This window comes from Streptomyces atratus (genome assembly GCF_900119365.1).
GTDB lineage: Bacteria > Actinomycetota > Actinomycetes > Streptomycetales > Streptomycetaceae > Streptomyces > Streptomyces atratus_B.
The window spans coordinates 341,232-398,902 of sequence record NZ_FPJO01000003.1; the positions used below are offsets into that span (position 1 = coordinate 341,232).

Below are 57,671 nucleotides of genomic sequence, written 5' to 3' on the forward strand. Positions count from 1 at the left end.
GCCCAGGCCGCGAAGAGGCTCGGGACCAGCGTCGCCGCGAGACCCGCCCCGTACGCCGTCCACGACGACGCCTCGGGGTCGCGGCGCCGGCGCAGGACACCGACCGCCAGGGCGGGCACCGTCACCGGCAGCGTGTACGCCTCCGGGGCCGACACCCCCGAGGCCGAGAGCCGCACCCAGCTCGCCAGGACGAAGAGCGCCACCGCCAGATACCCGGCCACCGGCCGCCGCTCGGCACGTACGGCCGTGCCCGCCGCCAGCACCCCGCCCAGCGCCAGCACCAGCGCCAGGAACGGCAGGTCCGGTACCGCCATGACCACCGCCACCGCAGCAGCCGCGGCTCCCGTCAGCTCGACCGGAAGAGCCACCGGGCGGCCCCGCAGCCGGGCCCCGAGGAGCACCGTCACCGCGGGGACGAGCAGCATGACCGGCGCCGCCCGGTCCCCGGCCAGCCCCAGCGACGCCCCGGCCGCGCGGGCGAGCACCGTCCCGCACACCACGGCCCCGCACGCCGGCACCGCCTGCGCGATCCGCAGCGCCCGTACCGCACGCACCGCCCCGGCGTCCGGCAGCGCCCGCGCGGCCCGCGCCGCGGCGCCGTCGAGCAGCACCGCGACCGCCCCGAGCACCACCAGCAGCACCGCGAACACCGCGTACGTCGCGGCCTCGGCCGCGAGCGAGAGGAACCCGGTGCTCACCGCGCCGGACAGCCCGCACACCAGCGCGGTCGTCCCCACCGCGCCCGACCCGCGCCGCAGCGCCTGCACCGCCACCGCCGACACCGCGACGACCAGCGCCGACTGCACCGACACGGCCGCCGCGTACGACAGCCCCAGCACCGCGGGCGACGCGGTGAGCCCCGCCCAGCAGAGGGCCACCGCAGCGGCGCCCGCCGCACTCCGCCCGGCCGCACCCAAAGAGAGCACCGGCCCCGCCGCCCGTACCAGTCGGTCCCACGACCGGTGGGCGAGACCCAGCAGAGCGGCCACCGTCAGCAGCACCACCGGGGCCGCGGCCAGGTGGGACCACCCGAGCCCCTCCGTACCCAGAGCGCCCCGGACCCCGTCGGGAGCACCGGACCACACGCGGGCCAACTGCGACACCGTACCCATCAGCGACATACCGACCGGCGGCGCCGCGGACAGCACCGCGGCCGCGGTCACCGCCGACGAGGCCCACACCACGCCCTGCCCGACCGGGCGCGGCAGCGGTGCGCGCAGCGCGGCCAACAGCACCGCACCGCACAGCAGATACACCGGCACCGACCAGCCCCAGTCCATCCCGGCACGCAGCACACCACCCACCGCGGCCACCGCGCACAATCCGGCCAGCACACCGCCCGCCACCGCCAGACCCGTGGGCGCACGCCACGCCCCGGCCAGCGCGAGCGCGGCACCCGCGAGCAGCAGCGCGGCCGGCGCCGACGCGTCCGGCACCGATCCGGCGGACACCGACTGCGACAGGGCCACCAGCAGTCCCAGCAGGCCCGTCGTCCAGCAGCCGACACAGGCCGTCACCCGTACCGCGAGGCCCGGACCCCACAACGCGATCGCGCAGTCCAGCGCCGCCGTCAGCAGCAGTGCCCAGCCGAACACCGAGGCGCCCGCCCCCGCAGACCAGGCCCACAGCAGCAGTGGCAGCTGAGCGCTCACCACCGCCAGGGGCAGCGGCAGCCGCAGCCGGCCGAGCAGCAGCCCGTACCCGCCCCACAGCACCGCCAGCACCGCCGAGGCGGCCGCGGCGAAACCGGCGCCACCGGCCTCCGGCACCGCCACCCGGTGCAGCGCGTAGGCGTCGAGGATCATCAGCACGGACGCCAGGGCGCCGAGCGACTCGGCGGTCGCACAGAGCCCACGGCGCAGCAGCACGGCGGGAGCGGCGAGCGCCGCGAGCGTCACCACGGCGAGCACCGCCGAGCGGCCGGAGATCCCCATGTGGCCCCAGCTGACCAGGGTGAACGCGATCGCCGCGACCGTCAGCAGCAGACCGCCCAGGGTGAGCAGCACATTCTGCGCACTGCGCGGACCGGCCTGCCCGGCGGGAGGACCGAAGGAAGCCGCGAACGGAGCCGGCGGCCCGAACGGGGCGGCCGGCTGCGGCACCGGCGGCGCGGCCGGAGGACCGGCGGGTGGCGTCAGCACACTCAGCAGCCAGGTACGGCGGACCAGCAACTGGGAGCGGCGGGCGTCCAGCCGGGCCAGTTCGCGATCGAGGAGCGCCAATTCCTCGGCGGGTGGCGGCACATGTTCCATGGACGCGAGTGTGGTGCGAGCCACAGTCTCGGACATGCGCTCGGATACTCAGTTCCCCGGCTGAGTACGCGCAGACTGGGGCCATGGACTGGAGCCACTACCGATTTGTGAGTATCTGGGACCTTCCTGCCCCGCCCGACGCCGTGTACGAGATTCTCGGACGCGCCGACGACTATCCGCGGTGGTGGCCACAGGTCCGCGAGGTCACCTCGGTCGACGGGACCAGCGGCACCACCCGCATCCGCTCCTTCCTCCCGTACGACCTCGTCATGACCGTCCGCGAACGCCGCCGCGACCCCCGGGCCGGGGTCATCGAGGCGACGCTCGGCGGCGACCTCGACGGCTGGGTCCGCTGGACGGTCACTCCGCACGGCGGCGGCAGCCGGGCCGTCTACGAGCAGGAGGTCGACGTGCGCAGGCGGCTGATGCGGCTCCTGGCGGTGCCCGGACGCCCGGTGTTCCGGGCCAATCACGCCCTGATGATGCGCGCCGGACGGCGGGGTCTCGTGGCCAGGCTGGAAGGAGTTTGAACCGGACCCGCCGAGCCCTGTATGGTTCAACCCGTTCCCGGGCGATTAGCTCAGTGGGAGAGCGCTTCGTTCACACCGAAGAGGTCACTGGTTCGAACCCAGTATCGCCCACCCGGAAGAGGCCGGTCCGTCAGCAGAATCGACGGGCCGGCCTCTGCGTGTCCGGTCACGCCGCGGCGGGAAGATCCGGGCGCAGCGGCCAGGCCGGATCCACCATCTCCGCCGTGCCGTTCTTCGCGAACCATGCCTGGAGTCCACGCGCCTGCGCCGCGTGCCACACGGCCTGCAGGGTGTGCAGCTCCGGCGGGGTCAGCCGTTCCAGGCGGGATGAGAACCGCCGCCCCACCGCCCGTACCAACTCCAGCGAGGCCGCCGCGTCGGCCGCCGCGTCATGGGCGCCGTCGAGCACCACGCCGTACAGCTCGCACAGGTCGGTGAGGGTCCGCCGCCCCTTGCGGTAGCGGTCCAGATGCTTGTCGAGCACGCGCGGATCCAGCACGCACAGCGGGGAGTTCTGCAGATACGCCCCGAGCGACGAGGTGCGATGGCGCTTCAGCTCGCGGTCCAGCAGCGTCAGGTCGAACGGCGCGTTCATCACCACCAGCGGGCGCCCGGCCGCGCACTGCTCGGCCAGCGCACGGGCTATCTCCTCCACCACCGGCGCGGGCCAGCGACCGTTGCGCTGGAGGTGATCGTCGGTCAGACCGTGGATCTCGGTCGCCCCGACGGGCACCGGCACCCCCGGATTCACCAGCCAGCGGGTGACGCGCATCCGTCCGCCCGCCGCGTCCTGGACGACCAGGGCGGCCGAGACGATCCGGTCCCCCTCGACGTCGACTCCTGTTGTCTCGGTGTCAAAAGCGGCCAGCGGCCCCTCGTACCAGTGCGTCATCCCCGAACTCCTCGTGCCCGAACGGCAGATGGTGTGATTCCCCTGCCCGGTTCGGTGATACCCGCGCCCTTTGCCTGGTACGCCGTTTGCGGGGCGTCCCGTGCGGTGACAACACAGCTGAGGGGGGAGGAAGTTGTCCGTCACCCCGCACCGGAGAACCGATCGGCACAGCCCGGAAGGCACACGCAGCGGATCCCGACCTCGCGCATCTTCGACGACCGGGCGCTCTGCGAGATCATGACCCGCGTAGGGGCGGGAGGGAGACCCTGATGCACCGGCCGATGGACGAGTACGCCGACGGAGCGATCCCGTCGGCCACCGGCCCGCACCCCGCCGAAGCCGCGGGACCGTGGCCCGACGCCCCCCGGCCGCCCGGGGACATCCCCGACCCCGCCCGCGTGGACCCCGCCGTCCTCGCCGCCCTGCTGGGCCGGCACGGCTGGCAGCGCCGCGGCGGGGCGGCCGGGCGCTACAGCCGCTGGTCCCCGACACCACCGTCTTCCCCGACAGCGAGGACCTCCTCGGCGAGGCACTGACCGCCCTCGCCCGCAGCGCCGCCCCCTCCGCCCGCGAGGTCCTGGTCTCCCTCGCCGTGCCCAGCGACGAGATCCGCTGGTGGCGCGAGGTCCCCGAACCGCTCGCGGGAGCAGCGGGCGCGGCCGGCTGGACGGGGGCCGAGCGGCTGCACACCGCCGCCCGGCAGATACTGCTCGCCGGCACCCTCGCCGTACGGGGAAGCACCGGCTACCACGGCGCCCGTCACCGCCGCAGAGCCCGGTCGGCACTCGAAGGCATCCTCGTCGGGCCCGCTCCCGGCGGCCGTGAGCTCGCCGTGTTCGTTCCGGTGGAACCGGGCCGCGCCGTCGCCGTACGCCTCTACCACGCCCTGCACGCCACCCGCGAGGCCGTGGACTACCAGCGGGCCACCGGCGGCTTCGAAGCCTTCGACACCGCCGTCGAGGCGGGTGTCAGCCGGGAACTGACCGAGGCGGTCGTCGCGCTGGTCCGGGGCTCGGAGGGGGCGGGGATCGCCCTGGAGTGGGCGCCCGCCGCCGGAACCCCCGAGGGCTGCCCGGCCCGTCCCGAGCCGGTGGAGTTCTCACCGGGCGACCTGCCCGCCCTGCGCCGGGCGGGCGCCCGCTACCTGCGGGACGAGCCTGCCGTGACCGTACGGATCACCGGCGCGGTCGTCCGCATGCGCCGCTCGGCACCCCGCGGCGCCGGGATCGTGCGGCTGCGGGTGCTGGCGGGCGCCGAGGTGCCGCACGTACGGCTGGAGCTGGACGAGGAGGCGTACCGGATCGCCGGCCACGCCCACCTGGTGGGGCTGCCGATCCGGGTGGAGGGCAGGCTGGTCGGCCGCGGCGGCTTCCGGCGGCTGACCCGGACCTCGCACGTCGTGCCCGTGCAGGTCGACGAGGCGGAGCGGGACCGGCTGATGAAGTCCCTCCAGGAGAACGTCGACCAGTTCGAGGAGGCGTGCACCGGCGAATAGGGCCGTGGGGGAGGGGACCGCGGCGGAGCGGGCGGGCTTCGTGCTCGACCGTTTCGCAGAGGGGGCCCGCGGCTCGGTACGATTCGTATCGCACGTGCACCACGAACGCGTGCGTACCCCCTGAGTCAGGAGAGACCGGTGTCAGACGTCCGTGTGATCATCCAACGCGATTCCGAGCGGGAAGAGCGCGTGGTGACGACGGGCACTACGGCAGCCGAGCTCTTCCCCGGCGAGCGCACCGTCGTCGCCGCCCGGGTCGCCGGTGAGCTGAAGGACCTCGCGTACGCCGTCGCCGACGGCGAGGTCGTCGAGCCCGTCGAGATCTCCTCCGAGGACGGCCTGAACATCCTGCGGCACTCCACCGCGCACGTGATGGCCCAGGCCGTGCAGCAGCTCTTCCCCGAGGCCAAGCTGGGCATCGGCCCGCCGGTCAAGGACGGCTTCTACTACGACTTCGACGTCGAGAAGCCGTTCACTCCCGAGGACCTCAAGGCCATCGAGAAGAAGATGCAGGAGATCCAGAAGCGGGGGCAGAAGTTCTCCCGCCGGGTCGTGACGGACGAGGCCGCCCGCGAGGAGCTGGCCGACGAGCCGTACAAGCTGGAGCTCATCGGCATCAAGGGCTCCGCGTCCTCGGACGACGGCGCGGACGTCGAGGTGGGCGGCGGCGAACTGACCATCTACGACAACCTCGACCCGAAGACCGGCGACCTGTGCTGGAAGGACCTCTGCCGGGGTCCGCACCTGCCGACCACCCGGTTCATCCCGGCGTTCAAGCTGATGCGCAACGCCGCGGCGTACTGGCGCGGCAGCGAGAAGAACCCGATGCTCCAGCGCATCTACGGCACCGCGTGGCCCACCAAGGACGAGCTGAAGGCCCACCTGGAGTTCCTGGAGGAGGCCGCCAAGCGCGATCACCGCAAGCTCGGCAACGAGCTGGACCTCTTCTCCTTCCCGGACGAGATCGGCCCCGGTCTCGCGGTCTTCCACCCCAAGGGCGGCATCATCCGCCGCGCCATGGAGGACTACTCGCGCCGACGCCACGAGGAGGAGGGCTACGAGTTCGTCTACTCCCCGCACGCCACCAAGGGCAAGCTCTTCGAGAAGTCCGGCCACCTGGACTGGTACGCCGACGGCATGTACCCGCCCATGCAGCTCGACGACGGGGTGGACTACTACCTCAAGCCGATGAACTGCCCGATGCACAACCTGATCTTTGACGCGCGCGGCCGCTCCTACCGTGAACTGCCGCTGCGCCTCTTCGAGTTCGGCACGGTGTACCGGTACGAGAAGTCCGGCGTGGTGCACGGCCTGACCCGCTCGCGCGGCTTCACGCAGGACGACGCGCACATCTACTGCACCAAGGAGCAGATGGCCCAGGAGCTCGACCGCACGCTCACCTTCGTCCTGAACCTGCTGCGCGACTACGGTCTGACCGACTTCTACCTGGAGCTCTCCACCAAGGACCCGGAGAAGTTCGTCGGCTCCGACGAGATCTGGGAGGAGGCCACCGAGACGCTGCGCCAGGTCGCCGAGAAGCAGGGCCTGCCGCTGGTCCCGGACCCGGGCGGCGCCGCTTTCTACGGCCCGAAGATCTCGGTGCAGTGCAAGGACGCCATCGGCCGCACCTGGCAGATGTCGACCGTGCAGCTCGACTTCAACCTCCCGGAGCGCTTCGACCTGGAGTACACCGGCCCGGACGGCACCAAGCAGCGCCCGGTCATGATTCACCGTGCCCTGTTCGGTTCCATCGAGCGCTTCTTCGCGGTGCTCCTGGAGCACTACGCGGGTGCGTTCCCGGTGTGGCTGGCCCCGGTCCAGGCGGTCGGCATCCCGATCGGCGACGCGCACATCCCGTACCTCCAGGAATTCGCGGCCAAGGCCCGGAAGAAGGGGCTGCGGGTCGACGTGGACGCCTCCTCCGACCGGATGCAGAAGAAGATCCGCAACCAGCAGAAGGCCAAGGTGCCCTTCATGATCATCGCGGGTGATGAGGACATGGCCAACGGCGCCGTCTCCTTCCGCTACCGCGACGGGTCGCAGGAGAACGGCATCCCGGTCGAGGACGCCATCGCCAAGATCCAGAAGGCCGTCGAGGACCGCGTCCAGGTCTGACCGGCACACGGCAGGAGGCCCCCGGAGAGCTACTCGCGCTCCGGGGGCCTCCTCTCGTCCTCCCGGGTGAAGACCTGCACCAGCCACGACGAGAACGACCCCGTCACCGCTCCCAGCAGCGCCAGCCCGCAGGCCATCAGGCCCGAGGCCACGATCCGGCCGCCCGGCGTGACCGGCACCGTGTCCCCGTACCCCACGGTCGTCAGCGTCTCGCACGCCCACCACACCGAGTCACCGAAGGTACGGATCGACGCCCCCGGCGCCTTGTGCTCCTGGTCGTAGACGGCGAGCGCGGCGGAGAAGCCGAGCAGCAGGGCGGTCGCCCCGGCGTAGGCGATCACGCGGGCGTACAGGCTCAGCCACGGCCGCTCCTGTCGCTGCTGGACCGCGGTGTAGACCCGGATCAGGCGCAGCGGCCGCAGCAGCGGAAGCAGCAGCACCACCGTGTCCAGCCAGTGCACCCGCACGAAGCGGAGACCGAGGCCGCTGAGCCGGATCCGTACGGCGTAGTCCGCCGCGAAGACCAGCCAGGTGACACCGACCAGCGCGAGGGCGATGTCCCGCCAGGGCCCGGTGTCCGCAGGGGCGAGCACGCGGACCGCGTAGCCGAGCAGGAAGAGCAGCGAGGCGCCGAAGAGCGGCACTTCCGTGCGTTGCTCCCAGCGCCGGAAGCGAAGAGGGGCGGAGTCGGCGGACTGGTCGCTCATCGCCTCAGCATCGCCGTACGCCGGCGGGTGCGGCCCCGGCGACACGCACCCCGGGAGCGAAGCAATATGCTGATCGCCATGACGAGTGAGCCGGAGCAGCAGATCGGAGTGGGAACGCCCGACGCGTTCCAGCGCCTGTGGACGCCCCACCGGATGGCGTACATCCAGGGCGAGAACAAGCCGACCGGTCCGGAGGCCGGCGACGGCTGTCCGTTCTGCGGGATCCCGTCGAATTCGGACGAGGACGGGCTCGTCGTCGCGCGTGGCAAGCATGTCTACGCCGTGCTGAATCTGTACCCGTACAACGGCGGGCATCTGATGGTGGTGCCGTACCGGCATGTCGCCGACTACACGGAGCTGGACGGCCCGGAGACCATGGAGCTGGCCGATTTCACCAAGCGGGCGATGGTGGCTCTGCGGACGGCCTCGGGAGCGCACGGATTCAACATCGGCATGAACCAGGGCGCGGTGGCGGGGGCCGGCATCGCGGCCCATCTGCACCAGCATCTGGTGCCGCGCTGGGGTGGCGACACCAACTTCATGCCGGTGGTCGGACACACCAAGGTGCTGCCGCAGCTGCTCGCCGACACCCGCAAGATGCTGGCCGACGCCTGGCCCGTCGACTGACCCCGGCTGCCGCTTTCCGACGGGGCCGCCCCGGCTTCCTGCCGGGGCGGCTTTCGCCTGTCCGGGCGGCCGGCTACGCGTCGTAGACGTCCGCCTTGCGCGGGGTCGGGTCCTGGACCGCGCCGCTCAGCACCATCGAGCGGTTGTCGAAGCGCTCGGTGTCGACGCCGTTCTCATCAAGAACGCGCAGGGCGGCGCTGTGGACGGCGCGCAGGACGGGTGTGGCGGCGCGCATCGCGTCGTCCGCCATGAAGCGGTGGCGCCACGGCTTCTCGGCCCAGGCATGACGCAGGCCGAACGGCTCGGGCAGGGCGATCTTGCCGCCCAGGTAGTCCAGCAGCGGCGGGTACCAGGTGAACGGGGCACGCAGGGCGAGGCGGACGACCTCACTGGACTCGACCAGCGGGAGCGTGATGTCGCGGGTCTCCCAGAACCGGACGGTCTTGTTGACGGTCTTGGTCTTGGCCGCGGGCTTGCTGGTGAAGAGCGAGTGGACCGGGCCGAGCGCGTGTCCGGTGACCTCGATGCGCAGGGTTTCGTGGAGCACCGTGACCGTGATCATCATCGTGATGATCAACTGGCCTTCCCAGAGAGTGAACTGGACGCCCAGATAGTGCCGGTCACCGCTGCCGAACTGCTGGTGGTTGCAGATCCGCTGTATCTCGTGCGGCTTGACCTGGAAGGTGGCGACGTCCTCGCCGTCGGGGCGGGAGACCGAGTCGGCGTTCTCCCCGACGGGGGACACGATCCAGTGGGTGACCGACGGGGTGGGGAACCCCCCGGTGTTCAGCGGACCGCGCTCCAGCACCTTGAGCTGGTCGTGGATGGCCCGTACCAGGTCCCAGCTGCGGAACTGGTGGAACTCCTTGCCGGGCTCCTTGGGGACCAGCTCCTCGGCGAGCTGCCAGCTGCCCCAGCGGGTGCCCATGCCGAGGATTCCCTTGGGGCCCGCGTAGAACACCGAGTTCGACTGCTGCTCGGCAGAGAGCTTCTCCAGACCCTGGCGGAGCGCCTCGCGTGAAGTCTCGTTGGGGTTCTTCGGCACTGCCTCGGGGATCTTGGCGATGACACCGCCGCCGGAGAGCAGCCCTTCCCACCGGGCGCGCATGTCCTTGGCGGAGGACTCGGCGATCCGTTTGGCGATGAACCAGCCGACGACGGGGGCGACGATCATCGCGCGGACGTAGAGCGCCAGGAACCCGTTGAGCGGCAGGCCGACCATGAAGACCAGCGCCACGATGCCGATGATCGGGAGCAGCGCGCCGCCCAGGGCGGAGAGCGCCTTGTCCTTGGTGTTGCCGAGGTAGTCGCGCAGGCGGAACGCGAGGACCCACAGGATCATGCCGGGCAGGAAGAAGAAGCCGAACAGGGCGGTGACGGCGGTGAGTTTGGTGTCGCGGCTCTTGCGGAGGCGGGTCGCGGACAGGCAGTGCTCGACGACGGTCTGCGGGTCGGTCCCGAAGGACTGGATGAGGGCCTTGCGGGCGCCGCCCAGCATGCGTTCCTGCACGGCGCGGGAGAACGCCTCGCCGAGATTGGGCTTGAAGTAGTCGGACCTGAAGAGCTTGGAACGGCCCACCTTGACTTCGGACTTGTGCCATTCGCTGTTGGCGTCAAGGATTTTCTCCACCGGGCTGTCGCGGTACGCGGCGGAGGCGAGGGCGTTCGTCGCCACCGCCTGTCCGCCCGAACCCTGGAGCGGGATCTGTGCTCCGGGAGAGAAATCGAATCCGTCGCTGGCCACTGTCGCCCCCACTCGCCGCCGAGGAACTGCTCCTGCGGCTGTTTCCCAACTGCCGTGCCCGGCACACCTTCTGAGCTGGGACCAAAGCGTATCGTCCGGAACGCTGCGCCGCCCGCCCCTGTGGACAAAGACGGGCGGCATGGCTGGTCATGAGTCGTTCGGGTTGTTCTCCTGCTGCTCGCGGATGCGTTCGGCGAGCAGCGGGGGCATGGCTTCGTGCCGGGCGTACGCCCGGTCGAAGCGGCCGGCGCCATGGGAGAGGGAGCGCAGGTCGACCGCGTACCTGCCGATCTCCAGTTCGGGCACCTCGGCCCGTACGAGGGTGCGGCCGGGGCCGGACTGCTCGGTCCCGATCACTCTGCCGCGCCGCCCGGACAGATCGCTCATCACCGGCCCGACATAGTCGTCCGGGACCATGACCTGGATCTCGGCCACGGGTTCGAGGAGTTGGATGCGGGTGTCCGCGGCGGCTTCGCGCAGGGCGAGGGCGCCCGCGGTCTGGAAGGCGGCGTCGGAGGAGTCCACCGAGTGGGACTTGCCGTCCCGCAGGGTGATGCGTACGTCGACGAGCGGGTGCCCGGCCGCGACCCCGCGGGCGGCCTGGGCGCGTACGCCCTTCTCGACGGACGGGATGAACTGGCGGGGCACCGCCCCGCCGACCACCTTGTCGACGAATTCGATGCCCGAGCCCGGGGGCAGTGGCTCCACGTCGATCTCGCAGATGGCGTACTGGCCGTGGCCGCCGGACTGCTTCACATGCCGGCCGCGCCCGCTGGAGGGGGCGGCGAAGGTCTCGCGGAGCGACACCTTGTGCGGTACGGCGTCGACCCGGACGCCGTAGCGGCTGCGCAGCCGGTCCAGTGCCACGTCCTGATGGGCCTCGCCCAGGCACCACAGGACCACCTGGCGGGTGTCCTGATTCTGTTCCAGGCGCATGGTGGGGTCCTCGGCGACCAGCCGGGCGAGCCCCTGGGAGAGCTTGTCCTCGTCCGCCTTGCTGTGCGCCTCGATGGCGAGCGGCAGCAGTGGGTCCGGAGAGGTCCAGGGGTCCATCAGCAGTGGAAGGTCCTTGTCGGACAGGGTGTCCCCGGTCTCGGCGCTGCCCAGTTTGGCGACGCAGGCCAGATCTCCCGCGATGCACTCGGTGAGGGGACGCTGCTGCTTGCCGAAGGGGGAGGAGAGCGCGCCGATACGTACCTCGGCCTCGTGGAAGGGGCGGGTCTCGTGGCCGGGCTCGGTGAGGCCATGGCCGAACACATGGACGGTCTCGTCGGGACGCAGGGTGCCGGAGAAGACGCGTACCAGCGAGACCCGGCCCACGTACGGGTCGGAGGCCGTCTTGACCACCTCGGCGACGAGCGGGCCGTCCGGGTCGCAGGTCAGGACCGGTCGCGACGCACCGTGCAGGGGGGTGACGTCGGGGAGCGGGCGCTCCAGCGGGGTCGGGAAGCCGCCGGTGATCAGGTCCAGGAGTTCGACGGTGCCGATGCCCTGTCGGGCGCCCGCGGCGGCGGGGGCCGCGGTGAGGACGGGGTGGAAGGTGCCCCGGGCGACGGCGCGCTCGAGATCGTCGACGAGTGTCTTGACATCGACCTCGGCGCCGCCGAGATAGCGGTCCATCAGGGTCTCGTCCTCGCTCTCGGCGATGATCCCCTCGATGAGCCGGTCGCGGGCCTCCTGGAGCGTCGTCCGCTCGGCCGGGGCGGGCGGGTTCTCCTGCCGCTCGCCCGAGGAGTAGTCGAAGATCCGCTGGGTGAGGAGGCCGGTGAGCCCGGTGAGCGGGGCGTGTCCGTCGGCGCCCTCGGGGCCGAGGACGGGCAGGTGGAGCGGGAGCACCGCGTCGGGGTCCTCGCCGCCGAAGATCTCGCCGCAGATCCGGGTCATACCGTCGAACGAGGTGCGTGCAGTGTCGAGGTGGGTGACGACGATGGCGCGCGGCATGCCGACGGCCGCGCACTCCTCCCACACGGCACGGGTGGCGCCCGCCACCGCGTCGGCCTCCTGGGCCGCCGAGACGACGAACAGGGCCGCGTCCGCCGCCCGCAGGCCGGCCCTGAGCTCCCCGACGAAGTCGGCGTAGCCGGGGGTGTCCAGCAGATTGATCCGGTACCCGCCCCAGTCGACAGGGACCACGGAGAGCTGTACGGAGCGTTGCTGGCGGTGCTCGATCCCGTCGTAGTCGGAGACGGTGGCGCCGTCCTCGACCCGGCCTGCCCGGTTGACCGCTCCCGCCGTCAGCGCGAGGGCCTCGACGAGGGTGGTCTTTCCGGAGCCGCTGTGGCCGACCAGCACCACATTCCGTACGGATGAGGGCCGGCCGGCCGTCGCTGCTCTGCCGGCGGCCCCGGTGTGCGCGTATGCCTTGTCGCCCATGATGCGTGCCTCCCGAGTAGGGGTGCGAAGCGGAGGGAATACCGACGCGATGTGGGAGATGTGCACGGGTACCGGTGAGCCGCCGCGGCGGCTACGGCGACGCCCGCGGTAATTCGAGCTTTCCACTCGGGCCAGGTCGCGTCCATACATGGCACGGCGCCGCGCGAGGCCGGGTGCCCGGACGGTGGAGTCCGGCGGGCGTGACTACGATGGGCCAGCCGGTGGCCGAAGGGGCCGCTCGGCCCACCGACCCTCGGGAAGGCCATGCTGAACAAGTACGCGCGTGCATTTTTTACGCGTGTCCTCACACCGTTCGCCGCACTGTTGCTCCGTCTCGGCGTGAGTCCTGACGCGGTCACTCTGATCGGTACGGCCGGGGTGATGGCAGGTGCGCTGGTCTTCTTCCCGATGGGGGAGTTCTTCTGGGGCACCATCGTCATCACGATCTTCGTCTTCTCCGACCTCGTCGACGGCAACATGGCCCGGCAGGCCGGTATCTCCAGCCGCTGGGGCGCGTTCCTGGACTCGACCCTGGACCGGGTCGCCGACGGAGCGATCTTCGGCGGGTTCGCGCTCTGGTACGCGGGCAACGGCGACGACAACGTGCTCTGCGCCGTCGCGATCTTCTGCCTGGCCAGCGGCCAGGTGGTCTCGTACACCAAGGCGCGTGGCGAATCGATCGGGCTGCCGGTCGCGGTCAACGGTCTCGTGGAGCGCGCCGAGCGACTGGTGATCTCGCTGGTAGCGGCCGGACTCGCGGGGCTGCACGAGTTCGGTGTCCCCGGGGTCCAGGTCCTGCTGCCGATCGGGCTGTGGATCGTCGCCGTGGGCAGCCTAATCACGCTGGTGCAGCGGGTCGTGACCGTGCGCCGCGAGTCCGCGGAGGCCGACGCGGCCGAGGCCGCCGCCGCAGGCCCGGGGAGCGGGACCGCACGGTGAGCGACGACCCCGGGGAGGCGCGGACCGGCCTGCGGGACCGGCTGACCGACGGGCTGTACGGGCTCGGCTGGACAGCCGTCAAGAAACTCCCCGAACCGGTCGCCCGGACGCTCTTCCGCACCATCGCCGACCAGGTGTGGAAGCGGCGCGGCAAGAGCGTGCTGCGGCTGGAGTCGAATCTGGCACGGGTCGCACCCGGGGCGTCACCGGCCAGGCTGGCCGAGCTCTCCAGGGCCGGGATGCGCTCGTACATGCGCTACTGGATGGAGTCGTTCCGGCTGCCCACCTGGAGTCCGGAGAGGATCAAGGCATCCATAGAGGTGACCGACGCGCACCGGCTGACCGACGGCCTCGACACCGGCCGCGGCGTCATCCTCGCCCTGCCGCACCTGGCCAACTGGGACCTGGCGGGAGCCTGGGTCACCACCGACCTCAAGGTGCCCTTCACCACGGTCGCCGAGCGGCTCAGGCCCGAGACGCTGTACGACCGGTTCGTGGCCTACCGCGAGGGGCTCGGGATGGAGGTCCTGCCGCACAGCGGCGGCGCCGCCTTCGGCACCCTGGCGCGCCGACTGCGCGCCGGCGGGCTGATCTGCCTGGTCGCCGACCGTGATCTGTCCGCCTCCGGCGTCGAGGTCAAGTTCTTCGGCGACACCGCACGGATGCCCGCCGGGCCCGCGCTGCTGGCCCAGCAGACCGGTGCGCTGCTGCTGCCCGTGACGCTCGGCTACGACGACACGCCCGTGATGAAGGCGCGCATCCATCCGCCGGTCGAGGTGCCCCGGTCAGGCAGCCGCACCGAGAAGACGTCCTCGATGACACAGGCGCTGGCCGATGCCTTCGCCGTCGGAATCGCCGAGCATCCGGAGGACTGGCACATGCTGCAACGGCTCTGGCTCGCCGATCTGGAGCCCCGGGAGGACACGACGTGAAGATCGGCATCGTCTGCCCGTACTCCTGGGACGTACCGGGCGGTGTGCAGTTCCACATCCGCGACCTTGCCGAGCACCTGATCCGGCTGGGGCACCAGGTGTCGGTGCTGGCACCCGCCGACGACGAGACACCGCTGCCGCCGTACGTGGTGTCGGCGGGCCGTGCCGTGCCCGTCCCGTACAACGGCTCCGTCGCCCGGCTGAACTTCGGCTTCCTCTCGGCCGCCCGGGTGCGCCGCTGGCTGCACGACGGCACCTTCGACGTGATCCACATCCACGAGCCGACCTCGCCCTCGCTGGGGCTGCTCGCCTGCTGGGCCGCGCAGGGGCCGATCGTCGCCACCTTCCACACCTCCAACCCGCGCTCCCGGGCCATGATCGCGGCGTACCCGATCCTGCAGCCGGCGCTGGAGAAGATCAGCGCACGGATCGCGGTGAGCGAGTACGCGCGCCGCACCCTGGTCGAGCACCTCGGCGGCGACGCGGTGGTCATTCCGAACGGGGTCGATGTCGGCTTCTTCGCCGCCGCCGAGCCCAAGGCCGAGTGGCAGGGGGGAACGATCGGCTTCATCGGGCGCATCGACGAGCCCCGCAAGGGCCTGCCGGTCCTGATGAGGGCGCTGCCCGCGATCCTCGCCGCCCGCCCGGACACCAGGCTGCTGGTCGCCGGCCGGGGCGACGAGGAGGAGGCCGTCGCCTCGCTGCCCGAGGCGATGCGCGAGCGGGTCGAATTCCTCGGCATGGTCAGCGACGAGGACAAGGCGCGGCTGCTGCGCAGCGTCGATGTGTACGTCGCGCCCAACACGGGCGGCGAGAGCTTCGGGATCATCCTGGTCGAGGCGATGTCGGCCGGAGCTCCGGTCCTCGCCAGCGATCTGGACGCGTTCGCCCAGGTGCTGGACCTCGGCGCGGCGGGCGAACTCTTCGCCAGCGAGGACGCCGACGCGCTGGCCGAGGCGGCGATCCGGCTGCTCGGCGACCCGGAGCGGCGTGCGGAGCTGCGCGAGCGCGGCGCCGCGCATGTGCGGCGGTTCGACTGGTCGACGGTCGGGGCGGACATCCTCGCCGTGTACGAGACGGTGACGGACGGCGCGGCCTCGGTGGCGGCCGACGAACGCACGGGACTGCGGGCGCGGTTCGGCCTGGCGCGGGAGTAACGGTCCGGGGATCGCGGTCCGGGCCCGCACCCGGACCGCCACGCCGTCCGCGCCCCGACGGTAGCCTTGCCGCCCGTGATCGAAACCCTCATCTGGATCGCCGTCGCGGTCGTCGCGATCGGCATGTACCTCAGCTGGACCGCCGGGCGGCTGGACCGGCTGCACACCCGCATCGACGCCGCACGGGCCGCCCTCGACGCACAGCTGCTGCGCCGTGCGTCGGTCACCCAGGAACTGGCCACGTCCGGTGTCCTCGACCCGGCCGCGTCCATCGTCCTGTACGAGGCCGCGCACGCCGCCCGCCAGGCCGAGGAGGAGCACCGCGAGGTCGCCGAGAGCGAGCTGAGCGCCGCGCTGCGGGCGGTCTTCGGCGAGACGGCACAGGTGGAGGCCGTGAAGGAGATCCCCGGCGGTGAGGAAGCGGCGTCCGAACTCGCCGCCGCCGTGCGCCGCGTCCCGATGGCCCGGCGGTTCCACAACGACGCGGTGCGCGCGGCGCGCGCACTGCGCCGGCACCGCAAGGTGCGGTGGTTCCGGCTGGCCGGGCACGCCCCGTTCCCACTGGCCTTCGAGATGGACGACGAACCTCCGGTGGCCCTCGCGGACCGCCCCGTCAGCTGACCGGACGGCCGTATTCACGCGTGACGGGGACCACATCCCGCCACGTACGCGTCCAAAACGATCCACCGGCCTTCCATTGGCCCTTGCAGTGGACTGTTCCCGGAGAGTTTGCTCAGCACTGCACCAACCAGCGCTTTTCGGCAACTTTTTCTCCGAGTGAGGTCGATCCATGTCCACGCTTCCCACCACCCCGCAGTCCGCCGACTCCCCGGCCACGGGCACCGCGCGCGTCAAGCGCGGCATGGCCGAGCAGCTCAAGGGCGGCGTGATCATGGACGTCGTCAACGCCGAGCAGGCGAAGATCGCCGAGGACGCGGGCGCCGTGGCCGTCATGGCCCTGGAGCGGGTGCCGGCCGACATCCGCAAGGACGGTGGCGTGGCCCGGATGTCGGACCCGAACATGATCGAGGAGATCATCGAGGCCGTCTCCATCCCGGTGATGGCGAAGTCCCGTATCGGCCACTTCGTCGAGGCCCAGGTCCTTCAGTCCCTCGGAGTCGACTACATCGACGAGTCCGAGGTCCTCACCCCGGCCGACGAGGTCAACCACAGCGACAAGTTCGCCTTCACCACCCCGTTCGTCTGCGGTGCCACCAACCTGGGCGAGGCCCTGCGCCGGATCGCCGAGGGTGCGGCCATGATCCGCTCGAAGGGCGAGGCCGGCACCGGCAACGTCGTCGAGGCCGTCCGCCACCTGCGCCAGATCAAGAACGAGATCGCCCGTCTGCGCGGCTACGACAGCAACGAGCTGTACGCCGCCGCCAAGGAGCTCCGCGCCCCGTACGAGCTGGTCAAGGAGGTCGCGGAGCTCGGCAAACTGCCCGTCGTGCTGTTCTCCGCAGGCGGTGTAGCCACCCCCGCCGACGCCGCGCTGATGCGTCAGCTCGGCGCCGAGGGCGTCTTCGTCGGCTCCGGCATCTTCAAGTCCGGCGACCCGGCCAAGCGCGCCGCCGCGATCGTGAAGGCCACCACCTTCTACGACGACCCCAAGATCATCGCGGACGCTTCCCGGAACCTGGGCGAGGCCATGGTCGGCATCAACTGCGACACCCTGCCCGAGGCCGAGCGCTACGCCAACCGCGGCTGGTAATCACTGATGAGTGACACCCCTGTGATCGGAGTCCTGGCCCTCCAGGGCGACGTACGGGAACACCTGATCGCCCTGGCCTCGGCTGACGCCCTGGCCAGGCCGGTCCGGCGTCCCGAGGAACTCGCCGAGGTCGACGGCCTGGTCATTCCCGGTGGCGAGTCCACCACGATGTCCAAGTTGGCTTCCCTTTTCGGCATGCTGGAACCGCTGCGCGAGCGGGTACGGGACGGAATGCCGGTCTACGGCACCTGCGCCGGAATGATTCTGCTCGCCGACAAGATCCTCGACCCGCGTTCGGGCCAGGAGACGGTCGGCGGGATCGACATGATCGTGCGCCGCAATGCCTTCGGGCGGCAGAACGAGTCCTTCGAGGCGGCCGTCGAGGTCGCCGGCATCGAGGGCGGGCCCGTGGAGGGCGTGTTCATCCGCGCCCCCTGGGTGGAGTCGGTCGGCGCGCAGACCGAGGTGGTGGCGGAGCACGGCGGCCATATCGTCGCCGTACGTCAGGGAAACGCCCTGGCCACGTCATTCCACCCGGAATTGACCGGAGACCACCGCGTTCACGCGCTGTTCGTGGATATGGTGCGCGCAGTCGGCTGACTCGATCCCGGTAGGATCTCTCGGGTTCGAATCGTTTTTGGTGACGCGAAGGAGAAGGCAGATGTCCGGCCACTCTAAATGGGCTACGACGAAGCACAAGAAGGCCGTGATTGATGCCAAGCGCGGCAAGCTCTTCGCGAAGCTGATCAAGAACATCGAGGTCGCGGCCCGCACCGGTGGTGTGGACCCCGAGGGAAACCCGACCCTCGTGGACGCGATCCAGAAGGCGAAGAAGAGCTCCGTACCGAACAAGAACATCGACTCCGCGGTCAAGCGCGGTGGCGGTCTCGAAGCGGGCGGCGTCGACTACCAGACGATCATGTACGAGGGTTACGGCCCGAACGGTGTCGCGGTGCTCATCGAGTGCCTCACCGACAACCGCAACCGTGCCGCCTCCGACGTGCGTGTGGCGATGACCCGCAACGGCGGCTCGATGGCCGACCCGGGTTCGGTCTCGTACCTCTTCAACCGCAAGGGCGTCGTCATCGTCCCCAAGGGCGAGCTGACCGAGGACGACGTCCTGGGTGCCGTGCTCGACGCGGGCGCCGAGGAGGTCAACGACCTCGGTGACACCTACGAGGTCGTCAGCGAGGCCACCGACATGGTCGCGGTCCGCACCGCGCTCCAGGAGGCGGGCATCGACTACGACTCCGCCGAGGCCAACTTCCTGCCCACCATGCAGGTCGAGCTGGACGAGGAGGGCGCGCGCAAGATCTTCAAGCTCATCGACGCGCTGGAGGACAGCGACGACGTGCAGAACGTCTTCGCCAACTTCGACGTCTCGGACGAGGTCATGGAGAAGGTCGACGCCTGAGCCGCGCCCAGCGCAGCCTTCACGGACGGGCCGACGGGGACACACCCCGTCGGCCCGTCGCATTGTCAGTGCGAGCCGATAGCCTGCGGGAACAGTTGACCGATCGGTACGGAGGGGGCGTCCCATGCGGGTGCTGGGCGTGGACCCGGGGCTGACCCGGTGCGGTGTCGGCGTCGTCGAAGGCGTCGCCGGCCGCCCCCTGACGATGCTCGGCGTGGGCGTCGTCCGCACCCCGCCCGACGCGGAGCTCGGCCACCGGCTGGTCGCCATCGAGCGCGGCATCGAGGAATGGCTCGACGCGCACCGGCCCGAATTCGTCGCCGTGGAGCGGGTGTTCAGCCAGCACAACGTCCGTACGGTCATGGGTACCGCCCAGGCCAGCGCCGTCGCCATGCTCTGCGCGTCGCGCCGCGGCATCCCCGTCGCCCTGCACACCCCCAGCGAGGTCAAGGCGGCCGTCACGGGCAGCGGCCGCGCGGAGAAGGCGCAGGTCGGCGCCATGGTCACCCGGCTGCTGCGGCTCGACGCCCCGCCGAAGCCGGCCGACGCGGCCGACGCCCTCGCCCTCGCCATCTGCCACATCTGGCGTGCCCCCGCCGTCAACCGCCTCCAGCAGGCACACGCGGCAGCCGCCGCGGCCGGCACCCGGCGCGTTTCCCGTAACCCCGCAGTTCCCGTCCGGAAGGTCCCCCGATGATCGCCTTCGTCAGCGGCCCCGTGGCCGCACTCGCCCCGACCACGGCCGTGATCGAGGTCGGCGGCATCGGCATGGCCGTCCAGTGCACGCCGAACACCCTCGCCGGCCTCCGGATCGGCCAGGAGGCCAGGCTCGCCACCTCCCTCGTCGTACGGGAGGACTCGCTCACCCTCTACGGCTTCGCCGACGACGACGAGCGGCAGGTCTTCGAGCTGCTCCAGACCGCCAGCGGGGTCGGGCCCCGGCTCGCCCAGGCCATGCTCGCCACCCACAGTCCCGACGCCCTGCGCACCGCGGTCGCCACCGGCGACGAGAAGGCGCTCACCGCCGTCTCCGGCATCGGCAAGAAGGGCGCGCAGAAACTCCTCCTCGAACTGAAGGACAGACTCGGCGAGCCCGTCGGCGCCCACGTCGGCCGGCAGGGCATCGGCACCGCCGTCACCTCCTCCTGGCGCGATCAGCTCCAGGCCGCCCTGATCGGCCTCGGCTACGCCACCCGAGAGGCCGACGAGGCGGTCACCGCCGTCGCCCCCCAGGCCGAGGCGGCCATCGCCGAGGGCGGGCAGGCGCCCGTGCCGCAGCTGCTGCGTGCCGCACTGCAGACCCTCAACCGCGCGCGCTGACCGGAGCGCGACACCCCGGGGAACACCCCGACGCCGGGCCGGGCACCGCACGGCACCGAAACACCCGAGGCGGGACAGACTGAATGAACTGGGACGAGACCGGACCCGACACCGACGAGCGGCCCGACGAGCGCCTCGTCCAGGCCGACGCGGACGGCGAGGACACCGCGGTCGAGGCGGCGCTGCGGCCGAAGGACCTCGATGAATTCGTCGGCCAGGAGAAGGTGCGCGAACAGCTCGACCTGGTCCTCAAGGCGGCCCGGGCCCGCGGCGCCACCGCCGACCACGTCCTGCTCTCCGGCGCCCCCGGCCTCGGCAAGACCACCCTCTCCATGATCATCGCGGCCGAGATGGGCGCGCCGATCCGGATCACCTCCGGCCCCGCCATCCAGCACGCGGGTGATCTCGCCGCGATCCTCTCCTCCCTCCAGGAGGGTGAGGTCCTCTTCCTCGACGAGATCCACCGCATGTCGCGGCCGGCCGAGGAGATGCTCTACATGGCGATGGAGGACTTCCGGGTCGACGTCATCGTCGGCAAGGGCCCCGGCGCCACCGCCATCCCGCTGGAACTGCCGCCCTTCACCCTGGTCGGCGCCACCACCAGGGCCGGACTGCTGCCGCCGCCGCTGCGCGACCGCTTCGGCTTCACCGGCCACATGGAGTTCTACGCACCCGCCGAGCTGGAGCGTGTCGTCCACCGCTCCGCCCGCCTCCTCGACGTGGAGATAGACGTGGAAGGCGCCGCCGAGATCGCCGGCCGTTCCCGCGGTACCCCGCGCATCGCCAACCGGCTGCTGCGCCGCGTCCGGGACTACGCCCAGGTCAAGGCCGACGGACGGATCGACCGCCCGGTCGCCGCCGCGGCCCTCGGGGTCTACGAGGTCGACGCCCGCGGCCTCGACCGGCTCGACCGCGCGGTGCTCGGCGCCCTGCTGAAGCTCTTCGGCGGCGGGCCCGTCGGGCTGTCCACCCTCGCGGTCGCCGTGGGGGAGGAGCGCGAAACCGTCGAGGAGGTCGCGGAGCCCTTCCTGGTCCGGGAAGGGCTGCTGGCCAGGACACCGCGGGGCCGGGTCGCGACGCCCGCGGCCTGGGCCCACCTGGGTCTCGTGCCTCCGCAGCAAGGCGGAAAGGGACAACAGGGCCTGTTCGGGGCGTGATGTGTCACAGGTTGACCGGAGCAGGAACCACACGGCGGCTTTGGGCGTTGTTCCATCGATGCGGACTCGCTTAGACTCCGCCGATGCCGCCCTTACAGGTCGGTGTACCCACCCCCGTAGATACAGGCCGCCTTCCAGTGCGGTCGTGCGAAGGAAACTCGTCCCGTGAATCCCGTGACCCTCCTCCCCTTCATCGTGCTCATCGGGGCCATGTTCCTGATGACGCGGTCCGCCAAGAAGAAGCAGGCGGCCGCCGCCCAGATGCGCAACGAGATGCAGCCCGGCACCGGCGTCCGGACGATCGGGGGCATGTACGCCACCGTCAAGGAGCTGCACGACGACACGGTTCTCCTTGAGATCGCGCCCGGCGTCCACGCCGTCTACGCCAAGAACGCCATCGGCGCCGTCCTCGACGACGCGGAGTACAACCGCATCGTCCACGGCGACGACGAGAGCGACCTCGACGGCACGGTCGTTCCCGACGACGCCTCCTCGCTGACCGAGGCCGGCACCGACGAGGACGACGCGGACGACGCCCGGATCGATCTGGGCAAGAAGGCCGACGAGGCCGAGCCGAAGGACGCCGAGTCCGGCAAGAAGTCCGAGGGCAAGGACGACGGCGAGGCCGACGCGAAGTAAGCCACGCCCGGGGAATGCCGTGAGACCATCGGCGTCCGGCGTTCCCCGGCCCGTGCGATCTTCTGCGGGGGCGGGTCCCCACTACACTTCGTGGCCGCTCGGGCGCGTACCCGGCGCGGGGCGGTTGGACAGGGAGAAACGAGAAGGTGGCAGCACCGAAGAAGAGGCGAGCGCCGGCCGGCGGTCAGGGCAGGCCGGGGCGTTCCCTGGCCCTGATCCTGATCGCCGTGGTCGCGCTCACCGGCGGGATGTTCCTGGCCGATCAGCCGACCCCACGGCTGGGCATCGACCTGGCGGGCGGCACGTCCATCACGCTTGAGGCGAAGAGCGAGCCGGGCCAGGAATCGGCGATCAACAAGACCAACATGGACACGGCGGTCCAGATCATGGAACGCCGTGTCAATGGTCTTGGTGTCTCCGAGGCCGAGGTCCAGACGCAGGGCAAGAGCAACATCATCGTCAACATCCCCAAGGGCACGAACTCCGCCCAGGCCCGGGAGCAGGTCGGTACCACGGCCAAGCTCTACTTCCGGCCGGTGCTGACCGTCGCCCAGGGCACGCCAACCCCGATGCCCAGCGCCTCGTCGTCCGGCAAGTCCACCCCGTCCGGCAGCCCGAGCGCCCCCACCGCCGACAAGGGGAAGTCGTCGGCGACGCCGAGTGCGAGCGCCACCACCCAGGGCCGCGCGGTCACCGGCGCACTCAAGGCCGACTCCACGCCCACGCCGAAGGCGAGCACCACGCCCAAGGCGGACGGCACGCCGTCTGCGTCCGCCGCCGACGAAGCCGCCGCGGCCAAGCTGCAGAAGCAGTTCGCGGCGCTCGACTGCTCCAGCAAGGCGTCCCGGTCCAAGGCCGCCCTGGGTGCCAAGCCGACCGACACGGTCGTCGCGTGCAGCTCCGAGGGCGACGCGAAGTACGTCCTCGGCCCGGCCCAGGTGTCCGGCACGGACGTGGACAGCGCCAAGGCGGCGATCGACCAGAACGGTCAGTGGATCGTTCAGATGGAGTTCACCAAGGGCGGCGCCAAGAAGTTCCAGAAGATTACGGGCCAGCTCGCCCAGCAGCAGTCGCCGCAGAACCAGTTCGCCATCGCGCTCGACGGTGAAGTCGTCTCGGCGCCCTACGTGCGCGCGGCACTGAGCGCCAACGCCGAGATCTCCGGCAGCTTCACCCAGCAGTCCGCCGACGACCTGGCCAACGTGCTTTCCTACGGTGCGCTCCCGCTCTCGTTCAAGGAGCAGAGCGTCACCACCGTCACTGCCGCACTCGGCGGCGAGCAGCTCCAGGCGGGTCTGATCGCCGGTGCCATCGGTCTGGCCCTGGTGGTCATCTACCTGGTGGCCTACTACCGGGGACTCGCGTTCATCGCGCTCCTGAGCCTCCTGGTCTCCGGCATCCTGACCTACACGATCATGTCGCTGCTCGGCCCGGCCATCGGCTTCGCGCTGAACCTCCCGGCGGTCTGCGGCGCCATCGTGGCCATCGGTATCACCGCGGACTCCTTCATCGTGTACTTCGAACGGGTCCGCGACGAGATCCGCGAGGGCCGCACGCTCCGCCCGGCCGTCGAGCGGGCGTGGCCGCGCGCCCGGCGCACCATCCTGGTCTCCGACTTCGTGTCGTTCCTCGCCGCGGCGGTGCTCTTCGTGGTCACCGTCGGCAAGGTCCAGGGCTTCGCCTTCACGCTGGGTCTCACCACCCTGCTCGACGTGGTCGTGGTGTTCCTCTTCACCAAGCCCGTCATGACGCTGATGGCCCGTACGAAGTTCTTCGCCGGCGGTCACCCGTGGTCCGGCCTGGACCCGAAGCGGCTCGGCGCCAAGCCGCCGCTGCGCCGCTCGCGTCGTGTCAACGCCCCCACTGACCCGAAGGAGGCGTGAGATGTCGCGACTCGGCACTCTCGGCGCCCGTCTCTACCGAGGCGAGGTCGGCTACGACTTCATCGGCAAGCGCAAGATCTGGTACGGGATCTCGATCCTGATCACCATCACGGCCATCGTCGGCCTGGCGGTCAGCGGCCTGAACATGGGCATCGAGTTCAAGGGCGGCGCCGTCTTCACCACCCCGAAGACCAGCGTCACCGTCGCCGAGGCGGAGGACCTGGCCACGGAGGCATCCGGCCACCAGGCGATCGTCCAGAAGCTCGGCAACGGCGGTCTGCGCATCCAGATCACCGAGGTCGACACCGCGAAGTCCGACGAGATCAAGAACAAGCTCTCCAAGGACCTCGACGTCCCGGCGGAGAAGATCGCCGCCGACCTGGTCGGCCCCAGCTGGGGTGAGCAGATCGCCAACAAGGCCTGGACCGGCCTCGGCGTCTTCATGGTCCTCGTGGTGATCTACCTGGCCATCGCCTTCGAGTGGCGCATGGCCATCGCGGCCCTGGTCGCGCTGATCCACGACATCACCATCACGGTCGGCATCTACGCCCTGGTCGGCTTCGAAGTCACCCCGGGCACCGTGATCGGTCTGCTGACCATCCTCGGCTACTCCCTCTACGACACGGTCGTCGTCTTCGACAGCCTCAGGGAGAGCACACAGGACATCACCAAGCAGACCCGCTGGACGTACAGCGAGATCGCCAACCGCTCGATCAACGGCACGCTGGTCCGTTCCATCAACACCACCGTCGTGGCCCTGCTCCCCGTCGCCGGTCTGCTCTTCATCGGCGGTGGCGTCCTCGGCGCCGGCATGCTGAACGACATCTCGCTGTCGCTGTTCGTCGGCCTCGCGGCCGGTGCGTACTCCTCGATCTTCATTGCCACCCCGCTCGTCGCCGACCTCAAGGAACGCGACCCGCAGATGAAGGCCCTGAAGAAGCGGGTCCTCGCCAAGCGCGCGGCAGCCGCCGCCAAGGGCGAGTCCGCCGAGGACGACCCGTCGGACGACGGCTTCCCGCAGGACGCCGCCCCCGCCGCCGCGGTCGTCGGCCAGCGCCAGCAGCCCCCCAGGGGTCATGGCCGGACCCCGGGGAAGCGTCGATGACCAGCACCACCGAGAGCACCCGCGAGCTCCTGCTCAGCCGGATCCGCGACATCCCGGACTACCCGAAGCCGGGTGTGCTGTTCAAGGACATCACCCCGCTGCTCGCGGACCCGGCGGCGTTCGCGGCCCTCACCGACACCCTCGCGGAGCTGTGCGTACGGCACGGCGCCACGAAGGTCGTCGGCCTGGAGGCGCGCGGCTTCATTCTGGCCGCCCCGGTCGCGGTCCGGGCCGGGCTCGGCTTCGTACCCGTCCGTAAGGCGGGCAAGCTGCCCGGAGCCACGCTCAGCCAGGCGTACGAGCTGGAGTACGGCACCGCCGAGATCGAGATCCACGCGGGGGACCTGTCCGCCGACGACCGGATCATGGTCATCGACGACGTCCTCGCCACCGGCGGCACCGCCGAGGCCTCGCTGGAGCTGATCCGGCGGGCCGGTGCCGAGGTCGCGGGCGTCGCGGTCCTCATGGAGCTCGGCTTCCTGGACGGCCGTGCCCGGCTGGAACAGGGTCTGGCGGACGCTCCGCTGGAGGCGCTAATCCGCGTGTGAGTACCGCATGTACGAATCGGGTGTCCAGGATTTTTTTGGGCGCCCGATTCGCGTTTGCGCATCAGTATCACTATTGAGCTCGAGAGTGGCTCAAAAATCGATGACAGATTATGTGGCTACCTGATTGGATCTTCCTGATGCCGCTGCTTGGCATCTCAACGGGAGGAACCATTTCAAGGGCATGAAGATGGTCTACGCCTGGAAGGTCTTCAAGGGGGGCAGCATCTGTGTGAAGGCCAAGGGCTTCAATTCCAAGGGGAAGAAGACCTGGTACGACGCCGGCTGCGGGAAGAGCGGCAAGATAACGGTGCCGTGGGGCAACGTTGCCGCGAACAAGGAGATGAAGGTCAAGGGGGCAGCCCTCTTGCGGTGGAGCTGAGGCATCGCCCGACTCCGGTCGGGCCCACGTGCGGCGACCCGCGGTACTGACGGGGCAGGATAGGAGGGGGCGGGGTCTCTCCGCCCTCACCGTCTGAGCTACGCGCCCCGAATGCGAGCACTTGATGGGCACTGCACGGCTGGGCGGGGCCGGTCCCCGGCCCAACGGCACACGAGGGCTATTGCCACACCCGCAGACAAAGGACGGGCACCCGGGAACAACCGGGTGCCCGTCCCGCGTTGTCAGGAGTCTCACGGTCCCCGGGCGAGGACCGGCCGCAGGGTCGATACGATGGCCTCTCCGGGTACCCGGATCCGCACGAGGAGCGCTCTTGCCAGACGAGGCCCAGCCAGTCGCCGCCCCGCAGCCCGACAAGCCCGCGGCGGCCTCAGCCACGCCCGGAAGGAAGCAGCCGGCGGACAAGCCGAAGCCCCCGGCCCCCGAGCCCGGCAAGGGCCCGGACCGGGCGGGCACCCCGGCAGCCGGGGGAGCGCCCGCTTCCCCCGCACAGCCGGCCGTACCCGCCTCCCCGGCCGCGTCCGCCCCGAAGCCTCCTGCGAAGCCCGCGGCCAGGCCGGTGCCGCCGAGCGCCCCCACGACCCGCTCCGGCGGCTCGTCCAACCGGGTGAGGGCCAGGCTGGCCCGCCTCGGCGTGCAGCGCTCCAGCCCGTACAACCCGGTGCTCGAACCGCTGCTCCGTATCGTCCGCAGCAACGACCCCAAGATCGAGACGGCCACGCTGCGCCAGATCGAGCGTGCTTACCAGGTCGCCGAGCGCTGGCACCGCGGCCAGAAGCGCAAGAGCGGCGACCCGTACATCACGCATCCGCTCGCCGTCACGACCATCCTCGCCGAGCTGGGCATGGACCCGGCCACGCTGATGGCCGGGCTGCTGCACGACACGGTCGAGGACACCGAGTACGGCCTGGACACCCTGCGCCGCGACTTCGGCGACCAGGTCGCCCTGCTCGTCGACGGCGTCACCAAGCTGGACAAGGTCAAGTTCGGCGAGGCCGCCCAGGCCGAGACCGTACGCAAGATGGTCGTCGCCATGGCCAAGGACCCCCGGGTCCTCGTCATCAAGCTCGCCGACCGGCTGCACAACATGCGCACCATGCGCTACCTCAAGCGGGAGAAGCAGGAGAAGAAGGCCCGCGAGACGCTTGAGATCTACGCCCCGCTGGCGCACCGCCTGGGCATGAACACCATCAAGTGGGAGCTGGAGGACCTCGCCTTCGCGATCCTCTACCCCAAGATGTACGACGAAATCGTGCGTCTGGTCGCCGAGCGGGCCCCCAAGCGCGACGAATACCTCGCCATAGTGACCGACGAGGTCCAGGCCGACCTGCGCGCCGCCCGGATCAAGGCCACCGTCACGGGACGGCCGAAGCACTACTACAGCGTCTACCAGAAGATGATCGTCCGGGGCCGGGACTTCGCCGAGATCTACGACCTTGTGGGCATCAGGGTCCTCGTCGACACCGTCCGCGACTGCTACGCGGCGCTCGGCACCGTCCACGCGCGATGGAATCCGGTCCCCGGCCGGTTCAAGGACTACATCGCGATGCCCAAGTTCAACATGTACCAGTCGCTGCACACCACGGTGATCGGTCCCAGCGGCAAGCCCGTCGAGCTGCAGATCCGCACCTTCGACATGCACCGCCGCGCCGAGTACGGCATCGCCGCGCACTGGAAGTACAAGCAGGAGGCCGTCGCCGGCGCCTCCAAGGTCCGCACCGACGTCCCCAAGAACACGGGCGGCGGCCGGAGCCAGGACACCGTCAACGACATGGCCTGGCTGCGCCAGCTCCTGGACTGGCAGAAGGAGACCGAGGACCCCAGCGAGTTCCTGGAGTCGCTGCGCTTCGACCTCTCCCGCAACGAGGTCTTCGTCTTCACGCCCAAGGGCGACGTCATAGCGCTGCCCGCGGGTGCGACCCCGGTCGACTTCGCGTACGCGGTGCACACGGAGGTCGGCCACCGGACGATAGGAGCACGGGTCAACGGGCGGCTCGTACCGCTCGAATCGACGCTCGACAACGGCGATCTGGTGGAGGTCTTCACCTCCAAGGCGGCCGGCGCCGGCCCCTCCCGGGACTGGCTGGGCTTCGTCAAGTCCCCCCGCGCCCGCAACAAGATCCGCGCCTGGTTCTCCAAGGAGCGCCGCGACGAGGCGATCGAGCAGGGCAAGGACGCCATCGCGCGCGCCATGCGCAAGCAGAACCTGCCGATCCAGCGCATCCTGACCGGCGACTCCCTGGTCACCCTCGCCCACGAGATGCGCTACCCCGACATCTCGTCCCTGTACGCGGCGATCGGCGAGGGACATGTCGCGGCCGCCGGAGTCGTGCAGAAGCTGGTCCAGGCGCTCGGCGGCGAGGACGAGGCCAACGAGGACATCGCGGAGAGCTCGCCGCCCTCGCGCAGCCGCAACAAGCGCCGCTCCAACGCCGACCCGGGCGTGGTCGTCAAGGGCGTCGAGGACGTCTGGGTCAAACTGGCCCGCTGCTGCACGCCCGTCCCCGGCGACCCGATCATCGGCTTCGTCACCCGGGGCAGCGGCGTCTCCGTGCACCGCGCCGACTGCGTCAACGTCGACTCGCTGTCGCAGCAGCCGGAACGGATCCTGGACGTCGAGTGGGCGCCGACCCAGTCCTCGGTCTTCCTGGTCGCCATCCAGGTCGAGGCCCTCGACCGTTCCCGGCTGCTCTCGGACGTCACCCGTGTCCTGTCGGACCAGCACGTCAACATCCTGTCGGCGGCCGTCCAGACCTCCCGGGACCGGGTGGCCACGTCACGCTTCACCTTCGAGATGGGCGACCCGAAGCACCTCGGCCACGTACTGAAGGCGGTACGGGGCGTGGAGGGCGTCTACGACGTCTACCGGGTGACCTCGGCCCGCAGGCCGTGACACACATACGGAAAAGGGGCTCCCGTACCCATGTACGGGAGCCCCTTTCCTTTGCGGTGCCTGCCTCAGGGCCTCAGCCGCCGAACTCCTCGAGCCCCTTCAGCGCCTGGTCCAGCAGCGCCTGCCGGCCCTCCAGCTCCTTGGCCAGCTTGTCGGCGCGGGCGTTGTTGCCCGAGGCGCGGGCCGTGTCGATCTGCGTACGCAGCTTGTCCACGGCCGCCTGGAGCTGACCGGTCAGACCCGCGGCGCGTGCCCGCGCCTCGGGGTTCGTCCGCCGCCACTCCGACTCCTCGGCCTCCTGGAGCGCCCGCTCCACCGTGTGCATCCGCCCCTCGACCTTCGGGCGGGAGTCACGCGGTACGTGGCCGATGGCCTCCCAGCGCTCGTTGATGGCCCGGAACGCGGCTCTGGCCGCCTTCAGGTCCTTCACCGGCACCAGTCGCTCGGCCTCGACGGCGAGCTCCTCCTTGAGCTTGAGGTTCTCGCCCTGCTCCGCGTCCCGCTCCGCGAAGACCTCGCTGCGGGCGGCGAAGAAGACGTCCTGGGCACCGCGGAAGCGGTTCCACAGATCGTCCTCGGCCTCGCGCTGGGCGCGGCCCGCCGCCTTCCACTCCGTCATCAGGTCGCGGTAGCGGGCGGCCGTGGCCCCCCAGTCCGTGGAACCGGAGAGCGACTCCGCCTCGACGACCAGCTTCTCCTTGGCCTTGCGGGCCTCCTCGCGCTGGGCGTCCAACGATGCGAAGTGCGCCTTGCGGCGCTTGGAGAACGCCGAGCGGGCGTGCGAGAAGCGGTGCCACAGCTCGTCGTCGGACTTGCGGTCGAGCCGCGGCAGGCCCTTCCACGTGTCGACGAGCGCACGGAGCCGCTCGCCCGCGGAGCGCCACTGCTCGCTCTGCGCCAGCTCCTCGGCCTCGGCGACCAGGGCCTCCTTGGCGTGCTTCGCCTCGTCGGTCTGCTTCGCCTTCTGGGCCTTGCGCTCCTCGCGCCGCGAGTCGACCGTCGCGACGAGCGCGTCGAGCCGCTTGCGCAGCGCGTCGAGGTCACCGACGGCGTGATGCTCGTCCACCTGCAGACGCAGATGCTCGATGGCGGTCGTCGCGTCCTTCGCCGACAGGTCGGTGGTCTTCACCCGCCGTTCGAGGAGGCCGATCTCGACCACAATGCCCTCGTACTTGCGCTCGAAGTAGGCCAGAGCCTCCTCGGGGGAACCCGCCTGCCACGATCCGACGACCTGCTCGCCGTCGGCTGTCCGCACGTACACGGTGCCGGTCTCATCGACACGGCCCCACGGGTCGCTGCTCACAGCGCCTCCTCCACCTGATGCCCGCGAGAGGGTTCGCCCCCCTGGCATCGTCCACAGTTTCCTGGGGCGGGCAGCGCCCGCCCTGCACAACGCCAATCTAGGCGACCGGCCGCCCGGCTGTCCGCACTCAGCGCCGCCGAAAAAAATCCGGCCCGCGCCCGTCGTCACCGGACGGCCCGGTCCGGCCGCCCCGAGCCGGTCACGACTTGTCGACAGCGGCCTTCGAGATGTTCACGGCCTTCTTCGGCGCACCGTCGGGGGCGCCGCCCTCCGCGCCCGCCGCACCGATGTCCTTGACGGCCTTCAGCGAGGCGTCGTCCATCGTGCCGAACGGGGTGTAGGTGGGCGGCAGCTTGCTGTCCTTGTACACCAGGAAGAACTGGCTGCCACCGGTGTGCGCCTGGCCGGTGTTCGCCATCGCCACCGTGCCCGCCGGGTAGGTGACCGTGCCGTCCTTGCCCGCCTTGCCCAGCGCGGTCAGGTTCTCGTCCGGGATCGTGTAGCCGGGGCCGCCCGTGCCGTCGCCCTTGGGGTCGCCGCACTGCAGGACGAAGATGTTCTGCGTGGTCAGCCGGTGGCACTTGGTGCCGTCGAAGAAGCCCTTGTCGGCCAGCGACTTGAAGGAGTTCGTGGTGTGCGGCGTCTTCGCCGCGTCCATCGTGAACGCGATGTCGCCCTGGCTCGTCTTGAGCGACATCTCGTACTCGGCCTTTTTGTCGATCTTCATCGCGGGCTCGGGCGCCTCGCTCTTCTTCGGCGACGCGCTGTCCGAAGGGCTCGCACTCGCGGCGGCGTCCGCCTTGTCCTTCTTGCCGTCGTCGTCGAGGGCGAGATAGGAGCCCACACCGATGACCGCCACCACGGCCACTGCGGACGCGATGACGACCGTCAGCCGCCTCGTCCTGCGGCGGGCCTCCTCCCGGCGCTGCTGCTGCCGCTCGAACTTCTCCCTGGCGAGCTGCCGCCGCCGCTGATCGCTGCTGACCACCGGGTGATCTCCTTGTAGGTCGTGTGATGGGGCCTTGGCTGCCCCGTACCGTATATGGGTTAGCTGTGGAATGAGGAGCGCCGGTAGGCTCTGAACTGCCGCGACCTTCTCAGTCGCAATCCACCGTCGGACGACCATTAAGGACGATCGTGCTCATTGCCGGGTTCCCCGCAGGGGCCTGGGGGACCAACTGTTATCTGGTCGCCCCGGCCGCAGGCGAGGAGTGCGTGATCATCGACCCGGGCCACCAGGCCGCGGCCGGAGTCGAGGAAGCGCTGAAGAAGCATCGGCTGAAGCCCGTCGCCGTCGTACTGACCCACGGCCACATCGACCATGTCGCCTCGGTCGTCCCGGTGTGCGGCGCGCACGACGTCCCTGCCTGGATCCACCCGGAGGACCGGTACATGATGAGCGACCCGGAGAAGGCCCTCGGCCGCTCCATCGGGATGCCGCTCATGGGCGAGCTGACGGTGGGGGAGCCGGACGACGTCAAGGAACTGAGTGACGGCGCCCGGCTGAAGCTGGCCGGTCTGGAGTTCGGTGTCGCGCATGCGCCCGGCCATACCAAGGGGTCGGTGACGTTCAGGATGCCCGAGGCCGCGGATGTTCCGCAGATCCTCTTCTCGGGCGACCTGCTCTTCGCCGGCTCCGTCGGACGCACCGACCTGCCCGGCGGCGACCACGCCGAGCTGCTCGAGTCGCTGGCCCGTGTGTGCCTGCCGCTCGACGACTCGACCGTGGTGCTGTCCGGCCACGGCCCCCAGACGACCATCGGCCGCGAGCGCGCCTCGAATCCGTATCTGCACGGTATGGACGCGCCCCGACGAGGAATGTGACGAGAGACATCCCGTGAGCACTTTCAAGGCCCCCAAGGGTACGTACGACCTGACCCCGCCCGACTCCGCCAAGTACCTCGCGGTGCGCGAGGCCATCGCCGCACCCCTGAAGGACTCCGGCTACGGCTACATCGAGACCCCCGGCTTCGAGGACGTCGCGCTCTTCTCGCGCGGTGTCGGTGAGTCCACCGACATCGTGACCAAGGAGATGTACACCCTCACCACCAAGGGCGGCTCCCAGCTGGCACTGCGCCCCGAGGGCACCGCCTCCGTGCTCCGCGCCGCACTGGAGGCCAACCTCCACAAGCTCGGCAACCTGCCCGTGAAGCTCTGGTACTCCGGCTCGTACTACCGCTACGAGCGCCCGCAGAAGGGCCGATACCGGCACTTCTCGCAGGTCGGTGCCGAGGCGATCGGCGCCGAGGACCCGGCGCTGGACGCCGAGCTGATCATCCTGGCCGACCAGGCGTACCGCGCGCTGGGCCTGCGGAACTTCCGCATCCTGCTCAACTCGCTGGGCGACAAGGAGTGCCGCCCCGTCTACCGGGACGCCCTCCAGGGCTTCCTGCGAGAGCTCGACCTGGACGAGGAGACCCGCCGCCGCATCGAGATCAACCCGCTCCGGGTCCTGGACGACAAGCGGCCCGAGGTACAGAAGCAGCTGACCGGCGCCCCGGTGCTGCGCGACTACCTCTGCGACGCCTGCAAGGCGTACCACGAGGAGGTGCGCGACCTGCTCTCCGCGGCAGGGGTGGTGTACGAGGACGACGAGAAGCTCGTGCGCGGCCTCGACTACTACACCCGCACGACCTTCGAGTTCGTCCACGACGGGCTCGGCTCGCAGTCCGCGGTGGGCGGCGGCGGCCGCTACGACGGTCTGTCCGAGATGATCGGCGGACCGGCGCTCCCGTCGGTCGGCTGGGCGCTCGGCGTGGACCGTACGGTGCTCGCGCTGGAGGCGGAGGGGATCGAGCTCGAACTGCCCGCCGCCACCAGTGTCTTCGCGGTGCCGCTCGGCGAGGAGGCCCGCCGGGTGCTCTTCGGCATCGTCACGCAGCTGCGCCGCGAGGGTGTGGCGGCGGACTTCGCGTACGGGAACCGCGGCCTCAAGGGCGCGATGAAGAGCGCGAACCGGTCGGGAGCCCGCTTCACGATCGTCGCGGGCGAGCGCGACCTGGCCGAGGGCGTCGTCCAGCTCAAGGACATGGAGTCCGGCGAGCAGACGCCCGTGTCCCTGAGCGACGTGGCCGGGACGATCCGCGAGCGTCTGACCTAGGCCGTGTCCGGGGTGGCAGGCGGGCGGATTCCCGTTCCGCCGGCCATCCCGGACAGCCGTCGCGTCAACCCGGCGGGTGCGGATTCACCCTGCCGGACGATGTCGGCCGGGAATGCCAACGGCAGTCGGTGTGGGCCGGATCGACGCCGAGCACCGGCACGGCCCCCTCGTCACGGCTTCCGCGAGCGTGCTCTTCCCACCCTGACCGGCGCCCGGACACTGACGGCTTCGCCCTGCCGGATCCCAGGTCCGGGCCGTCGACGGCGGCCAGTTGGCCCCAGCACTTCCCCGGGTCGCGTACCTCCGCCGCGAGTCCGGCCATCGCACAGAGCATCTTCCGGACCTCTGAGTTCCGTGCCGGCCGTGCGCAGACCTTGAGTACACCTTTATGTCCATCGAACAGAGGACCGGTGCCGTGGTACGGCACAATGACCGTGCCCAGCAGGCCACTCACTGATGGAACGGCGATATGACGACTGCAGCGGTTGACCATCCCTCCTCCGAACAGGACGAGGACGGCGGGAAGAAGACCATCGGCGGCAGCCGGGCGCTCGCACTGCTGCTGGTGATCACCGGCGCCGCCGGGCTCCTCGCCGCCTGGATCATCACGATCGACAAGTTCAAGTTGCTGGAGGACCCCAACTTCACACCGGGGTGCAGCCTCAACCCAGTTGTCGCGTGCAGCAACATCATGAAGAGCGACCAGGCGGCCGCCTTCGGCTTCCCGAACCCGATGCTCGGCATGGCCACCTACCCCGTGATCATCGGGATCGGACTGGCGCTGCTCGCGGGCGCCCGCTTCCGCAGCTGGTACTGGCTCGGGATGAACGCCGGCACACTGTTCGGCGTCGGCTTCTGCACCTGGCTCCAGTACCAGTCGCTCTACGACATCAACTCGCTCTGCCTCTGGTGCTGCCTGGCCTGGGTCGCCACGATCTTCATGTTCTGCTACGTCACCACGCACAACATCAAGCACCGGATCATTCCCGCGCCGAACTGGCTGCGCAACGGACTCACGGAGTTCCACTGGGTGCCGCCGGTCCTGTGGGTCGGCATCATCGGCATGCTGATCCTGACCCGCTGGTGGGACTTCTGGACCCGCTGACCGGATCACTCCTGCCTCAGGGGCGACCGGGCCCGGCAGGGATGTCAGTGCCGTGACATAGGCTTCAAAACGTGGAGCCCGACCTCTTTACCGCAGCCGCCGAAGACCGCCAGGAGAAGGACCCGTCCAGCAGCCCGCTGGCTGTCCGGATGCGCCCGCGCACCCTCGACGAGGTCGTCGGCCAGCAGCATCTGCTCAAGCCGGGCTCGCCGCTGCGCCGCCTCGTCGGCGAGGGGAACGGCGGGCCGGCGGGCCCGTCGTCGGTCATCCTCTGGGGCCCGCCCGGCATCGGGAAGACGACTCTGGCGTACGTGGTCAGCAAGGCCACCAACAAGCGCTTCGTCGAGCTCTCCGCGATCACCGCGGGCGTGAAGGAGGTCCGCGCCGTCATCGAGGGTGCCCGCCGCGCCACCGGTGGCTACGGCAAGGAGACCGTCCTCTTCCTCGACGAGATCCACCGCTTCTCCAAGGCGCAGCAGGACTCCCTGCTCCCGGCAGTGGAGAACCGCTGGGTGACGCTGATCGCGGCGACCACAGAGAATCCGTATTTCTCGATCATCTCGCCCCTGCTGTCCCGCTCGCTGCTGCTCACCCTGGAATCGCTCACCGACGACGATCTGCGCGGTCTGCTCAGGCGCGCTCTGGCCGACGAGCGCGGGCTCGGCGGCGCGGTGACGCTGCCGGAGGAGGCCGAGGCGCATCTGCTGCGGATCGCGGGCGGCGACGCCCGCCGGGCGCTGACGGCCCTGGAGGCCGCGGCCGGTGCCGCGCTGTCCAAGCAGGAGAAGGAGATCAGCCTCCTGACCCTGGAGGAGACCGTCGACCGCGCGGCCGTCAAGTACGACCGGGACGGCGACCAGCACTACGACGTGGCGAGCGCGCTCATCAAGTCCATCCGCGGTTCCGACGTGGATGCCGCACTGCACTACCTGGCCCGGATGATCGAGGCGGGGGAGGACCCCCGGTTCATCGGCCGACGGCTGATGATCTCGGCCAGTGAGGACATCGGCCTCGCCGACCCCACGGCGCTGCCCACCGCTGTGGCGGCCGCCCAGGCGGTCGCCATGATCGGTTTCCCGGAGGCGGCGCTCATCCTGAGCCACGCCACCATCGCCCTGGCCCTCGCCCCCAAGTCCAACGCGGCGACGCTCGCGATCTCCGCCGCCCAGGAAGACGTGCGCAACGGCCTCGCGGGCCCCGTCCCGGCCCATCTGCGCGACGGTCACTACAAGGGCGCCGCCAAGCTGGGCCACGCCCAGGGCTATGTGTATCCGCACGACGTCCCCGGCGGGATCGCCGCCCAGCAGTACGCACCGGACGCGGTACGCGACAAGCACTACTACCGGCCCACGCGCTACGGCGCGGAGGCGCGCTACGCCGATGTGGTGGAGCGGGTCCGCGAGCGGCTCGGCCGCACGGCCGGCGACGGCGGCTCCGGGCGGTCCGAGGGCTGAGAGGAGGGCTGAGAGCGGGCGGGAGCCGCGCCCCCGTTCAGAGCTCCGCCGCCTCGAAGAGGGTGTACATGGCCTGGCGCAGTTCGACGACGTCCCGCACCGGAGCGGGGAACTCGAAGCGCCCGTCGTAGCACCGCCCCCCGGCCTCGCACAGCCGCAGCCGCAGCCCGTACCGGTCCAGCGCGAGCGGCACGACGGACGGCAGATGGGCCGGGCAGCGACCGGCCGCCCGTTCGCCCAGCAGCCCGCACAGCGAAGCCAGCTGCTCGCCGTGGCCCGCGTGCAGATGCTGCAGCAGCTCCGTCTCGTACCCGGCCAGCGGGTCGGGTTCGGCGTCCCGGAATTCCTCCGGACCGACCTCCTGCGCGCCCCACAGATCGTCGACGTACGCCTCGTCCGTCTCCAGCCGGAGCATCATCCGGCCGGGCCCGGACATGCCGGGTACGGTGGTGAGCCGGCCCGAGACCCACGCGCGGCCGCGGATCCGGTGCGGGACGGAGACCGGAGCGACGTCCGTGACCTGCAGTACAGCGGTCGGCCCGTCGTCCTCGGCATGCGTCGCGGCCCGTACGACCGGGGAATCCGCGGGGAGTTCCAGGAACAGATCCCCGTCGGGACCCACGCTTCTGGTCACCGGCATCAGCCGGTCCGAGTCGGCCACGTCCAGCCCGGGGATGAGCAGTACCGACGAGCAGGTACTCTGTACGAGAGTTCGTGTGCGCTCGGCTGCTGACGGCATCCGAGTGGTTTCAAGCCCGCCGGGACGCGGCTGACCACGATCTGATCGGTCCTCCGTCGTATCGGCACCCCGAGGGGTGTCGACGCTGTCAGTGCTGTCCGTGATGTGACTGGTGTTCCCCGGGCGAGACATGCGATCTCCTCAAGTAAGGTGAGCCTAACCTAACCTACAACGGAGGTCTGGAGAACGTGCCTAACCAGTCGCGTCCCAAGGTCAAGAAGAGCCGCGCGCTCGGCATCGCACTGACGCCGAAGGCCGTCAAGTACTTCGAGGCCCGCCCCTACCCGCCGGGCGAGCACGGCCGGGGCCGCAAGCAGAACTCGGACTACAAGGTCCGTCTGCTGGAGAAGCAGCGTCTGCGTGCCCAGTACGACATCAGCGAGCGCCAGATGGCGCGCGCGTACGACCGCGCCAAGAAGGCCGAGGGCAAGACGGGCGAGGCGCTGGTCGTCGAGCTCGAGCGCCGTCTCGACGCGCTGGTCCTGCGTTCGGGCATCGCCCGCACCATCTACCAGGCCCGTCAGATGGTCGTGCACGGTCACATCGAGGTCAACGGCGGCAAGGTCGACAAGCCGTCGTTCCGCGTCCGTCCCGATGACATCGTGATGGTCCGCGAGCGCAGCCGCGACAAGCACCCCTTCCAGGTGGCCCGCGAGGGTGGCTACGCCCCCGACGGCGAGACCCCGCGCTACCTGCAGGTGAACCTGAAGGCCCTGGCCTTCCGCCTTGACCGGGACCCGAACCGCAAGGAAATCCCCGTCATCTGCGACGAGCAGCTCGTCGTCGAGTACTACGCCCGCTGATCCAGGCGTAGCCGCTCTCACCAGCGCTCAGGCCCGCCCCTCCCGGATGTACGGGAGGCGGCGGGCCTGAGCGTTCTCCCGGTGGCCCGGCGGCGTTCCCGGCCGTCGCTCCGGGGTCTCGCGGCGGTCCGCCGGGCCGCTCGCCAGAGCCCTGGCCACCGCCGCGTCCGGATCCAGCAGGCCGCCCGTGCACAGCCCCGACTCGTAGCGGACGTCGCCCAGCTCCCGGCGGGCCAGCTCCTCGCAGCGGGCCCGGGGCTGCCCGTAGTGAGCCGATCCGAACAGCGGCAGCCCCACCGACGGCCAGATCCGGTCGGCGGCCCCCTGGAGCACCGCTGCCTCCGCCGCATCGCCCTCGATGGCCGTGACCAGCGCCAGCAGCTCCAGGGCGAGCACCGATCCGAGCAGATCGTGGAAGGTGTGGCTGATCGCCAGCGACTGGCCGAGCAGTTCCCGGGCCCGGTCCGGACGGTCGCGCTGCAACGTCGCGAAGGCCAGCACGTACAGCGCGTACGACAGCGCCCACCGCTCCCCGTGGTCCTCGCAGATCTCCCTGACCTCTTCGCAGATGGCGGCCGCCCCGTCCAGGTCCCCGTGGAATCCGACGGCCATCGCGAGCTCGATCTGTGCCATCAGGACATTGCTGTTCAGCTCGCCGAGCTCCCGGTAGCGGCGCAGCGCGTCGCCCAGCAGCTCCTGTGCCCGCGCCATGTCGTCGGTGACCAGCGCCAGGCATCCCGTCCGGTGCACCGCGTACGCGAGCGCCGTGGAGTCGCCGGCCCGCTCCGCCTCGTCCCGGCACTCCTGCAGCGCGCAGACCGCACCGACCGGGTCGCCCTGGAGCACGGCCACGTGCCCGAGCACCCACAGCGCCTTCAGTCGCGAGGAGTCGTGCGGGGTCTCCTCCTCCAGCACATGGTCCAGCCAGTGCCGGCCCTCCGAGAGCCGCCCGCAACCCACCCAGAGGAACCACAGGGTGCCCGCCAGATACTGCGCGAGATGGGCCTCGCCCGGGCTCTCCAGCGAACACTCCATCGCCCGCCGCAGGTTCGGCAGCTCGCTCTCGGCCCGGCCCGCCACCTCGGCCTGCCGCGGGCCGAACCAGTCGAGCTCGCACCAGGTCGCGAGCCCCAGGTACCAGTCCCGGTGGCGGCGCCGCAGCCGGTCCGTGTCATCGGTGGCCGCCAGCCACTCCGCGCCGTACTCCCGGACCGTGTCCAGCATCCGGTAGCGGGTGCCGTGCGCCGAGTCCTCGCGCAGCACGACGGACTGCGCCAGCAGCCCGGAGAGCACATCGAGCACCGACTCGGCCGGCAGATCGGCGCCGCTGCAGATGTACTCGACGGCCTCCAGGTCGAACTGTCCGGCAAAAACCGAGAGCCGCGCCCAGAGCAGCCGCTGCTCCGGAGCGCAGAGTTCATGGCTCCAGCCGATGGCCGTGCGCAGGGTCTGGTGGCGCGCCAGCGCGCTGCGGCTCGAACCGGTCAGCAGCCGGAAGCGGTCGTCCAGGCGTTGCAGCACCTGGACGGTGGACAGGGCGCGCAGCCGCCCGGCGGCCAGTTCCAGGGCGAGCGGGATTCCGTCCAGGCGGCGGCACAGCTCGCGGGTGGTCACGCGGTTGTCGTCGGTCAGCCGGAAGTCCGGCCGTACGGCGACGGCCCGCTCCGTGAAGAGCAGCATCGCGTCCTCGTCCGTCATCGGCGCGAGCGGGAAGACGAGCTCCCCGTCCAGCTCCAGCGGCAGCCGCCCGACGGCCAGCACCCGCAGCCCCGGGGCGCGGCGCAGCAGTTCCCGTACCAGTCCGGCGCAGGCGTCCACGAGGTGTTCGAATCCGTCGACCACCAGCAGGAGCCGGCGCCCGGCCAGATGCTCGACGAGGGTCGTGCGGGGCGGTCTGCTGGTGTGATCGGTCAGCCCCAGGGCGTCGACCAGGGCGTGCTCCAGCAGTTCGGGGTCGTGGATGTCGGAGAGCTCGGCCATCCGGACACCGTCGCAGTACCGTTTCTCCAGAAGTGCGGCGATCCTGGCGGCGCAGCGGGTCTTGCCCACGCCGCCCACGCCGACCATGGTGACGAGCCTGGACTCGTCCAGTAGCTGAGCGAGACGGACGAGTTCGTTCTCGCGTCCCACGAATCTGTTCAGTTCCGCCGGGAGGTTTCCGAGGGTGGTGGGGGCGCTCGGACCGTGGGGGGACGGAATGGGGCGCTGGGGGCGTCGCATGAAACACGCAGAGTACTTGCAGGAATGCTCTACGTACAATCTCCTTATGGCAATGCCCGCCCTTCCCGCCCGTAATGCGGTACGGGGTGCGACCACCGGCGCGATAGGCTCAAGGGACGACGATCGGCTGTTGCGGCGGCCGTCGCCGGACCGAGCAGAGACTGACAGAGACAGTACAGAGACAGCGACAAGCTAGAGAGCGGTGCACTGTGTCCGGTGGAGAGGTGGCCGGGATCCTGGTGGCCGTCTTCTGGGCGATCCTGGTTTCGTTCCTCGCCGTCGTGCTGGTGAGGCTGGCCCAGACGCTCAGGGCGACCACCAAGCTCGTGGCGGACGTGACCGAGCAGGCCGTCCCCCTGCTCGCCGACGCCTCGGCCACCGTGCGGTCCGCGCAGACCCAGCTCGACAAGGTCGACGCGATCGCCTCGGACGTCCAGGAAGTCACCTCGAACGCCTCCGCGCTCTCCACCACCGTCGCCTCGACCTTCGGCGGCCCGCTCGTCAAGGTCGCCGCGTTCGGCTACGGGGTGCGGCGGGCCATCGGCCGCAAGGCCGCCCCCGAACCGGAACCAGCCCGCCGTTCGGTGATCGTCGGCCGCACAGTGCCGTCCGCACGCGGCAGGAAGCGCAACGGCAGAAGCTCCCGCGGACCGAAGGACTGACGCAGCCATGTTCCGCCGTACGTTCTGGTTCACCGCCGGCGCCGCCGCCGGTGTCTGGGCCACCACGAAGGTCAACCGGAAGCTCAAGCAGCTGACCCCCGAGAGCCTCGCGGCGCAGGCTGCCGACAAGGCGATCGAGACGGGGCACAAGCTCAAGGACTTCGCCCTGGACGTCCGCGAGTCCATGGCCCGCCGCGAAGCCGAGCTGGGCGAGGCGCTGGGCCTGGCGGCACCGGTCGACCAGGACCTCCCGGTCCGCCCGCACTTCGTCGTCGAGGCGTCCGGGCCCGTCGGACCCGACCGGTCTCTTGAGGCCACCAAGTACCGCAAGCTCCCCTACACGTCGTACAACCGGAATGAGGACCACTGATGGAGTCGGCTGAAATTCGTCGCCGCTGGCTGAGCTTCTTCGAGGAGCGCGGTCACACCGTCGTCCCTTCGGCGTCGCTCATCGCGGACGACCCGACTCTGCTGCTCGTCAACGCGGGCATGGTCCCCTTCAAGCCGTACTTCCTCGGCGAGACGAAGCCGCCCGCCCCGCGCGCCACCAGCGTGCAGAAGTGCGTGCGTACGCCGGACATCGAAGAGGTCGGCAAGACCACCCGGCACGGCACGTTCTTCCAGATGTGCGGCAACTTCTCCTTCGGCGACTACTTCAAGGAAGGGGCCATCGGCTACGCCTGGGAGCTGCTCACCAGCTCCGTGGCGGACGGCGGCTACGGCCTCGACCCCGAGCGGCTGTGGATCACGGTCTACCTCGACGACGACGAGGCCGAGCAGATCTGGCGCGAGAAGATCGGCGTTCCCGCCGAGCGCATCCAGCGCCTGGGCAAGAAGGACAACTTCTGGTCCATGGGCGTCCCCGGCCCCTGCGGTCCCTGCTCCGAGATCAACTACGACCGCGGCCCCGAGTTCGGCGTCGAGGGCGGCCCGGCCGTCAACGACGAGCGGTACGTGGAGATCTGGAACCTGGTCTTCATGCAGTTCGAGCGCGGCGCCGGTGACGGCAAGGAGGACTTCCCGATCCTCGGCGACCTGCCGTCGAAGAACATCGACACGGGTCTGGGCCTGGAGCGCCTCGCCATGATCCTGCAGGGCGTACAGAACATGTACGAGACCGACACCCTGCGCGTCGTCATGGACAAGGCCACCGAGCTGACCGGTGTCCGCTACGGCGACAAGCACGACTCCGACGTCTCGATGCGCGTGGTCGCCGACCACATCCGCACCTCCGTGATGCTCATCGGTGACGGCGTGACGCCGGGCAACGAGGGCCGCGGGTACGTGCTGCGCCGCATCATGCGCCGCGCTGTGCGCAACATGCGCCTGATGGGTGCCGAGGGACCGGTCGTCAAGGCCCTGGTCGACGTCGTGATCGAGACGATGGGGCAGCAGTACCCGGAGCTGATCACCGACCGCAAGCGCATCGAGACCGTCGCCCTCGCCGAGGAGGCCGCCTTCCTCAAGGCGCTCAAGGGCGGCACCAACATCCTCGACACCGCCGTCACCGAGACCAAGGCCGCAGGCGGCAAGGTCCTCGCCGGCGACAAGGTGTTCCTGCTCCACGACACCTGGGGCTTCCCGATCGACCTCACCCTGGAGATGGCCGCCGAACAGGGCCTCTCGGTGGACGAGGAGGGCTTCCGCCGCCTGATGAAGGAGCAGCGGGACCGCGCCAAGGCGGACGCCCGCGCCAAGAAGACCGGTCACGCCGACCTGTCCGCCTACCGCGAGGTCGCCGACAGCTCCGGCGCCACCGACTTCACCGGCTACACCACCACCGAGGGCGAGTCGACCATCGTCGGCCTCCTCGTCGACGGTGTGTCCTCCCCGGCCGCGTCCGAGGGCGACGAGGTCGAGGTCGTCCTCGACCGCACCCCGTTCTACGCCGAGGGCGGCGGTCAGATCGCCGACCAGGGCCGGATCAGGCTCGACACCGGCGCCGTCATCGAGGTCCGCGACGTCCAGAAGCCGGTCCCCGGCGTCCACGTCCACAAGGGTGTCGTCCAGGTCGGCGAAGTCACCGTCGGCGCTCCGGTCTTCGCCTCGATCGACGTCAAGCGCCGCCGGGCCATCGCCCGCGCGCACTCCGCCACGCACCTCACGCACCAGGCCCTGCGCGACGCGCTCGGCCCGACGGCCGCCCAGGCCGGTTCCGAGAACCAGCCCGGCCGCTTCCGCTTCGACTTCGGCTCGCCGAACGCCGTCCCCGGCTCGGTCATGACCGACGTCGAGCAGAAGATCAACGACGTGCTCTCGCGCGAACTCGATGTCCAGGCCGAGGTCATGTCGATCGACGAGGCCAAGAAGCAGGGCGCCATTGCCGAGTTCGGCGAGAAGTACGGGGAGCGGGTCCGGGTCGTCACCATCGGGGACTTCTCCAAGGAGCTCTGCGGCGGTACGCACGTCCACAACACCGCCCAGCTGGGCCTGGTGAAGCTGCTCGGCGAGTCGTCCATCGGTTCCGGCGTGCGGCGTATCGAGGCCCTCGTCGGCGTCGACGCGTACAACTTCCTCGCCAAGGAGCACACGGTCGTCGCCCAGCTCCAGGAGCTGGTCAAGGGGCGTCCCGAGGAGCTCCCGGAGAAGATCGCCGGAATGCTCGGCAAGCTGAAGGACGCCGAGAAGGAAATCGAGAAGTTCCGCGCGGAGAAGGTCCTCCAGGCCGCCGCCGGACTGGCCGGGTCCGCCAAGGACGTACGCGGCGTCGCCCTGGTCACCGGCCAGGTCCCCGACGGCACGTCCGCCGACGACCTGCGCAAGCTCGTTCTCGACGTACGTGGCCGCATCCAGGGCGGCCGACCGGCCGTCGTGGCCCTGTTCACCACGGCGAACGGCCGCCCGCTGACCGTCATCGCCACCAACGAGGCCGCCCGCGAGCGCGGTCTCAAGGCCGGTGACCTGGTCCGCACCGCGGCCAAGACCCTCGGCGGCGGTGGCGGCGGCAAGCCGGACGTCGCCCAGGGCGGCGGCCAGGACCCGGAGGCCATCGGCGCCGCCGTGTCCGCCGTCGAACGCCTCGTCACCGAGACGGCGTGACGACGGGAATGACGCAGATGCGCCGCGGTCGTCGTCTCGCGATCGATGTCGGGGACGCCCGGATCGGGGTCGCCTCGTGCGACCCCGACGGGATCCTCGCCACGCCGGTGGAGACCGTTCCGGGACGTGATGTCCCGGCGGCCCACCGGCGGCTCGGGCAGATCGTCGAGGAGTACGAGCCGATCGAGATCATCATCGGCCTGCCGCGGTCCCTCGGCGGCGGTGAAGGACCCGCCGCCGCCAAGATCCGGCTCTTCGCGCAGGAGGTCGCCCGCTCGGTCGCGCCCATTCCGGTGCGGTTGGTGGACGAGAGGATGACCACAGTGACGGCCAGTCAAGGGCTGCGCGCTTCGGGCGTGAAGTCCAAGAAAGGCCGATCCGTCATCGACCAAGCTGCCGCTGTGGTGATCCTTCAGAACGCTCTGGAGTCTGAACGAGCGTCGGGCAGGGCCCCCGGCGAAGGCGTCGAAGTGGTTGTCTGATCGCGATACGGTAACGTTCCGCGCGATGCGGCGGTGCTTCGAACAAGTACCGCACAGCAAAGAGACGGAAGGCCGTCTCGCGGCTCTAGGGGATCGATGACTGAGTATGGCCGGGGCCCCGGCTCCGAACCGCGGCATCCCGAGGACCCCTTGTACGGGGACCAGGGATGGGGAGGACAGCAGTCCGCCCACGGCCAGAGCCAGTACGGCGGCCAGCAGCAGCCCTACGATCCGTACGCTCAGCAGCAGCAGCAGTCGCACGACCCGTACGCCCAGCAGCAGCAGCCGCAGCCGCACGATCCCTACGCCCAGCAGCAGCCGCAGCAGCACGAGCCGTACACCCAGCAGCAGTACCAGCAGCAGCCCGGCTACGCGGTCCCGCAGGACCCGTATGCGCAGCAGCCCCAGCAACCCCAGCAGCCGCAGTACGACAACGGCGGCTGGGACACCGGGCAGCAGTCGGCCGCGATGCCGTACGACCCCCAGCCGGCCGCCGACCCGTACGGCGGCGGGCAGGGCGGCTACGGCGAGACGCACGACTACTACGGCACGCCGGAGGCCTACCCGCCGCCGCAGCCCCCGGGCCGTCGTGAGGCCGCTCCCCAGCAGGCCCCGACGCAGTCTCCGGACTGGGACCCGGAGGTCCAGCCGGAGGAGACCCACCCCTTCTTCACGGGCGCCGACGACCGTGACGACAATGGCGACGAGCGTGACGACGACCCGCGTGAGTCACGCCGCGGCGGCCGGGGCGGCAATGAGCGTCGCGGCAAGGGCAAGAAGAAGAGCCGCAGCGGCAGCGCCTGCCTGGTCGTCTCGCTGGTCCTGGTCGGCGGCCTCGGCGGAGTGGGCTACTTCGGCTACTCGTACTGGCAGGACAAGTTCGGCGCGGCGCCCGACTACGCGGGCAGCGGCTCGGGGTCGGTCGAGGTGGAGATCCCCAAGGGTGCCTTCGGCTACGACATCGCCAACATCCTGAAGAAGAAGGGCGTCGTCAAGAGCGTCGACGCGTTCGTCTCCGCGCAGAACGAGGTCCCCAAGGGGAAGTCGATCCAGGCGGGCGTCTATCTGCTCCGCGAGAAGATGTCGGCGGCCGAGGCCGTGAAGATGATGGTCGACCCGAACAGCCAGAATCTTCTGGTGATTCCCGAGGGTTTCCGCAATGTCGACGTCTACGAGATGGTCGACAAGAAGCTGGGCCTCAAGAAGGGCACGACCAAGGACATCGCCAAGTCCGACGCGTCCGAACTCGGCCTGCCCGACTGGGCGGTCAACGGCAAGGACGTCAAGGACCCGCTGGAAGGGTTCCTGTACCCGGCGGCCTATCCGGTCACCAAGGAGACCAAGCCGGAGATCCTTCTGAAGAAGATGGTCTCCCGCGCCAACGAGGAATACGACAAGCTCGACCTCGAAGGAGCCGCCAAGAAGTACAAGCTGGACGGCCCTTGGCAGGTCCTCACGGTCGCCAGCCTGGTCCAGGCGGAGGGTCTCACGCACGATGACTTCCGCAAGATGGCCGAAGTTGCCTACAACCGCCTGAAGGCGGACAATACGGCCACGAATCGAAAGCTTCAATTCGACTCCGCGTTCAATTACCTCAAGAATCAGAGCAAGATCAAGATCGGGTCGAGTGAGATCCTGAGCAATCCGGACCCTTACAACACCTATTACCACGCGGGTCTTCCGCCAGGGCCGATCAGCAATCCGGGCGACGAAGCCCTGCGTGCAACGCTCAATCCCACAGGTGACGGATGGATGTTCTTCATCTCGCTCGACGGCAAGAAGACCCAGTTCACCAAGACGGCCGCCGAGCACGAGAAGCTCAACCAGAAGTTCAAGGAACAGCATGGCCTCGGCTGACGGACACCATCGGGCAGCCGTTCTCGGCTCGCCCATCGCTCACTCGCTCTCCCCGGTCCTGCACCGGGCCGCTTACGCCGAACTCGGCCTCACCCACTGGGCGTACGACCGGTTCGAGGTCGACGAGGCCGCGCTGCCCGGCTTCGTCGAAGGGCTCGACTCCACCTGGGCCGGGCTCTCGCTGACCATGCCGCTCAAGCGGGCGATCATTCCGCTGCTGGACTCCATCAGCGAGACCGCGTCGTCGGTGGAGGCCGTCAACACGGTCGTGCTCACCGAGGACGGCCGGCGGACCGGTGACAACACCGACATCCCCGGGATGATCGCCGCGCTGCGCGAACGCGGGGTGGAGAAGACCGAGTCCGCCGCCGTCCTCGGCGCCGGCGCGACCGCGTCATCGGCGCTCGCCGCCCTGTCCGAGATCTGCACGGGACCGGTCACTGCCTACGTCCGCAGCCGGGAGCGGGGTCATGAGATGCGCGGCTGGGGCGAACGCCTCGGCGTGGACGTCCGGATCGCCGACTGGGCGGAGGCCGAGCAGGCGCTGCATGCCCCGCTGGTCGTCGCCACCACCCCGGCCGGTGCCACGGACGCGCTGGCCGCCGCCGTACCGGAGCGGCCCGGCACGCTCTTCGACGTGCTGTACGAGCCCTGGCCCACCCGCCTCGCCGCCGCCTGGACTGCCCGGAGCGGCGCAGTGGTCGGAGGTCTCGACCTCCTGGTGCACCAGGCCGTCCTCCAGGTCGAGCAGATGACCGGCCGCGCCCCCGCGCCGCTCGCGGCCATGCGGCGGGCCGGCGAAGAGGCGCTCGCCGCCCGCTGAGCCCTCGGGCCCGCCCGCGTGATCCGTCCGTCTGCTGGACCGGCGACCGGTTCGGGCCCCCGGTCGTGGGAGGATCGAAGGCGGCGGGCCAGGGCCGCGCACCCGGTCGCGCCGTTGCAGTTCCAGGCGCGAGCATGAGGAGCACCGTTGAGCAGGTTGCGCTGGCTGACCGCGGGGGAGTCGCACGGCCCCGCACTCGTGGCGACGCTGGAGGGTCTTCCCGCCGGTGTCCCGATCACCACGGAGATGGTGGCGGACGCACTCGCCCGGCGGCGGCTCGGTTATGGCCGCGGTGCGCGGATGAAGTTCGAGAAGGACGAGGTCACCTTCCTCGGCGGGGTGCGCCACGGCCTCACCATGGGCTCGCCGGTCGCCGTGATGGTGGGCAACACCGAGTGGCCCAAGTGGGAGCAGGTCATGTCGGCCGACCCGGTCGACCCCGAGGAGCTGGCCGCGCTGGCCCGCAACGCCCCGCTGACCCGCCCGAGGCCCGGTCACGCCGACCTCGCGGGCATGCAGAAGTACGGCTTCGACGAGGCCCGGCCGATCCTGGAGCGCGCCAGCGCCCGGGAGACGGCGGCCCGCGTCGCGCTCGGCGCCGTCGCGCGGTCGTACCTCAAGGAGACCGCCGGCATCGAGATCGTCAGCCATGTCGTCGAGCTGGCCGCGGCCAAGGCGCCCTACGGCGTCTACCCGACGCCCGCCGACGTCGAGAGGCTCGACGCCGACCCGGTGCGCTGCCTGGACGCCGACGCGAGCAAGGAGATGGTCGCCGAGATCGACCAGGCCCACAAGGACGGCGACACCCTCGGCGGCGTCGTCGAGGTGCTGGCGTACGGGGTGCCCGTCGGCCTCGGCTCGCACGTCCACTGGGACCGCCGGCTCGACGCCCGGCTCGCCGCCGCCCTGATGGGTGTCCAGGCCATCAAGGGGGTCGAGGTCGGCGACGGCTTCGACCTGGCCCGGGTCCCCGGCTCCAAGGCGCACGACGAGATCCTGGTCACCGAGGACGGCATCAAGCGCGCCTCCGGCCGTTCCGGCGGCACCGAGGGCGGCCTGACCACCGGCGAGCTGCTGCGGGTCCGTGCCGCGATGAAGCCCATCGCCACCGTGCCGCGCGCACTCGCCACCGTCGACGTCGTCACCGGCGAACCCGCCAAGGCCCACCACCAGCGCTCCGATGTCTGTGCCGTCCCGGCCGCGGGCATCGTCGCCGAGGCGATGGTCGCGCTGGTCCTGGCCGACGCCGTCGCGGAGAAGTTCGGCGGCGACAGCGTCGCCGAGACCCACCGCAATGTGCAGTCGTACCTCGACCACCTCCAGATCCGATGAGCGGCCCGCTGATCGTCCTCGTCGGCCCGATGGGCGTCGGCAAGTCCACGGTCGGTGAGCTGCTCGCCGGCCGGCTCGGCACCACCTACCGGGACACCGACGCGGACGTCGTGGCCGCGGCCGGCAAGCCGATCGCGGAGATCTTCTACGACGAGGGCGAGGAGCACTTCCGGGAGCTGGAGCGACAGGCGGTGCACACCGCCGTCGCCGAGCACACCGGTGTCCTCTCCCTCGGCGGTGGCGCCGTGCTCGACGACACGACCCGCGCCCTGCTCACCGGCCGCCCCGTCGTCTATCTCTCGATGGACGTCGAGGAGGCGGTCAGGCGGGTCGGCCTGAACACCGCCCGCCCGCTCCTCGCGGTCAATCCGCGCCGGCAGTGGCGCGAGCTGATGGACGCCCGCCGCCACCTGTACACCGAGGTGGCCCGGGTGACCGTCGCCACCGACGAGCGCACCCCCGAAGAGGTCGCCCAGGCGGTCCTCGACGCACTGGAACTGCCGGAGGACGGCCTTGTCGCCCCCGGCCGGGAGAACACACCCATGACCGAGCAGGGCCCCACCCGCATCCCGATCGCAGGCAGTGCGGGCACCGACCCGTACGAGGTGCTGGTCGGCCGTCAGCTGCTCGGCGAGCTGCCGGCGCTCATCGGCGACCGTGCCAAGCGCGTCGCGGTGCTGCACCCCGAGGCGCTCGCCGAGACCGGTGAGGCGGTCCGCCAGGACCTCGCCGAGCAGGGCTACGAGGCCATCGCGATCCAGCTGCCGAACGCCGAGGAGGCCAAGACCGTCGAGGTCGCGGCGTACTGCTGGAAGGCGCTAGGCCAGACCGGCTTCACCCGCACCGACGTGATCGTCGGCGTCGGCGGCGGAGCCACCACCGACGTGGCCGGATTCGTCGCGGCGAGCTGGCTGCGCGGGGTGCGCTGGATCGCCGTACCGACGACCGTGCTCGGCATGGTCGATGCGGCCGTCGGCGGCAAGACCGGCATCAACACCGCCGAGGGCAAGAACCTCGTCGGCGCCTTCCACCCGCCGGCCGGGGTCCTCTGCGACCTCGCGGCGCTGGACTCGCTGCCCGTGAACGACTACGTCAGCGGCATGGCAGAGGTCATCAAGGCCGGCTTCATCGCCGACCCGGCCATCCTCGACCTCGTCGAGGCGGACCCGGAGGGCGCCCGTACGCCGACCGGACCGCACACCGCCGAGCTGATCGAACGCGCCATCAGGGTCAAGGCCGAGGTCGTCTCCAGCGACCTGAAGGAATCCGGACTGCGCGAGATCCTGAACTACGGCCACACCCTGGCCCACGCCATCGAGAAGAACGAGCGCTACAAGTGGCGGCACGGCGCTGCCGTCTCGGTCGGCATGGTCTTCGCCGCCGAGCTGGGCCGGCTGGCCGGACGCCTCGACGACGCCACCGCCGACCGGCACCGCACCGTCCTGGAGTCCGTCGGACTGCCGCTCACCTACCGTGGCGACCAGTGGCCCAAGCTGCTGGAGAACATGAAGGTGGACAAGAAGTCCCGCGGCGACCTGCTGCGCTTCATCGTCCTCGACGGCCTCGGCAAGCCCACCGTCCTGGAGGGCCCCGACCCGGCCGTGCTGCTCGCCGCCTACGGGGAGGTGTCGGCGTGACCCGCCGGGTGCTCGTCCTCAACGGCCCGAACCTCGGCCGGCTCGGCTCCCGCGAGCCGGACGTGTACGGAGCCACGTCCTACGCCGGACTCGTCGAGACCTGTCATGCGCTCGGCAAGGAGCTCGGCTTCGACGTCGACGTCCGCGAGACCAACGACGAGGGCGAACTGATCCGCTGGCTCCACGAGGCCGCGGACGGTTCAATTCCGGTCGTTCTCAACCCGGGTGCCTTCACCCACTACTCGTACGGGATGCGGGACGCGGCGGCCCAGCGCACCGCCCCGCTGATCGAGGTGCACATCTCGAACCCGTACGCACGAGAGGATTTCCGCCACAACTCCGTGGTCGCGCCGGTCGCCACGGGGACCGTGGCCGGATTCGGCATCGGCTCCTACCGCCTCGCGCTGCGCGCCCTGGCGGACGAGCTGACCGACTGACGGACCGGATTTTCCCGGCCGACCGGGCACCGTGGCGCGTCCCCGACCGTTGTTCCAGCGGCGGCCGGGGACGGTACGGTTGCCGTTCCACCAGCGCCAGTTGCCTGTACGAGACGGAGTGGCACCGGATGCAGCACGCAGTGGGGGCCCCGCTGCCGCCGCCCCAAGGCCCCGGAAACGGACCTGTCGGCTGGTCGCACCAGGCCCAGCACCCCGGCCACCCCGGTCCGCCGGGGCCGCCGCCCCCCACCCCTCCCACGCCCGGTGGGTGGAGCGGGACGGCCCCGCACCATGCCCCGGGGCCTCCCGCCCGGGAGACCACGGGACACGTCCAGCTGCCGCCCGGCGGCCCCGTACCGCTGCCCGCACCGCCTGCCGAGCCCGGCACCGGCAGCGCGACCCTCGCCGTCCTCCTGATCGGTCCCGCGGGTGCCGGCAAGACCACCGTGGCCAAGCTCTGGGCCAGCCGCCGCCGGGTGCCCACCGCCCATGTCAGCCTCGACGACGTCCGCGAATGGGTCTGCTCCGGTTTCGCCGACCCGCAGTCCGGGTGGAACGACCACTCCGAGGCCCAGTACCGCCTGGCCCGCCGCACCTGCGGCTTCGCCGCCCGCAACTTCCTCGCCAACGGCATCTCCTGCATCCTCGACGACGCCGTCTTCCCCGACCGGCCGGTCGTCGGCCTCGGCGGCTGGAAGCGCCATGTCGGCCCCGGACTCCTGCCCGTCGTCCTGCTGCCCGGCCTGGAGATCGTGCTGGAGCGCAACGCCGCCCGCAGCGGAAACCGCCGCCTCTCGGACGAGGAGGTGGCCAGAATCCACGGCAGGATGGCCGGCTGGTACGGCTCCGGCCTGCCGATCATCGACAACTCGACGTACGACGTGGAGACCACCGCCCGCGTCCTGGACGACATACTCGCCCGCTCCATAGCCAGCCCCCCGGCCTGGTGAACCACCGCCCGGCGGTGCTCGCGGCCGGCGACGGGACCGGCGGCCGCCCCCCGGTCGGATGCGCTGACCGAGCAGGCCCGCGCCACCGCTCGTAGGCTCGTGACATGTCAGAGGTGTACGCCGTCCGCCGCGGGCTGCTCCGCGACCGGTGCGCCGCCGTCGGATCCGCGGCCGCTCTGGTCTCCCGCCCCGCCAACGTCCGCTATCTCGCGGGCGGGGCGCCCCCGGGTTCCGTGCTGCTGCTCGGACCCGGCGGGGACGTCCTGCTCACCCCCCGCGCCCCGAGCGGCGATCCCGCCGACGGCCGCACCGACGAACAGCTGCGGCTGTCGCTGCTGCCGGGCTCCGACGGCGATCCGGTGGTCGCGGCCGCCGATCTGGCCGCCTCCTCGGGCGCGGAGTCCCTCGCCGTCGAGGAGCACCATCTGACGGTCTCCCGCCACCGGGCCATGGGTTCGGTCGCCCCGCGCCTGAGGCTGGCCGATCTCGGTGCCACCGTCGAGCAGCTGCGGGTGGTCAAGGACGAGGAGGAGATCGCCTGTCTGCGGATCGCCGCCGAGATCACCGACCAGGCCCTGGGCGAACTCCTGGAATCCATCCTGGTGGGCCGCACCGAACGGCACCTCGCCCTGGAGCTGGAGCGTCGTCTGGTGGACCACGGCGCGGACGGCCCCGCCTTCGCCACCTCCGTCGCCACCGGCCCCAACTCGGGCCAGGGCCGTCACCGACCCTCGGACCGCCGGGTCGAGGAGGGAGATTTCCTCTCCGTCTGCCTGGGCGCGAACTATCGCGGCTACCGCTGCGAGATCGGCCGCACGTTCGTCATCGGGACGACGCCCGCCGACTGGCAGATCGAGCTCTACGACCTGGTTTTCGCCGCTCAGCGGGCCGGGCGCGAGGCTCTCGTGCCAGGCGCCGCCTACCGCGACGTGGACCGCGCGGCCCGGTATCTCCTGGATTCCGCGGGGCACGGCGGGGGCCTGGCGCCCTGGACCGGGCACGGGGTGGGACTCGAAATCGACGAGGACCCGCAGTTGGCACCTGCGGCCATGGGTAAACTGGACGCTTGTGTGCCGGTCACCGTCGAACCGGGGGTCCACCTCCCGGGCCGGGGCGGGGTCCGGATCGATGACACGCTCGTCGTGCGCCCCGAGGCGGACGGCGGACCCGAGCTACTCACCATTACGACCAAGGAGCTGCTCGCGCTCTAGCGCGCATCCTCGGTCGTTCCACCAGCTTCAGTCCAGGAGATTCCGCAACCGTGGCTTCCACGAACGACCTCAAGAACGGCATGGTGCTCAAGCTCGACGGAGGCCAGCTCTGGTCCGTCGTCGAGTTCCAGCACGTCAAGCCCGGCAAGGGCCCGGCCTTCGTGCGCACCAAGCTCAAGAACGTGCTCTCCGGCAAGGTCGTCGACAAGACGTTCAACGCCGGTGTGAAGGTCGAAACGGCCACCATCGACCGTCGCGACATGGAGTTCTCGTACATGGACGGCGAGTACTTCGTCTTCATGGACATGGACACCTACGACCAGCTCATGGTCGACCGCAAGTCCGTCGGCGACGCCGCCAACTTCCTGATCGAGGGCTTCAAGGCCTCCGTCGCCCAGCACGAGGGCGAGGTGCTCTACGTCGAACTGCCCGCCGCCGTCGAGCTCGTCATCCAGGAGACCGAGCCGGGCGTCCAGGGCGACCGCTCCACCGGTGGCACCAAGCCCGCCACCCTGGAGACCGGTTACCAGATCCAGGTCCCGCTCTTCATCACCACCGGTGAGAAGGTCAAGGTCGACACCCGCACCAGCGACTACCTCGGCCGGGTGAACAGCTAACCGTGGCTGCCCGGAACAAGGCCCGCAAGCGTGCCTTCCAGATCCTCTTCGAGGCCGACCAGCGCGGCGAATCCGTGCAGACGGTGCTCGCGGACTGGGTGCGGCACTCGCGGGCCGACAACCGTCAGCCGCCGGTCACCGAGTACACGATGGAGCTCGTCGAGGGGTACGCGCAGTACGCGGACCGGATCGACGACCTCATCGTGACCTACGCCGTGGACTGGGAGATCGACCGCATGCCGGTCGTCGACCGGAACATCCTGCGGCTCGGTGCGTACGAGCTGATCTGGGTGGACGGCACCCCGGACGCAGTGGTGATCGACGAGGCGGTCCAGCTCGCCAAGGAGTTCTCCACCGACGACTCCCCGTCCTTCGTGAACGGGCTGCTGGCCCGCTTCAAGGACCTCAAGCCGAACCTCCGCCGCGAGCAGTAGCCGACGGCGGCGTTCAGCCGACGAAGGGCCCATGGTCTGCGGACCGTGGGCCCTTCGGCAAGCGGCGGACCGGCACGGACGGGCCGTCGCGCATCAACCGGCGCACACGAAAAAGCCGTGCCGACGCGGGCACCCGAAGGAGTGAACCCGCGCCGAACACGGCGGCACGTTTCTTCAGTGGGGCCTCAGCCCTCTTCGTGGGCCACGGCGCGACGCGCGTCGGCGTCCAGCACGCCCCAGCTGATCAGCTGCTCCGTGAGCACCGACGGCGACTGGTCGTAGATCACGGCCAGTGTGCGCAGGTCGTCCTGGCGGATCGAGAGCACCTTGCCGTTGTAGTCACCGCGCTGGCTCTGGATCGTCGCCGCATAGCGCTGCAGCGGACCGGCCTTCTCCGGCGGGACGTGGGCGAGACGCTCCAGGTCCAGGACCAGCTTCGGCGGCGGCTCGGCGGCCCCTCCGGGCGTCGTGCCGGGCAGGAGCTCCTGCACCGGGACCCCGTAGAAGTCCGCGAGCTCGGCCAGGCGCTGCACGGTCACGGCACGGTCGCCGCGCTCGTACGAACCGACGACAACGGCCTTCCAGCGGCCCTGGGACTTCTCCTCCACGCCATGGAGGGAGAGGCCCTGCTGGGTGCGGATGGCACGGAGTTTGGCCCCGAGCTGTTTTGCGTATTCGCTGGACATAAGGCTCCCCGGACGCTGGGACATTTCGCGGCTCCGCCGCGTTGCTGGTAACTCACTGTGAGGTTACGCAGCGTTACTTGGATGCGTCAAGCCGAATGGTCCGGACCGGCCCCTCCCGGGGGTGGGATCAGAGGCCGGCGCAAGCCCTGGTAACGTGGTTGACGCAATTTCGACGTCCTTTAAGGTCCGTCCCGTGAGGCGGAGAAGGAGGTCCGTTTCTTATGGACGCACAGCACGAAGCCACCGGCAATGCGGCACGCCCCGTTCTGGAGGCTCCCGACATCGCCCGGGTACTGACCCGGATCGCCCACGAGATCGTCGAACGCGCCAAGGGCGCCGACGACGTGGTGCTCCTCGGCATCCCGACGCGGGGCGTCTTCCTCGCCCGCAGGCTCGCCGAAAAACTCGAAGAGATCACCGGCGGGAAGATGCCGGTCGGCTCCCTCGACATCACCATGTACCGCGACGACCTGCGGCTGCGCCCGGCGCGCGCCCTGGCCCGGACCGACATCCCCGGCGAGGGCATCGAGGGCCGCCTGGTCGTCCTCGTCGACGACGTCCTCTTCTCGGGACGCACGATCCGCGCCGCGCTCGACGCCCTGGGCGACATCGGCCGGCCCCGCGCGGTGCAGCTCGCGGTCCTCGTCGACCGCGGTCACCGCGAACTCCCGATCCGTGCCGACTACGTCGGCAAGAACCTCCCCACGTCGCTGCGGGAGACGGTCAAGGTCCAGCTCGCCGAGGAGGACGGCCGGGACGCCGTGCTGCTCGGTGTCGAGCGGACCGCCCCGACGGGCGAGCAGTAGCCGCACCGCACCCGTACGGCCCGGCCACGAGCCCGTCGGCCGCTTCCGCACGCCCGCATGCCTGAACCCCTCCAGCCCCCGGAGAACACCCAGATGAAGCGCCACCTCATCTCGGCCGCCGATCTCACCCGCGACGACGCCGTCCTGATCCTCGACACCGCCGAGGAGATGGCCAGGGTCGCGGACCGGCCGATCAAGAAGCTCCCGACCCTGCGCGGCCGTACCGTCGTCAACCTCTTCTTCGAGGACTCGACCCGTACCCGCATCTCCTTCGAGGCGGCCGCCAAGCGTCTGTCCGCCGACGTCATCAACTTCTCCGCGAAGGGCTCGTCCGTCTCCAAGGGCGAGTCGCTCAAGGACACCGCGCTGACCCTGGAGGCGATGGGCGCCGACGCCGTCGTCATCCGGCACGGCGCCTCCGGGGCCCCGTACCGCCTCGCCACCTCCGGCTGGATCGACGGCGCCGTCGTCAACGCCGGCGACGGGACCCACGAGCACCCCACCCAGGCCCTCCTGGACGCCTTCACGATGCGCCGCCGCCTGGTCGGCGCCGACAGCGGACTCGGCCGGGACCTCGAAGGCCGCCGGATCACCATCGTCGGCGACATCCTGCACAGCCGGGTGGCCCGCTCCAACGTCCACCTGCTGAACACGCTCGGCGCCCACGTCACCCTGGTGGCCCCGCCGACCCTCGTCCCGGTCGGTGTCGAGCAGTGGCCCTGCGAGGTCAGCTACGGCCTCGACGAGGTGCTGTCGAAGTCCGACGCGGTGATGATGCTGCGTGTGCAGCGTGAACGGATGAACGCCGCGTACTTCCCGACCGAGCGCGAGTACTCCCGCCGCTACGGCCTGGACGGCGACCGGATGGCGAAGATGCCCGAGCACGCCGTCGTCATGCACCCCGGCCCGATGGTGCGTGGCATGGAGATCACCGCCGAGGTCGCCGACTCCGACCGGTGCACGGCCGTCGAGCAGGTCGCCAACGGCGTCTCGATCCGCATGGCCGTCCTGTACCTGCTGCTGGGCGGGTACGAATCCGCCGCCCCGTCCCGTACCGAGGAGAACAAGTAATCATGAGCAAGATCCTTATCCGCGGCGCGAAGATCCTCGGCGGCGCCCCCCAGGACGTCCTCATCGACGGCGACACCATCGCCGAGGTCGGCACGGACATCGAGGCCGGTGACGCACGCGTCGTCGAGGCCGGGGGCCAGATCCTGCTGCCCGGCCTGGTCGACCTCCACACCCACCTGCGCGAGCCCGGCCGCGAGGACTCCGAGACCGTCCTGACCGGCACCAAGGCGGCGGCCGTCGGCGGCTTCACCGCCGTGCACGCCATGGCCAACACCTTCCCGGTCGCCGACACCGCCGGTGTCGTGGAGCAGGTCTGGCGGCTCGGCAAGGAGTCCGGCTACTGCGACGTGCAGCCGATCGGCGCCGTCACCGTCGGCCTGGAGGGCAAGAAGCTCGCCGAGCTCGGCGCCATGCACGACTCGGCCGCCGGGGTGAAGGTCTTCTCCGACGACGGCAAGTGCGTCGACGACGCGGTGATCATGCGCCGCGCGCTGGAGTACGTGAAGGCCTTCGACGGTGTCGTCGCCCAGCACGCCCAGGAGCCCCGCCTCACCGAGGGCGCCCAGATGAACGAGGGCGTCGTCTCCGCCGAACTCGGTCTCGGCGGCTGGCCCGCCGTCGCCGAGGAGTCGATCATCGCCCGCGACGTCCTGCTCGCCGCCCACGTCGGCTCCCGGGTGCACATCTGCCACCTGTCGACCGCCGGATCCGTCGAGATCGTCCGCTGGGCCAAGTCCAAGGGCTGGAGCGTCACCGCCGAGGTCACCCCGCACCACCTGCTCCTCACCGACGAGCTCGTACGCTCCTACAACCCGGTCTACAAGGTGAACCCGCCGCTGCGCACCGAGGCCGACGTCATGGCCCTGCGCGAGGCGCTCGCCGACGGCACCATCGACTGCGTCGCCACCGACCACGCCCCGCACCCGCACGAGGACAAGGACTGCGAGTGGGCCGCCGCCGCCATGGGCATGGTGGGCCTGGAGACCGCGCTGTCCGTGGTGCAGCAGACCATGGTCGACACCGGGCTCATCGACTGGGCGGGTGTCGCCGACCGGATGTCGTTCCGCCCGGCCGTCATCGGCCGGCTCGACGGACACGGCCGGCCCGTCTCGGCGGGCGAGCCCGCCAACCTCACCCTGGTCGATCCGGCTTACCGTGGTGTCGTGGACCCCGCGGGCTTCGCCTCCCGCAGCCGCAACACTCCGTACGAGGGGCGCGAGCTGCCGGGCCGAGTCACCCACACCTTCCTGCGGGGCCGTGCAACGGTCGTCGACGGGAAGCTCGCGTGACATCACTCATCCCCCTCCACCACCTCGCCGCCGAGCAGAAGTCGGCCGAGGTGACCGACTGGTCCGCCCGGATCAGCTGGGTCGTCGGACTGCTCGTCCTGATCGCCTTCGTCTACTGGCTGATGCGCCAGGGATGGAAGTGGCGGGGCAGCCTCCAGTCCGGCCTGCCGGAACTCGACTCCACCCCCGAAGGGTTCGCGGACGGCGAGAAGCTGCTCACGCTGACCGGCCGGTACCACGCCTCGACCACCGCCGGGCAGTGGCTCGACCGGATCGTGGCCCACGGCCTCGGCACCCGCAGCCGCGTCGAGCTGACCCTGACCGATCAGGGCCTCGACGTCGTACGCCCCGGGGCGGCCGACTTCTTCGTACCGGCCGCCGCACTGCGCGAGGCCCGGCTCGACAAGGGCATCGCAGGCAAGGTCCTCCCCGAGGGCGGCCTGCTGATCATCACCTGGGCCCACGGCGACAAGCTGATCGACTCCGGCTTCCGCTCCGACCGCTCGGCCGAGCACCCGGCCTGGGTCGAGGCCATCGACCAACTCACCAGAACTACGGAAGGCACCGCACGATGACGATCTCCACCCGGGGAGCCGCCAAAGCTCCCGCCGTACTCGTCCTGGAGGACGGCCGCGCCTTCCGCGGCCGCGCCTACGGGGCCGTGGGGGAGACCTTCGGCGAGGCGGTTTTCTCCACCGGCATGACCGGCTACCAGGAGACGCTGACCGACCCCTCGTACCACCGCCAGGTCGTCGTGATGACCGCCCCGCACGTCGGGAACACC

52 protein-coding genes, 1 tRNA gene and 2 pseudogenes (2 of these 55 cut by a window edge) are annotated in these 57,671 nt (G+C 70.6%); 45 read left to right on the top strand and 10 right to left on the bottom strand.

What is annotated here, in order from left to right:
* Window positions 1-2,252: the 5' portion of an SCO7613 C-terminal domain-containing membrane protein gene (locus BT364_RS08515; protein WP_177328062.1), read on the bottom strand. The gene continues 286 nt to the left of window position 1, outside the view; the window shows 2,252 of its 2,538 coding nt (coding positions 1-2,252); it begins with the start codon at window positions 2,250-2,252; its stop codon lies beyond the left edge, outside the window.
* Between the two features lie 83 nt (window positions 2,253-2,335).
* Between BT364_RS08515 and BT364_RS08520 the strand changes: the two genes are divergently transcribed.
* Entirely contained in the window at window positions 2,336-2,782 is a 447-nt protein-coding gene (locus BT364_RS08520) for an SRPBCC family protein (protein WP_072484495.1), read from the top strand.
* Window positions 2,783-2,821: 39 nt separating this feature from the next.
* Window positions 2,822-2,893 (top strand) — tRNA-Val (locus BT364_RS08525).
* A gap of 55 nt (window positions 2,894-2,948) precedes the next feature.
* Here the strand turns inward: BT364_RS08525 and BT364_RS08530 are convergent.
* Window positions 2,949-3,674 (bottom strand): 3'-5' exonuclease, encoded by a 726-nt coding sequence (locus BT364_RS08530; protein ID WP_072484496.1) that lies wholly within the window; start codon window positions 3,672-3,674, stop codon window positions 2,949-2,951.
* A 174-nt stretch (window positions 3,675-3,848) separates the two neighbouring features.
* On the opposite strand from BT364_RS08530, the pseudogene BT364_RS42635 reads away from it, so the two are divergent.
* From BT364_RS42635 to thrS, 3 genes and pseudogenes are all read left to right on the top strand, one after another.
* Window positions 3,849-3,944 (top strand): annotated as a pseudogene (locus BT364_RS42635) (DUF4365 domain-containing protein); the annotation flags it as partial.
* A pseudogene (locus tag BT364_RS08540) lies at window positions 3,944-5,169 on the top strand (hypothetical protein). The pseudogenes BT364_RS42635 and BT364_RS08540, both read left to right, overlap by 1 nt.
* Before the next feature lie 138 nt (window positions 5,170-5,307).
* Window positions 5,308-7,284: a threonine--tRNA ligase gene (thrS, locus tag BT364_RS08545; RefSeq protein WP_072484497.1), complete on the top strand. Its 1,977-nt coding sequence runs from the start codon at window positions 5,308-5,310 to the stop codon at window positions 7,282-7,284.
* A gap of 29 nt (window positions 7,285-7,313) precedes the next feature.
* On the opposite strand, the gene BT364_RS08550 is transcribed toward thrS, so the two are convergent.
* On the bottom strand, window positions 7,314-7,991 hold the full coding sequence (locus BT364_RS08550; protein WP_072484498.1) for a potassium channel family protein: 678 nt from the start codon (window positions 7,989-7,991) through the stop codon (window positions 7,314-7,316).
* Window positions 7,992-8,057: 66 nt separating this feature from the next.
* Here BT364_RS08550 and BT364_RS08555 point away from each other — a divergent pair, with 66 nt between their 5' ends.
* Window positions 8,058-8,618 (top strand): HIT family protein, encoded by a 561-nt coding sequence (locus tag BT364_RS08555; protein ID WP_072484499.1) that lies wholly within the window; start codon window positions 8,058-8,060, stop codon window positions 8,616-8,618.
* Between the two features lie 73 nt (window positions 8,619-8,691).
* Here the strand turns inward: BT364_RS08555 and BT364_RS08560 are convergent, their stop codons facing one another.
* Window positions 8,692-10,362 (bottom strand): hypothetical protein, encoded by a 1,671-nt coding sequence (locus BT364_RS08560; RefSeq protein WP_072484500.1) that lies wholly within the window; start codon window positions 10,360-10,362, stop codon window positions 8,692-8,694.
* Window positions 10,363-10,509: 147 nt separating this feature from the next.
* Complete coding sequence (locus BT364_RS08565; protein WP_072484501.1) at window positions 10,510-12,735, bottom strand: elongation factor G-like protein EF-G2; 2,226 nt, start codon at window positions 12,733-12,735, stop codon at window positions 10,510-10,512.
* A gap of 264 nt (window positions 12,736-12,999) precedes the next feature.
* Here BT364_RS08565 and pgsA point away from each other — a divergent pair, with 264 nt between their 5' ends.
* From pgsA to BT364_RS08645, 16 genes are all read left to right on the top strand, one after another.
* Window positions 13,000-13,674 (top strand): phosphatidylinositol phosphate synthase, encoded by a 675-nt coding sequence (gene pgsA / locus BT364_RS08570; protein ID WP_072484502.1) that lies wholly within the window; start codon window positions 13,000-13,002, stop codon window positions 13,672-13,674.
* Entirely contained in the window at window positions 13,671-14,606 is a 936-nt protein-coding gene (locus BT364_RS08575; protein WP_072484503.1) for a phosphatidylinositol mannoside acyltransferase, read from the top strand. Before pgsA ends, BT364_RS08575 begins: the two co-directional genes overlap by 4 nt.
* Window positions 14,603-15,763, top strand: a complete 1,161-nt coding sequence (locus tag BT364_RS08580) for a glycosyltransferase family 4 protein (protein WP_072484504.1) — start codon at window positions 14,603-14,605, stop codon at window positions 15,761-15,763. The genes BT364_RS08575 and BT364_RS08580 overlap by 4 nt, the downstream gene beginning before the upstream one ends.
* 75 nt (window positions 15,764-15,838) lie before the next feature.
* The gene (locus BT364_RS08585; RefSeq protein ID WP_072484505.1) at window positions 15,839-16,384 is read left to right on the top strand and encodes a LemA family protein; all 546 of its coding nucleotides are present in this window, start codon (window positions 15,839-15,841) and stop codon (window positions 16,382-16,384) included.
* Window positions 16,385-16,553: 169 nt separating this feature from the next.
* On the top strand, window positions 16,554-17,474 hold the full coding sequence (pdxS, locus tag BT364_RS08590) for a pyridoxal 5'-phosphate synthase lyase subunit PdxS (protein WP_072484506.1): 921 nt from the start codon (window positions 16,554-16,556) through the stop codon (window positions 17,472-17,474).
* Window positions 17,475-17,480: 6 nt separating this feature from the next.
* On the top strand, window positions 17,481-18,074 hold the full coding sequence (pdxT, locus tag BT364_RS08595) for a pyridoxal 5'-phosphate synthase glutaminase subunit PdxT (protein ID WP_072484507.1): 594 nt from the start codon (window positions 17,481-17,483) through the stop codon (window positions 18,072-18,074).
* 61 nt (window positions 18,075-18,135) lie between these two features.
* Entirely contained in the window at window positions 18,136-18,888 is a 753-nt protein-coding gene (locus tag BT364_RS08600; protein ID WP_072484508.1) for a YebC/PmpR family DNA-binding transcriptional regulator, read from the top strand.
* A 124-nt stretch (window positions 18,889-19,012) separates the two neighbouring features.
* Entirely contained in the window at window positions 19,013-19,585 is a 573-nt protein-coding gene (gene ruvC / locus BT364_RS08605; protein ID WP_072484509.1) for a crossover junction endodeoxyribonuclease RuvC, read from the top strand.
* A complete protein-coding gene (gene ruvA / locus BT364_RS08610) occupies window positions 19,582-20,208 on the top strand; it encodes a Holliday junction branch migration protein RuvA (RefSeq protein ID WP_072484510.1) in 627 nt (208 codons plus the stop codon). The genes ruvC and ruvA overlap by 4 nt, the downstream gene beginning before the upstream one ends.
* 83 nt (window positions 20,209-20,291) lie before the next feature.
* Window positions 20,292-21,365, top strand: coding sequence for a Holliday junction branch migration DNA helicase RuvB (gene ruvB / locus BT364_RS08615; protein WP_072484511.1), 1,074 nt, complete (start codon window positions 20,292-20,294; stop codon window positions 21,363-21,365).
* A gap of 165 nt (window positions 21,366-21,530) precedes the next feature.
* The gene (gene yajC, locus BT364_RS08620; protein ID WP_072484512.1) at window positions 21,531-22,004 is read left to right on the top strand and encodes a preprotein translocase subunit YajC; all 474 of its coding nucleotides are present in this window, start codon (window positions 21,531-21,533) and stop codon (window positions 22,002-22,004) included.
* A 146-nt stretch (window positions 22,005-22,150) separates the two neighbouring features.
* A complete protein-coding gene (gene secD, locus BT364_RS08625) occupies window positions 22,151-23,887 on the top strand; it encodes a protein translocase subunit SecD (RefSeq protein ID WP_072484513.1) in 1,737 nt (578 codons plus the stop codon).
* Window position 23,888: 1 nt separating this feature from the next.
* Window positions 23,889-24,992, top strand: a complete 1,104-nt coding sequence (gene secF / locus BT364_RS08630; RefSeq protein ID WP_072484514.1) for a protein translocase subunit SecF — start codon at window positions 23,889-23,891, stop codon at window positions 24,990-24,992.
* Window positions 24,989-25,540 carry an adenine phosphoribosyltransferase gene (locus tag BT364_RS08635; RefSeq protein WP_072484515.1) on the top strand — a complete coding sequence of 184 codons (552 nt, stop codon included), beginning with the start codon at window positions 24,989-24,991 and terminating at the stop codon, window positions 25,538-25,540. Before secF ends, BT364_RS08635 begins: the two co-directional genes overlap by 4 nt.
* 181 nt (window positions 25,541-25,721) lie before the next feature.
* On the top strand, window positions 25,722-25,919 hold the full coding sequence (locus tag BT364_RS08640; protein ID WP_072484516.1) for a hypothetical protein: 198 nt from the start codon (window positions 25,722-25,724) through the stop codon (window positions 25,917-25,919).
* A gap of 331 nt (window positions 25,920-26,250) precedes the next feature.
* On the top strand, window positions 26,251-28,830 hold the full coding sequence (locus tag BT364_RS08645; protein WP_072484517.1) for a RelA/SpoT family protein: 2,580 nt from the start codon (window positions 26,251-26,253) through the stop codon (window positions 28,828-28,830).
* A gap of 73 nt (window positions 28,831-28,903) precedes the next feature.
* Here BT364_RS08645 and BT364_RS08650 read toward each other — a convergent pair whose 3' ends face one another.
* Window positions 28,904-30,133: a DUF349 domain-containing protein gene (locus tag BT364_RS08650; protein WP_072484518.1), complete on the bottom strand. Its 1,230-nt coding sequence runs from the start codon at window positions 30,131-30,133 to the stop codon at window positions 28,904-28,906.
* A gap of 199 nt (window positions 30,134-30,332) precedes the next feature.
* On the bottom strand, window positions 30,333-31,121 hold the full coding sequence (locus BT364_RS08655; RefSeq protein WP_072484519.1) for a peptidylprolyl isomerase: 789 nt from the start codon (window positions 31,119-31,121) through the stop codon (window positions 30,333-30,335).
* 149 nt (window positions 31,122-31,270) lie between these two features.
* On the opposite strand from BT364_RS08655, the gene BT364_RS08660 reads away from it, so the two are divergent.
* From BT364_RS08660 to BT364_RS08675, 4 genes are all read left to right on the top strand, one after another.
* A complete protein-coding gene (locus BT364_RS08660; protein ID WP_072484520.1) occupies window positions 31,271-31,957 on the top strand; it encodes an MBL fold metallo-hydrolase in 687 nt (228 codons plus the stop codon).
* A gap of 13 nt (window positions 31,958-31,970) precedes the next feature.
* On the top strand, window positions 31,971-33,233 hold the full coding sequence (gene hisS / locus BT364_RS08665) for a histidine--tRNA ligase (protein ID WP_072484521.1): 1,263 nt from the start codon (window positions 31,971-31,973) through the stop codon (window positions 33,231-33,233).
* 469 nt (window positions 33,234-33,702) lie between these two features.
* Entirely contained in the window at window positions 33,703-34,338 is a 636-nt protein-coding gene (locus BT364_RS08670) for a vitamin K epoxide reductase family protein (protein WP_072484522.1), read from the top strand.
* A gap of 71 nt (window positions 34,339-34,409) precedes the next feature.
* The gene (locus tag BT364_RS08675) at window positions 34,410-35,792 is read left to right on the top strand and encodes a replication-associated recombination protein A (RefSeq protein ID WP_072484523.1); all 1,383 of its coding nucleotides are present in this window, start codon (window positions 34,410-34,412) and stop codon (window positions 35,790-35,792) included.
* Between the two features lie 37 nt (window positions 35,793-35,829).
* Here the strand turns inward: BT364_RS08675 and BT364_RS08680 are convergent, their stop codons facing one another.
* On the bottom strand, window positions 35,830-36,531 hold the full coding sequence (locus BT364_RS08680) for a DUF2470 domain-containing protein (protein ID WP_072484524.1): 702 nt from the start codon (window positions 36,529-36,531) through the stop codon (window positions 35,830-35,832).
* Between the two features lie 188 nt (window positions 36,532-36,719).
* Here BT364_RS08680 and rpsD point away from each other — a divergent pair, with 188 nt between their 5' ends.
* Window positions 36,720-37,334 (top strand): 30S ribosomal protein S4, encoded by a 615-nt coding sequence (gene rpsD / locus BT364_RS08685; RefSeq protein ID WP_072484525.1) that lies wholly within the window; start codon window positions 36,720-36,722, stop codon window positions 37,332-37,334.
* A 27-nt stretch (window positions 37,335-37,361) separates the two neighbouring features.
* Here rpsD and BT364_RS08690 read toward each other — a convergent pair whose 3' ends face one another.
* Window positions 37,362-39,464, bottom strand: a complete 2,103-nt coding sequence (locus tag BT364_RS08690) for an ATP-binding protein (RefSeq protein ID WP_256259634.1) — start codon at window positions 39,462-39,464, stop codon at window positions 37,362-37,364.
* 314 nt (window positions 39,465-39,778) lie between these two features.
* Between BT364_RS08690 and BT364_RS08695 the strand changes: the two genes are divergently transcribed.
* The 13 genes from BT364_RS08695 (at window position 39,779) to nusB (ending at window position 53,035) form a co-directional block, all read left to right on the top strand.
* Complete coding sequence (locus BT364_RS08695) at window positions 39,779-40,216, top strand: DUF948 domain-containing protein (RefSeq protein WP_072484526.1); 438 nt, start codon at window positions 39,779-39,781, stop codon at window positions 40,214-40,216.
* A 7-nt stretch (window positions 40,217-40,223) separates the two neighbouring features.
* A complete protein-coding gene (locus BT364_RS08700) occupies window positions 40,224-40,586 on the top strand; it encodes a DUF6167 family protein (protein ID WP_072484527.1) in 363 nt (120 codons plus the stop codon).
* The gene (gene alaS, locus BT364_RS08705; RefSeq protein ID WP_072484528.1) at window positions 40,586-43,255 is read left to right on the top strand and encodes an alanine--tRNA ligase; all 2,670 of its coding nucleotides are present in this window, start codon (window positions 40,586-40,588) and stop codon (window positions 43,253-43,255) included. Before BT364_RS08700 ends, alaS begins: the two co-directional genes overlap by 1 nt.
* Window positions 43,252-43,737 (top strand): Holliday junction resolvase RuvX, encoded by a 486-nt coding sequence (gene ruvX / locus BT364_RS08710; protein WP_072484529.1) that lies wholly within the window; start codon window positions 43,252-43,254, stop codon window positions 43,735-43,737. Before alaS ends, ruvX begins: the two co-directional genes overlap by 4 nt.
* Before the next feature lie 96 nt (window positions 43,738-43,833).
* On the top strand, window positions 43,834-45,594 hold the full coding sequence (gene mltG, locus BT364_RS08715; protein WP_072484530.1) for an endolytic transglycosylase MltG: 1,761 nt from the start codon (window positions 43,834-43,836) through the stop codon (window positions 45,592-45,594).
* Entirely contained in the window at window positions 45,581-46,417 is an 837-nt protein-coding gene (locus BT364_RS08720; RefSeq protein ID WP_072484531.1) for a shikimate dehydrogenase, read from the top strand. The genes mltG and BT364_RS08720 overlap by 14 nt, the downstream gene beginning before the upstream one ends.
* A 147-nt stretch (window positions 46,418-46,564) precedes the next feature.
* A complete protein-coding gene (gene aroC / locus BT364_RS08725) occupies window positions 46,565-47,749 on the top strand; it encodes a chorismate synthase (RefSeq protein WP_072484532.1) in 1,185 nt (394 codons plus the stop codon).
* Complete coding sequence (gene aroB / locus BT364_RS08730; RefSeq protein ID WP_072484533.1) at window positions 47,746-49,386, top strand: 3-dehydroquinate synthase; 1,641 nt, start codon at window positions 47,746-47,748, stop codon at window positions 49,384-49,386. The genes aroC and aroB overlap by 4 nt, the downstream gene beginning before the upstream one ends.
* Window positions 49,383-49,823, top strand: a complete 441-nt coding sequence (gene aroQ, locus BT364_RS08735) for a type II 3-dehydroquinate dehydratase (protein WP_072484534.1) — start codon at window positions 49,383-49,385, stop codon at window positions 49,821-49,823. Before aroB ends, aroQ begins: the two co-directional genes overlap by 4 nt.
* Before the next feature lie 128 nt (window positions 49,824-49,951).
* Entirely contained in the window at window positions 49,952-50,773 is an 822-nt protein-coding gene (locus tag BT364_RS08740; protein ID WP_072484535.1) for a Pro-rich N-terminal domain-containing protein, read from the top strand.
* A gap of 104 nt (window positions 50,774-50,877) precedes the next feature.
* Window positions 50,878-51,984 (top strand): aminopeptidase P family protein, encoded by a 1,107-nt coding sequence (locus BT364_RS08745; RefSeq protein WP_072484536.1) that lies wholly within the window; start codon window positions 50,878-50,880, stop codon window positions 51,982-51,984.
* Window positions 51,985-52,034: 50 nt separating this feature from the next.
* Window positions 52,035-52,601: an elongation factor P gene (gene efp, locus BT364_RS08750; RefSeq protein WP_072484537.1), complete on the top strand. Its 567-nt coding sequence runs from the start codon at window positions 52,035-52,037 to the stop codon at window positions 52,599-52,601.
* A gap of 2 nt (window positions 52,602-52,603) precedes the next feature.
* Window positions 52,604-53,035: a transcription antitermination factor NusB gene (nusB, locus tag BT364_RS08755; protein ID WP_072484538.1), complete on the top strand. Its 432-nt coding sequence runs from the start codon at window positions 52,604-52,606 to the stop codon at window positions 53,033-53,035.
* A gap of 185 nt (window positions 53,036-53,220) precedes the next feature.
* Here nusB and bldD read toward each other — a convergent pair whose 3' ends face one another.
* Window positions 53,221-53,721 carry a transcriptional regulator BldD gene (gene bldD / locus BT364_RS08760; protein ID WP_014044812.1) on the bottom strand — a complete coding sequence of 167 codons (501 nt, stop codon included), beginning with the start codon at window positions 53,719-53,721 and terminating at the stop codon, window positions 53,221-53,223.
* A gap of 221 nt (window positions 53,722-53,942) precedes the next feature.
* Here bldD and pyrR point away from each other — a divergent pair, with 221 nt between their 5' ends.
* The 5 genes from pyrR to carA all read left to right on the top strand — a co-directional run.
* Window positions 53,943-54,527 carry a bifunctional pyr operon transcriptional regulator/uracil phosphoribosyltransferase PyrR gene (pyrR, locus tag BT364_RS08765; protein WP_072484539.1) on the top strand — a complete coding sequence of 195 codons (585 nt, stop codon included), beginning with the start codon at window positions 53,943-53,945 and terminating at the stop codon, window positions 54,525-54,527.
* Window positions 54,528-54,620: 93 nt separating this feature from the next.
* Entirely contained in the window at window positions 54,621-55,598 is a 978-nt protein-coding gene (locus tag BT364_RS08770) for an aspartate carbamoyltransferase catalytic subunit (RefSeq protein WP_072484540.1), read from the top strand.
* 2 nt (window positions 55,599-55,600) lie between these two features.
* Window positions 55,601-56,887, top strand: a complete 1,287-nt coding sequence (locus BT364_RS08775; RefSeq protein ID WP_072484541.1) for a dihydroorotase — start codon at window positions 55,601-55,603, stop codon at window positions 56,885-56,887.
* Complete coding sequence (locus BT364_RS08780) at window positions 56,884-57,462, top strand: PH-like domain-containing protein (protein ID WP_072484542.1); 579 nt, start codon at window positions 56,884-56,886, stop codon at window positions 57,460-57,462. Before BT364_RS08775 ends, BT364_RS08780 begins: the two co-directional genes overlap by 4 nt.
* Window positions 57,459-57,671, top strand: the beginning of a protein-coding gene (carA, locus tag BT364_RS08785; protein ID WP_072484543.1) for a glutamine-hydrolyzing carbamoyl-phosphate synthase small subunit. It continues 930 nt past the right edge of the window; 213 of the gene's 1,143 nt are visible here — the first part of the coding sequence; its start codon is at window positions 57,459-57,461; its stop codon lies beyond the right edge, outside the window. The genes BT364_RS08780 and carA overlap by 4 nt, the downstream gene beginning before the upstream one ends.

What these genes read in the sequence shown, in the direction of transcription:
- BT364_RS08520 (WP_072484495.1), top strand. Translation starts at nt 2,336, where the DNA reads ATGGACTGGAGCCACTACCGATTTGTGAGTATCTGGGACCTTCCTGCC.
- BT364_RS08530 (WP_072484496.1), bottom strand. Translation starts at nt 3,674, where the DNA reads ATGACGCACTGGTACGAGGGGCCGCTGGCCGCTTTTGACACCGAGACA.
- BT364_RS08550 (WP_072484498.1), bottom strand. Translation starts at nt 7,991, where the DNA reads ATGAGCGACCAGTCCGCCGACTCCGCCCCTCTTCGCTTCCGGCGCTGG.
- BT364_RS08555 (WP_072484499.1), top strand. Translation starts at nt 8,058, where the DNA reads ATGCTGATCGCCATGACGAGTGAGCCGGAGCAGCAGATCGGAGTGGGA.
- BT364_RS08565 (WP_072484501.1), bottom strand. Translation starts at nt 12,735, where the DNA reads ATGGGCGACAAGGCATACGCGCACACCGGGGCCGCCGGCAGAGCAGCG.
- pgsA (WP_072484502.1), top strand. Translation starts at nt 13,000, where the DNA reads ATGCTGAACAAGTACGCGCGTGCATTTTTTACGCGTGTCCTCACACCG.
- pdxS (WP_072484506.1), top strand. Translation starts at nt 16,554, where the DNA reads ATGTCCACGCTTCCCACCACCCCGCAGTCCGCCGACTCCCCGGCCACG.
- pdxT (WP_072484507.1), top strand. Translation starts at nt 17,481, where the DNA reads ATGAGTGACACCCCTGTGATCGGAGTCCTGGCCCTCCAGGGCGACGTA.
- BT364_RS08600 (WP_072484508.1), top strand. Translation starts at nt 18,136, where the DNA reads ATGTCCGGCCACTCTAAATGGGCTACGACGAAGCACAAGAAGGCCGTG.
- ruvC (WP_072484509.1), top strand. Translation starts at nt 19,013, where the DNA reads ATGCGGGTGCTGGGCGTGGACCCGGGGCTGACCCGGTGCGGTGTCGGC.
- ruvA (WP_072484510.1), top strand. Translation starts at nt 19,582, where the DNA reads ATGATCGCCTTCGTCAGCGGCCCCGTGGCCGCACTCGCCCCGACCACG.
- ruvB (WP_072484511.1), top strand. Translation starts at nt 20,292, where the DNA reads ATGAACTGGGACGAGACCGGACCCGACACCGACGAGCGGCCCGACGAG.
- secF (WP_072484514.1), top strand. Translation starts at nt 23,889, where the DNA reads ATGTCGCGACTCGGCACTCTCGGCGCCCGTCTCTACCGAGGCGAGGTC.
- BT364_RS08635 (WP_072484515.1), top strand. Translation starts at nt 24,989, where the DNA reads ATGACCAGCACCACCGAGAGCACCCGCGAGCTCCTGCTCAGCCGGATC.
- BT364_RS08640 (WP_072484516.1), top strand. Translation starts at nt 25,722, where the DNA reads ATGAAGATGGTCTACGCCTGGAAGGTCTTCAAGGGGGGCAGCATCTGT.
- BT364_RS08670 (WP_072484522.1), top strand. Translation starts at nt 33,703, where the DNA reads ATGACGACTGCAGCGGTTGACCATCCCTCCTCCGAACAGGACGAGGAC.
- BT364_RS08680 (WP_072484524.1), bottom strand. Translation starts at nt 36,531, where the DNA reads ATGCCGTCAGCAGCCGAGCGCACACGAACTCTCGTACAGAGTACCTGC.
- BT364_RS08700 (WP_072484527.1), top strand. Translation starts at nt 40,224, where the DNA reads ATGTTCCGCCGTACGTTCTGGTTCACCGCCGGCGCCGCCGCCGGTGTC.
- alaS (WP_072484528.1), top strand. Translation starts at nt 40,586, where the DNA reads ATGGAGTCGGCTGAAATTCGTCGCCGCTGGCTGAGCTTCTTCGAGGAG.
- mltG (WP_072484530.1), top strand. Translation starts at nt 43,834, where the DNA reads ATGACTGAGTATGGCCGGGGCCCCGGCTCCGAACCGCGGCATCCCGAG.
- BT364_RS08720 (WP_072484531.1), top strand. Translation starts at nt 45,581, where the DNA reads ATGGCCTCGGCTGACGGACACCATCGGGCAGCCGTTCTCGGCTCGCCC.
- aroB (WP_072484533.1), top strand. Translation starts at nt 47,746, where the DNA reads ATGAGCGGCCCGCTGATCGTCCTCGTCGGCCCGATGGGCGTCGGCAAG.
- BT364_RS08740 (WP_072484535.1), top strand. Translation starts at nt 49,952, where the DNA reads ATGCAGCACGCAGTGGGGGCCCCGCTGCCGCCGCCCCAAGGCCCCGGA.
- BT364_RS08745 (WP_072484536.1), top strand. Translation starts at nt 50,878, where the DNA reads ATGTCAGAGGTGTACGCCGTCCGCCGCGGGCTGCTCCGCGACCGGTGC.
- bldD (WP_014044812.1), bottom strand. Translation starts at nt 53,721, where the DNA reads ATGTCCAGCGAATACGCAAAACAGCTCGGGGCCAAACTCCGTGCCATC.
- pyrR (WP_072484539.1), top strand. Translation starts at nt 53,943, where the DNA reads ATGGACGCACAGCACGAAGCCACCGGCAATGCGGCACGCCCCGTTCTG.
- BT364_RS08770 (WP_072484540.1), top strand. Translation starts at nt 54,621, where the DNA reads ATGAAGCGCCACCTCATCTCGGCCGCCGATCTCACCCGCGACGACGCC.
- BT364_RS08775 (WP_072484541.1), top strand. Translation starts at nt 55,601, where the DNA reads ATGAGCAAGATCCTTATCCGCGGCGCGAAGATCCTCGGCGGCGCCCCC.